General features: G+C 52.4%; 64 protein-coding genes and 2 tRNA genes. 34 read left to right on the top strand and 32 right to left on the bottom strand.

From position 1 onward, the window contains the following. Positions 1 to 6 precede the first annotated feature (6 nt). The 4 genes from ACXJJC_RS08790 (at position 7) to ACXJJC_RS08775 (ending at position 2,682) form a co-directional block, all read left to right on the top strand. Complete coding sequence (locus tag ACXJJC_RS08790) at positions 7 to 84, top strand: SHOCT domain-containing protein (protein ID WP_456371080.1); 78 nt, start codon at positions 7 to 9, stop codon at positions 82 to 84. 256 nt (positions 85 to 340) lie between these two features. Further along, a complete protein-coding gene (gene pyk / locus ACXJJC_RS08785; RefSeq protein ID WP_456371076.1) occupies positions 341 to 1,774 on the top strand; it encodes a pyruvate kinase in 1,434 nt (477 codons plus the stop codon). 45 nt (positions 1,775 to 1,819) lie between these two features. After that, on the top strand, positions 1,820 to 2,218 hold the full coding sequence (locus tag ACXJJC_RS08780) for a rhodanese-like domain-containing protein (RefSeq protein WP_456371074.1): 399 nt from the start codon (positions 1,820 to 1,822) through the stop codon (positions 2,216 to 2,218). Continuing rightward, positions 2,188 to 2,682 carry a thioredoxin fold domain-containing protein gene (locus tag ACXJJC_RS08775; protein ID WP_456371072.1) on the top strand — a complete coding sequence of 165 codons (495 nt, stop codon included), beginning with the start codon at positions 2,188 to 2,190 and terminating at the stop codon, positions 2,680 to 2,682. The genes ACXJJC_RS08780 and ACXJJC_RS08775 overlap by 31 nt, the downstream gene beginning before the upstream one ends. Here the strand turns inward: ACXJJC_RS08775 and ACXJJC_RS08770 are convergent, their stop codons facing one another. From ACXJJC_RS08770 to ACXJJC_RS08745, 6 genes are read right to left on the bottom strand one after another with little or no spacing between them, the layout of a single operon-like run. Further along, the gene (locus ACXJJC_RS08770) at positions 2,683 to 2,871 is read right to left on the bottom strand and encodes a hypothetical protein (RefSeq protein ID WP_456371070.1); all 189 of its coding nucleotides are present in this window, start codon (positions 2,869 to 2,871) and stop codon (positions 2,683 to 2,685) included. It lies immediately after the preceding gene. Next, positions 2,868 to 3,044: an arsenate reductase/protein-tyrosine-phosphatase family protein gene (locus tag ACXJJC_RS08765; RefSeq protein ID WP_456371068.1), complete on the bottom strand. Its 177-nt coding sequence runs from the start codon at positions 3,042 to 3,044 to the stop codon at positions 2,868 to 2,870. The genes ACXJJC_RS08770 and ACXJJC_RS08765 overlap by 4 nt, the downstream gene beginning before the upstream one ends. 27 nt (positions 3,045 to 3,071) lie before the next feature. Continuing rightward, positions 3,072 to 3,812, bottom strand: a complete 741-nt coding sequence (locus ACXJJC_RS08760; RefSeq protein WP_456371067.1) for a metallophosphoesterase family protein — start codon at positions 3,810 to 3,812, stop codon at positions 3,072 to 3,074. A 47-nt stretch (positions 3,813 to 3,859) separates the two neighbouring features. Next, on the bottom strand, positions 3,860 to 4,396 hold the full coding sequence (locus tag ACXJJC_RS08755) for a hypothetical protein (protein ID WP_456371065.1): 537 nt from the start codon (positions 4,394 to 4,396) through the stop codon (positions 3,860 to 3,862). After that, positions 4,393 to 4,827, bottom strand: a complete 435-nt coding sequence (locus ACXJJC_RS08750) for a hypothetical protein (RefSeq protein WP_456371064.1) — start codon at positions 4,825 to 4,827, stop codon at positions 4,393 to 4,395. Before ACXJJC_RS08750 ends, ACXJJC_RS08755 begins: the two co-directional genes overlap by 4 nt. Positions 4,828 to 4,867: 40 nt before the next feature. After that, positions 4,868 to 5,341, bottom strand: coding sequence for a DUF411 domain-containing protein (locus ACXJJC_RS08745; protein ID WP_456371062.1), 474 nt, complete (start codon positions 5,339 to 5,341; stop codon positions 4,868 to 4,870). Between the two features lie 51 nt (positions 5,342 to 5,392). Between ACXJJC_RS08745 and ACXJJC_RS08740 the strand changes: the two genes are divergently transcribed. Beyond that, positions 5,393 to 6,007 carry a class I SAM-dependent methyltransferase gene (locus ACXJJC_RS08740; protein WP_456371060.1) on the top strand — a complete coding sequence of 205 codons (615 nt, stop codon included), beginning with the start codon at positions 5,393 to 5,395 and terminating at the stop codon, positions 6,005 to 6,007. Here ACXJJC_RS08740 and ACXJJC_RS08735 read toward each other — a convergent pair. After that, on the bottom strand, positions 6,004 to 6,528 hold the full coding sequence (locus tag ACXJJC_RS08735; RefSeq protein WP_456371058.1) for a c-type cytochrome: 525 nt from the start codon (positions 6,526 to 6,528) through the stop codon (positions 6,004 to 6,006). The two genes, ACXJJC_RS08740 and ACXJJC_RS08735, sit on opposite strands and share 4 nt — an antisense overlap. 145 nt (positions 6,529 to 6,673) lie before the next feature. Between ACXJJC_RS08735 and ACXJJC_RS08730 the strand changes: the two genes are divergently transcribed. After that, positions 6,674 to 6,973, top strand: a complete 300-nt coding sequence (locus tag ACXJJC_RS08730) for a UPF0175 family protein (protein WP_456371078.1) — start codon at positions 6,674 to 6,676, stop codon at positions 6,971 to 6,973. After that, entirely contained in the window at positions 6,958 to 7,461 is a 504-nt protein-coding gene (locus ACXJJC_RS08725; protein ID WP_456371057.1) for a PIN domain-containing protein, read from the top strand. Before ACXJJC_RS08730 ends, ACXJJC_RS08725 begins: the two co-directional genes overlap by 16 nt. Positions 7,462 to 7,496: 35 nt before the next feature. On the opposite strand, the gene ACXJJC_RS08720 is transcribed toward ACXJJC_RS08725, so the two are convergent. The 4 genes from ACXJJC_RS08720 to ACXJJC_RS08705 form a co-directional block, all read right to left on the bottom strand. After that, entirely contained in the window at positions 7,497 to 7,736 is a 240-nt protein-coding gene (locus ACXJJC_RS08720; protein ID WP_456371056.1) for a hypothetical protein, read from the bottom strand. A gap of 7 nt (positions 7,737 to 7,743) precedes the next feature. Next, positions 7,744 to 7,914, bottom strand: a complete 171-nt coding sequence (locus ACXJJC_RS08715) for an AAA family ATPase (RefSeq protein ID WP_456371054.1) — start codon at positions 7,912 to 7,914, stop codon at positions 7,744 to 7,746. Continuing rightward, the gene (locus ACXJJC_RS08710) at positions 7,904 to 8,077 is read right to left on the bottom strand and encodes a hypothetical protein (RefSeq protein ID WP_456371052.1); all 174 of its coding nucleotides are present in this window, start codon (positions 8,075 to 8,077) and stop codon (positions 7,904 to 7,906) included. Before ACXJJC_RS08710 ends, ACXJJC_RS08715 begins: the two co-directional genes overlap by 11 nt. An 81-nt stretch (positions 8,078 to 8,158) precedes the next feature. After that, a tRNA-Arg gene (locus ACXJJC_RS08705) sits at positions 8,159 to 8,230 on the bottom strand. 897 nt (positions 8,231 to 9,127) lie between these two features. Between ACXJJC_RS08705 and ACXJJC_RS08700 the strand changes: the two genes are divergently transcribed. Both ACXJJC_RS08700 and ACXJJC_RS08695 read left to right on the top strand, forming a co-directional pair. Next, on the top strand, positions 9,128 to 9,457 hold the full coding sequence (locus tag ACXJJC_RS08700; RefSeq protein WP_456371051.1) for a nascent polypeptide-associated complex protein: 330 nt from the start codon (positions 9,128 to 9,130) through the stop codon (positions 9,455 to 9,457). Beyond that, the gene (locus ACXJJC_RS08695; protein WP_456371050.1) at positions 9,454 to 10,194 is read left to right on the top strand and encodes a tRNA (adenine-N1)-methyltransferase; all 741 of its coding nucleotides are present in this window, start codon (positions 9,454 to 9,456) and stop codon (positions 10,192 to 10,194) included. The genes ACXJJC_RS08700 and ACXJJC_RS08695 overlap by 4 nt, the downstream gene beginning before the upstream one ends. Positions 10,195 to 10,196: 2 nt before the next feature. On the opposite strand, the gene speE is transcribed toward ACXJJC_RS08695, so the two are convergent. Beyond that, the gene (gene speE, locus ACXJJC_RS08690; protein WP_456371049.1) at positions 10,197 to 11,021 is read right to left on the bottom strand and encodes a polyamine aminopropyltransferase; all 825 of its coding nucleotides are present in this window, start codon (positions 11,019 to 11,021) and stop codon (positions 10,197 to 10,199) included. Between the two features lie 82 nt (positions 11,022 to 11,103). Further along, positions 11,104 to 11,943 carry a DMT family transporter gene (locus ACXJJC_RS08685; protein ID WP_456371048.1) on the bottom strand — a complete coding sequence of 280 codons (840 nt, stop codon included), beginning with the start codon at positions 11,941 to 11,943 and terminating at the stop codon, positions 11,104 to 11,106. Between the two features lie 122 nt (positions 11,944 to 12,065). On the opposite strand from ACXJJC_RS08685, the gene ACXJJC_RS08680 reads away from it, so the two are divergent. The 6 genes from ACXJJC_RS08680 to ACXJJC_RS08655 all read left to right on the top strand — a co-directional run bounded on the left by ACXJJC_RS08680 (position 12,066) and on the right by ACXJJC_RS08655 (position 16,046). Continuing rightward, a complete protein-coding gene (locus ACXJJC_RS08680; RefSeq protein WP_456371047.1) occupies positions 12,066 to 12,365 on the top strand; it encodes a DUF7344 domain-containing protein in 300 nt (99 codons plus the stop codon). An 82-nt stretch (positions 12,366 to 12,447) separates the two neighbouring features. After that, entirely contained in the window at positions 12,448 to 13,035 is a 588-nt protein-coding gene (locus ACXJJC_RS08675; RefSeq protein WP_456371046.1) for a DUF1102 domain-containing protein, read from the top strand. A 14-nt stretch (positions 13,036 to 13,049) separates the two neighbouring features. Then, entirely contained in the window at positions 13,050 to 13,595 is a 546-nt protein-coding gene (locus ACXJJC_RS08670) for a DUF1102 domain-containing protein (protein WP_456371045.1), read from the top strand. Positions 13,596 to 13,625: 30 nt separating this feature from the next. After that, on the top strand, positions 13,626 to 14,648 hold the full coding sequence (locus ACXJJC_RS08665; RefSeq protein WP_456371044.1) for a signal peptidase I: 1,023 nt from the start codon (positions 13,626 to 13,628) through the stop codon (positions 14,646 to 14,648). Further along, positions 14,645 to 15,112, top strand: coding sequence for a hypothetical protein (locus tag ACXJJC_RS08660; RefSeq protein ID WP_456371042.1), 468 nt, complete (start codon positions 14,645 to 14,647; stop codon positions 15,110 to 15,112). Before ACXJJC_RS08665 ends, ACXJJC_RS08660 begins: the two co-directional genes overlap by 4 nt. A 4-nt stretch (positions 15,113 to 15,116) precedes the next feature. Beyond that, entirely contained in the window at positions 15,117 to 16,046 is a 930-nt protein-coding gene (locus ACXJJC_RS08655) for a hypothetical protein (protein ID WP_456371040.1), read from the top strand. On the opposite strand, the gene ACXJJC_RS08650 is transcribed toward ACXJJC_RS08655, so the two are convergent. Genes ACXJJC_RS08650 through ACXJJC_RS08640 form a run of 3 tightly spaced genes read right to left on the bottom strand, consistent with a single transcriptional unit; the run spans position 16,043 to position 17,490 of the window. Beyond that, entirely contained in the window at positions 16,043 to 16,582 is a 540-nt protein-coding gene (locus ACXJJC_RS08650; RefSeq protein WP_456371039.1) for an HDIG domain-containing metalloprotein, read from the bottom strand. The genes ACXJJC_RS08655 and ACXJJC_RS08650 overlap by 4 nt on opposite strands. Continuing rightward, positions 16,579 to 17,298 (bottom strand): pyrroline-5-carboxylate reductase family protein, encoded by a 720-nt coding sequence (locus ACXJJC_RS08645; protein ID WP_456371037.1) that lies wholly within the window; start codon positions 17,296 to 17,298, stop codon positions 16,579 to 16,581. The genes ACXJJC_RS08650 and ACXJJC_RS08645 overlap by 4 nt, the downstream gene beginning before the upstream one ends. 9 nt (positions 17,299 to 17,307) lie before the next feature. Beyond that, a complete protein-coding gene (locus ACXJJC_RS08640) occupies positions 17,308 to 17,490 on the bottom strand; it encodes a hypothetical protein (protein ID WP_456371036.1) in 183 nt (60 codons plus the stop codon). A gap of 302 nt (positions 17,491 to 17,792) precedes the next feature. Between ACXJJC_RS08640 and ACXJJC_RS08635 the strand changes: the two genes are divergently transcribed. The 5 genes from ACXJJC_RS08635 (at position 17,793) to ACXJJC_RS08615 (ending at position 23,576) form a co-directional block, all read left to right on the top strand. Continuing rightward, complete coding sequence (locus tag ACXJJC_RS08635) at positions 17,793 to 18,464, top strand: DUF4350 domain-containing protein (RefSeq protein WP_456371034.1); 672 nt, start codon at positions 17,793 to 17,795, stop codon at positions 18,462 to 18,464. 27 nt (positions 18,465 to 18,491) lie between these two features. Beyond that, a complete protein-coding gene (locus ACXJJC_RS08630) occupies positions 18,492 to 20,303 on the top strand; it encodes an aldehyde ferredoxin oxidoreductase N-terminal domain-containing protein (RefSeq protein WP_456371032.1) in 1,812 nt (603 codons plus the stop codon). Between the two features lie 65 nt (positions 20,304 to 20,368). Further along, positions 20,369 to 22,231 carry a DNA topoisomerase (ATP-hydrolyzing) subunit B gene (gene gyrB / locus ACXJJC_RS08625; protein WP_456371031.1) on the top strand — a complete coding sequence of 621 codons (1,863 nt, stop codon included), beginning with the start codon at positions 20,369 to 20,371 and terminating at the stop codon, positions 22,229 to 22,231. Between the two features lie 2 nt (positions 22,232 to 22,233). After that, positions 22,234 to 23,094 carry a damage-control phosphatase gene (locus ACXJJC_RS08620; protein ID WP_456371029.1) on the top strand — a complete coding sequence of 287 codons (861 nt, stop codon included), beginning with the start codon at positions 22,234 to 22,236 and terminating at the stop codon, positions 23,092 to 23,094. Then, positions 23,091 to 23,576, top strand: a complete 486-nt coding sequence (locus ACXJJC_RS08615; RefSeq protein ID WP_456371028.1) for a cysteine-rich small domain-containing protein — start codon at positions 23,091 to 23,093, stop codon at positions 23,574 to 23,576. The genes ACXJJC_RS08620 and ACXJJC_RS08615 overlap by 4 nt, the downstream gene beginning before the upstream one ends. Here ACXJJC_RS08615 and ACXJJC_RS08610 read toward each other — a convergent pair. Further along, positions 23,573 to 24,652 (bottom strand): sn-glycerol-1-phosphate dehydrogenase, encoded by a 1,080-nt coding sequence (locus ACXJJC_RS08610; RefSeq protein WP_456371026.1) that lies wholly within the window; start codon positions 24,650 to 24,652, stop codon positions 23,573 to 23,575. The genes ACXJJC_RS08615 and ACXJJC_RS08610 overlap by 4 nt on opposite strands. Positions 24,653 to 24,731: 79 nt before the next feature. Continuing rightward, a complete protein-coding gene (locus tag ACXJJC_RS08605) occupies positions 24,732 to 25,160 on the bottom strand; it encodes a thioredoxin family protein (protein WP_456371025.1) in 429 nt (142 codons plus the stop codon). 78 nt (positions 25,161 to 25,238) lie between these two features. Here ACXJJC_RS08605 and ACXJJC_RS08600 point away from each other — a divergent pair, with 78 nt between their 5' ends. Genes ACXJJC_RS08600 through ACXJJC_RS08590 form a run of 3 tightly spaced genes read left to right on the top strand, consistent with a single transcriptional unit; the run spans position 25,239 to position 30,100 of the window. Further along, positions 25,239 to 27,353 carry a DEAD/DEAH box helicase gene (locus ACXJJC_RS08600; RefSeq protein WP_456371024.1) on the top strand — a complete coding sequence of 705 codons (2,115 nt, stop codon included), beginning with the start codon at positions 25,239 to 25,241 and terminating at the stop codon, positions 27,351 to 27,353. A 27-nt stretch (positions 27,354 to 27,380) separates the two neighbouring features. Then, positions 27,381 to 28,850, top strand: coding sequence for an AMP-binding protein (locus ACXJJC_RS08595; RefSeq protein ID WP_456371023.1), 1,470 nt, complete (start codon positions 27,381 to 27,383; stop codon positions 28,848 to 28,850). 2 nt (positions 28,851 to 28,852) lie between these two features. Next, positions 28,853 to 30,100, top strand: coding sequence for an acyl-CoA dehydrogenase family protein (locus ACXJJC_RS08590; RefSeq protein WP_456371021.1), 1,248 nt, complete (start codon positions 28,853 to 28,855; stop codon positions 30,098 to 30,100). A 15-nt stretch (positions 30,101 to 30,115) separates the two neighbouring features. Here the strand turns inward: ACXJJC_RS08590 and ACXJJC_RS08585 are convergent, their stop codons facing one another. From ACXJJC_RS08585 to ACXJJC_RS08555, 7 genes are all read right to left on the bottom strand, one after another. Next, complete coding sequence (locus tag ACXJJC_RS08585; RefSeq protein WP_456371019.1) at positions 30,116 to 31,279, bottom strand: MFS transporter; 1,164 nt, start codon at positions 31,277 to 31,279, stop codon at positions 30,116 to 30,118. Then, the gene (locus ACXJJC_RS08580) at positions 31,267 to 32,628 is read right to left on the bottom strand and encodes a pyridoxal phosphate-dependent decarboxylase family protein (RefSeq protein WP_456371018.1); all 1,362 of its coding nucleotides are present in this window, start codon (positions 32,626 to 32,628) and stop codon (positions 31,267 to 31,269) included. The genes ACXJJC_RS08585 and ACXJJC_RS08580 overlap by 13 nt, the downstream gene beginning before the upstream one ends. Positions 32,629 to 32,837: 209 nt before the next feature. After that, on the bottom strand, positions 32,838 to 33,839 hold the full coding sequence (gene argC / locus ACXJJC_RS08575; protein WP_456371016.1) for an N-acetyl-gamma-glutamyl-phosphate reductase: 1,002 nt from the start codon (positions 33,837 to 33,839) through the stop codon (positions 32,838 to 32,840). Positions 33,840 to 33,844: 5 nt separating this feature from the next. After that, positions 33,845 to 34,498: an enoyl-CoA hydratase/isomerase family protein gene (locus ACXJJC_RS08570; protein ID WP_456371014.1), complete on the bottom strand. Its 654-nt coding sequence runs from the start codon at positions 34,496 to 34,498 to the stop codon at positions 33,845 to 33,847. Between the two features lie 39 nt (positions 34,499 to 34,537). Beyond that, positions 34,538 to 34,663, bottom strand: a complete 126-nt coding sequence (locus ACXJJC_RS08565) for a hypothetical protein (protein ID WP_456371012.1) — start codon at positions 34,661 to 34,663, stop codon at positions 34,538 to 34,540. 3 nt (positions 34,664 to 34,666) lie between these two features. Beyond that, positions 34,667 to 35,848: an ASKHA domain-containing protein gene (locus ACXJJC_RS08560; protein ID WP_456371010.1), complete on the bottom strand. Its 1,182-nt coding sequence runs from the start codon at positions 35,846 to 35,848 to the stop codon at positions 34,667 to 34,669. Between the two features lie 144 nt (positions 35,849 to 35,992). Further along, entirely contained in the window at positions 35,993 to 36,316 is a 324-nt protein-coding gene (locus tag ACXJJC_RS08555; protein ID WP_456371008.1) for a 2Fe-2S iron-sulfur cluster-binding protein, read from the bottom strand. 82 nt (positions 36,317 to 36,398) lie between these two features. On the opposite strand from ACXJJC_RS08555, the gene ACXJJC_RS08550 reads away from it, so the two are divergent. From ACXJJC_RS08550 to ribB, 3 genes are all read left to right on the top strand, one after another. After that, positions 36,399 to 37,118 (top strand): arginase family protein, encoded by a 720-nt coding sequence (locus tag ACXJJC_RS08550; RefSeq protein WP_456371006.1) that lies wholly within the window; start codon positions 36,399 to 36,401, stop codon positions 37,116 to 37,118. Between the two features lie 69 nt (positions 37,119 to 37,187). Further along, positions 37,188 to 37,835: a winged helix-turn-helix domain-containing protein/riboflavin kinase gene (locus ACXJJC_RS08545; RefSeq protein WP_456371004.1), complete on the top strand. Its 648-nt coding sequence runs from the start codon at positions 37,188 to 37,190 to the stop codon at positions 37,833 to 37,835. Continuing rightward, on the top strand, positions 37,832 to 38,533 hold the full coding sequence (gene ribB, locus ACXJJC_RS08540) for a 3,4-dihydroxy-2-butanone-4-phosphate synthase (RefSeq protein WP_456371003.1): 702 nt from the start codon (positions 37,832 to 37,834) through the stop codon (positions 38,531 to 38,533). The genes ACXJJC_RS08545 and ribB overlap by 4 nt, the downstream gene beginning before the upstream one ends. Here ribB and rplJ read toward each other — a convergent pair. The 3 genes from rplJ to ACXJJC_RS08525 all read right to left on the bottom strand — a co-directional run bounded on the left by rplJ (position 38,530) and on the right by ACXJJC_RS08525 (position 40,017). Beyond that, on the bottom strand, positions 38,530 to 39,054 hold the full coding sequence (gene rplJ / locus ACXJJC_RS08535; RefSeq protein ID WP_456371001.1) for a 50S ribosomal protein L16: 525 nt from the start codon (positions 39,052 to 39,054) through the stop codon (positions 38,530 to 38,532). The two genes, ribB and rplJ, sit on opposite strands and share 4 nt — an antisense overlap. A gap of 178 nt (positions 39,055 to 39,232) precedes the next feature. After that, positions 39,233 to 39,805 carry a class I SAM-dependent methyltransferase gene (locus ACXJJC_RS08530; protein ID WP_456371000.1) on the bottom strand — a complete coding sequence of 191 codons (573 nt, stop codon included), beginning with the start codon at positions 39,803 to 39,805 and terminating at the stop codon, positions 39,233 to 39,235. Between the two features lie 44 nt (positions 39,806 to 39,849). Further along, positions 39,850 to 40,017, bottom strand: coding sequence for a hypothetical protein (locus ACXJJC_RS08525; RefSeq protein ID WP_456370998.1), 168 nt, complete (start codon positions 40,015 to 40,017; stop codon positions 39,850 to 39,852). A gap of 315 nt (positions 40,018 to 40,332) precedes the next feature. Between ACXJJC_RS08525 and ACXJJC_RS08520 the strand changes: the two genes are divergently transcribed. Continuing rightward, positions 40,333 to 40,482, top strand: coding sequence for a 50S ribosomal protein L40e (locus tag ACXJJC_RS08520; RefSeq protein WP_048090177.1), 150 nt, complete (start codon positions 40,333 to 40,335; stop codon positions 40,480 to 40,482). Here ACXJJC_RS08520 and ACXJJC_RS08515 read toward each other — a convergent pair whose 3' ends face one another. Further along, positions 40,483 to 41,382, bottom strand: a complete 900-nt coding sequence (locus ACXJJC_RS08515) for an MBL fold metallo-hydrolase (protein WP_456370996.1) — start codon at positions 41,380 to 41,382, stop codon at positions 40,483 to 40,485. It abuts the gene before it with no gap. A 90-nt stretch (positions 41,383 to 41,472) separates the two neighbouring features. On the opposite strand from ACXJJC_RS08515, the gene aroA reads away from it, so the two are divergent. Together aroA and aroC are read left to right on the top strand one after the other, a co-directional pair. Beyond that, positions 41,473 to 42,708 (top strand): 3-phosphoshikimate 1-carboxyvinyltransferase, encoded by a 1,236-nt coding sequence (aroA, locus tag ACXJJC_RS08510; RefSeq protein ID WP_456370994.1) that lies wholly within the window; start codon positions 41,473 to 41,475, stop codon positions 42,706 to 42,708. Next, a complete protein-coding gene (gene aroC, locus ACXJJC_RS08505) occupies positions 42,705 to 43,796 on the top strand; it encodes a chorismate synthase (protein WP_456370992.1) in 1,092 nt (363 codons plus the stop codon). The genes aroA and aroC overlap by 4 nt, the downstream gene beginning before the upstream one ends. On the opposite strand, the gene ACXJJC_RS08500 is transcribed toward aroC, so the two are convergent. The 3 genes from ACXJJC_RS08500 to ACXJJC_RS08490 form a co-directional block, all read right to left on the bottom strand. Continuing rightward, positions 43,793 to 44,263, bottom strand: a complete 471-nt coding sequence (locus tag ACXJJC_RS08500; protein ID WP_456370991.1) for a hypothetical protein — start codon at positions 44,261 to 44,263, stop codon at positions 43,793 to 43,795. The genes aroC and ACXJJC_RS08500 overlap by 4 nt on opposite strands. 242 nt (positions 44,264 to 44,505) lie before the next feature. Then, positions 44,506 to 45,570 (bottom strand): SLC13 family permease, encoded by a 1,065-nt coding sequence (locus ACXJJC_RS08495; RefSeq protein WP_456370989.1) that lies wholly within the window; start codon positions 45,568 to 45,570, stop codon positions 44,506 to 44,508. 84 nt (positions 45,571 to 45,654) lie between these two features. Then, a tRNA-Glu gene (locus ACXJJC_RS08490) sits at positions 45,655 to 45,729 on the bottom strand. A gap of 129 nt (positions 45,730 to 45,858) precedes the next feature. Between ACXJJC_RS08490 and ACXJJC_RS08485 the strand changes: the two genes are divergently transcribed. From ACXJJC_RS08485 to ACXJJC_RS08465, 5 genes are all read left to right on the top strand, one after another. Beyond that, positions 45,859 to 46,203, top strand: coding sequence for an SCP2 sterol-binding domain-containing protein (locus ACXJJC_RS08485; protein WP_456370988.1), 345 nt, complete (start codon positions 45,859 to 45,861; stop codon positions 46,201 to 46,203). Between the two features lie 145 nt (positions 46,204 to 46,348). Then, positions 46,349 to 47,542 carry an acyl-CoA dehydrogenase family protein gene (locus ACXJJC_RS08480; protein WP_456370986.1) on the top strand — a complete coding sequence of 398 codons (1,194 nt, stop codon included), beginning with the start codon at positions 46,349 to 46,351 and terminating at the stop codon, positions 47,540 to 47,542. Positions 47,543 to 47,745: 203 nt separating this feature from the next. Continuing rightward, positions 47,746 to 48,903 carry an ADP-forming succinate--CoA ligase subunit beta gene (gene sucC / locus ACXJJC_RS08475; RefSeq protein ID WP_456370984.1) on the top strand — a complete coding sequence of 386 codons (1,158 nt, stop codon included), beginning with the start codon at positions 47,746 to 47,748 and terminating at the stop codon, positions 48,901 to 48,903. Between the two features lie 2 nt (positions 48,904 to 48,905). Beyond that, positions 48,906 to 49,778 (top strand): succinate--CoA ligase subunit alpha, encoded by an 873-nt coding sequence (sucD, locus tag ACXJJC_RS08470; RefSeq protein ID WP_456370983.1) that lies wholly within the window; start codon positions 48,906 to 48,908, stop codon positions 49,776 to 49,778. A gap of 2 nt (positions 49,779 to 49,780) precedes the next feature. After that, positions 49,781 to 51,424: succinate dehydrogenase/fumarate reductase flavoprotein subunit (locus ACXJJC_RS08465; RefSeq protein WP_456370981.1), on the top strand; the 1,644-nt coding region annotated here is incomplete at its 3' end.

Below are 51,424 nucleotides of genomic sequence, written 5' to 3'. Positions count from 1 at the left end.
CTCAGAATACTGGACGAGAGGTTTGCGAGGGGAGAGATTGATGCCGAGGAGTACAGGAAGCTCAAAGAAGAACTTCTGAGATAGTTCACCCGAAGATCACGTCCAGCACGTCTCCGATATCCCGAGCTCATAACACACCACACGGGCACCTGTTCTGACCGAAAGATTATTATACATTTAATGAAAAATTAATACCATGAAAATCGTGAAGGTAAGCAGAAGGAAAACCGGAATCTGCAAGTGTCACAGCTCGTGTGCATGAAATTCAGGTACAGATTTTTCTAATTTTTTAACCAGTTGCGGGTTAAATTAATTAGGTTTCAAACAAATTATCTGATTGATGGAATCCTCCAGCAAGCTCGCTCGAGTGAGGAGAACAAAAATTGTGTGCACGATAGGGCCCGCTTCGGAATCTCGGGAAACCATAGAAAAACTAACAGAAGCTGGGATGGACGTAGCAAGGCTCAACATGTCATTTGGAACACACGAGTATCATAAAAAGCTAATTGAAAGAATCAGGAAAGCTTCTGAAAAATCAGCAAAACCTGTTGCGGTACTCATGGACCTTTCGGGAGCGAAGGTGAGAATTGGAAGACTCAGAACGCCGCTAACTCTGCACAGGGGAGACAGGATTAAGCTTACATCCGGAAGTGATGATGACGGGGCGTCAATACCCATCAACCGACCAGAAATCCTGAGCATTCTGAAAAAAGGGGACACTGTTCACCTTGCCGACGGATCTATCAGGCTTAAAATTCTCAATGCCGGGGAAAAGGAAGCGACAGCCGAGGTAATTGAAGGCGGGTACCTCACGTCGTATAAGGGGATGACTCTGCCGGAAAAAATCAGTCTTCCACCCATTACGGAGAAGGACATAGAAGACCTGAAGTTTGGAGTAAGGGTGGGCATAGACTGGGTTGCGATGTCATTTGTCAGGTCTGCAAAAGACATCATGATGCTGAAAGACGTTATTGCCGAAATCGGAGGCGATATCCCGATCATAGCCAAAATAGAGAGGAGAGAAGCCGTTGAGAATCTGGAAGAGATCATTAAAACCGCAGATGGAATAATGGTCGCCAGAGGAGATCTCGGTGTCGAGATGCCGGTTGAGGAGATTCCAATAATCCAGAAAAAGGCAATAAAGCTTGCAAACAGAGCCGGAAAGCCAGTTATAACCGCCACCCAGATGCTCAAGTCGATGGTCGTTCAGACCTCTCCAACGAGAGCTGAGGTTACTGATGTAGCAAACGCTGTTCTTGATGGTAGCGATGCGCTCATGCTCTCCGAAGAAACCGCGTCTGGAAACCATCCAGTGGAAGCGGTCAGAGTAATGGACAGAATCATAAGAAAAGCCGAGTCCATTTACAGCTACATCCGCAACCATCCCGCAGATTCAGTGACACAGTCGATCGCTGCATCTGCCGCACGGATGGCTGAGGATGTTGGGGCGATGGCGATCATTACGTTCACGAGAACCGGGTCTTCGGCCATCCAGATCTCCAGGTACCGGCCCCGTGCTCCGATAATAGCGGCTACCCACAGCCGCGAAGTCCTGAGAAGACTTTCAATCGTATGGGGGTGCCTACCTCTCACCACAATCTCCAGCCTCAAACCTGCAGATGAGCTTCTTGAGAGGATTGTCAGAGAGTGCATTGAACGGAGATACCTTGAAGAGACGAGTACCATCGTGGTCACCTCAGGCGTTCCGTTTGGTAGGCCCGGGACGACCAACACCATCAGGATTCTGAGGGCTGGAGATGTCGTGCACCCCTGATCGAGAGCCCAAAAAATTTATTAGCATTTACACCAGATGTAAAGTATGGACGCCAAGATGGTAACAGTCCTTGTGATAGGAGCAGTCGTCGCATTTCTCCTCTACAACAGTTACGTGCTTTTCCCGAGAGAGAAAGCGTACACCTCTATACCTCCCGAAGAATTCTACCGCATGATTCAGGAAGGAGACGTTTTTGTCATAGATGTACACATTCCAGAACAGAAGCACATTCCGGGAACGGACGCATGGATACCCTACAACAGGATTGAAGAGTACTCGGATGTCCTACCAAAGGACAAGTCAACAAAAATACTCGTCTACTGCAGAAGCGGACACATGAGCAAGATGGCCGCGTCGAAGCTGGCAGAGATGGGGTACAAGAACATATACGACCTGGACGGAGGTATAAACGCATGGATAAAGAAAGGATTGCCATTATCTTAGCCACCATATTCGTTCTATCCGGTGTGTCTCTTATTTCCCAGCAGCTCACTCAGGCCGAAATGAAAAAGTACCCCATGGAGTTCTACAGCCTCAAAAAAGGGCTTGAAACTGCAAAAAAGGAGAACAAACCAGTACTGGTATACATACACTCCGACACCTGTCACGTCTGCAGGGCGTTTCTCGAGGATCTGTCAAAATACGACGATCTCAAGAAAGCGATGAGTAGGTTTGTTGTCGTCAAGATCGATTTCAACACGGAGCGAGCTCTCGCAATGAAGTTCGGTGCCACAGGAACTCCTGAATTCTACATACTCTACCCAAACGGAACGGCAATGACTGTGAACGGGAAGAAACTCGCGTATATAGGTTACTCAAACACCCCCGACAACGAACTGGCAAGAAAGTCTTTCATAGCATTTCTCGATTACGCACTTCAGAAATTTTACAGCACATACACACAGTGATCACCCCGCAAAGAGGCGGCGTATAAGTCTCAGAACCTCATTTTCTATTTCACCGAGGAGTGCCACGCACTCATCCCCGGTCCCGGGATGTTTGAGCTCCCACACCTCGTCAATCCTGATGCCGTCCAGCTCCCCGTCCAGAGAAATGACGTAATCTGAATCTTCAACGAGTTCTCTGCTGATCTTCATCGGACTGGTGAGTTTGAGGTCTTTTTCTCTGCAATCCACTCTGCAAGAGGATTTAGCTCCGATTCGGGATGGAGACCAGCGCTAAGTGCTCGCATGTTGTGGGGAGCCACCTTGTTGAAAATGGCCTCTGCCAGTTTTGTTCTGCACGAGTTCCTCCTCGATACGAACAGCACCCTCTTCGTGGAGGTCAGCCTGTGATACTAGACCATGGAGTCTGCTGGCTCAGGCTTGATTGTAAATGTGCCTATCTCAATCTCACCCAGGTCTACGAACCTTAGCTTCAAGTTAATCTTGTCACCCTCAATTTCGATGATGTTGTAGCTGTGATCTGGCATGAGCACCTTGTAGGAGCTGAGAGACCCTGCATGAATTATGTGCGTCCTGAGAAGCTTTGTCGAGTATGGTACATGCCTGTGGCCCGCAACCACGATACCCCCATGACAGTGAAGTGTCAGAGCCTCCACAATCTCAGCAGCGTCTATGAGAACATTCCTGTTTCTCCCTGTGTGAGGTATCGGCACCACATGGTGGTGCATGGCAATGATGTTCACGCAGTTCTTTCTGACCTTCTTCGAAATCCACTCCCTCTGTTCCGGGCCGATGTACCCGTCGTCAGTATCGGGTAGCGTGCTGTCCACACCAACGATGACCACTTCATCCATCTTCACAGCCTTTTTTCTTCTGCCAAAGTATAGCTGAAAATACTTCAGCCCATCATTCCTCGCGTCGTGATTTCCAGGAAACGCGAGCAGATCCGGCTCCAGGCCGGAGAGAGTTTCGTATGCCTCTCTGAACTCATGATGTATTCCCCACTGACCGATATCACCTGTGAGCACCACCACATCCGGCTCAAGTTCGTTGATCTGCCTTATCGCTTTCTCAACCTTATCCCTGACAAGTTCAAAACCGAAATGTACATCCGAGATGTGCACTATCTGCATAAGTGCAATTTCTAAAAAATAGTTTTAAAGTTAATTGAGAGAGTCGTTCAGCCGAAGTACTGCGGTGAGTAAAAGTAGTACCTGAGGGAGATCAGAATGACCGAAGCCACAAAAATCAGATCCCTGAGTGTTCTGTAGTTCACGCTCATGAGCTTCTTAATAAAACCGCGATCGTCGTAAAGTCTTCCGCTCTGGATGGTCGACAGCATCCACGCCACACCGATGATACTGGACGCGGAGCCAATCATGAAGAACAGTTCAGTGTAACCTGAGAGAAACAGGCCGATTCCTGCTCCTGCAAAAGGAATCAGGTCAGTAACATGGTGTAAACAGCAAGCCACCATGCTTCCCGCTGTTATCGGTGTGCCCGCTACCGCGTGACACCTCTCGCCGAACTGCCTTATGTGCGTGTACAGCGCCATCTGCAACCCAAAGCCAGCATCTATGACCAGTATGTATGGCAGGTAGACCCTGAAGTTCCAGTAAACGGCATCTGCTCCACCAGAGAGGTAATTCACGCCAGTGTAGAATGCCAGCAGGAGTATTGAGGAAAGCAGTCCGAAACCTATCCGTCTATCGATCATATTTTCCACTCCAGAACTCTCGTACTGTCCAGCTCGACGACAAGTTTGAAGCTTCTCTCCTCTTTTATTCTCTCCAGCGCGTCTTTCGGAAACGTCAGTACTCCGTACCTGTGATGGCCCCACGAGTTTTTATCCTCTTTCCACTCAACTGGCACGTATTTTTTCCCACCAACCTCGAGAAATGTCCTGTTAAGCAGATCATAGGAGTAGAGATCTCCGGAATGTGTGTCGAGTCGCAGGTATATCGACGGCCTGTCAAGATCCGGATACTTTGGATTGAGGAAGACCGCCGTGACCTGTATGTTACCGTAACTCACTTTGGTGAGGTCCTCTTCACTCAGCTCTTCGCCAAACCCTGTGTTTTTGTATGAAACCAGTATTGCTATTACTCCTAACGCAACCAAGAGCAGGGCCAGCCTCCTCGTTTCCATATTTTTCATTAGATGTAAAATTGTATAAAAAGCTTTCCCATTACAGTCTCATGAACACTCCCACACCGTCATCGCGAAGGGAGAAGATTACAAACTGCCCCTGCTTTTCACCGGGCATGCCCGGAGATCCGGGTGGCATACCGGGCAAAGCTATGCCTCTGATCTCCGGCTTATCCTCAACGAGCTTTTCTATTGCTTCTACGGGGACGTGACCCACGACGAAGTAACCGCCGGTTTCGGACAGGTGACAGCTGTACATTTCCTCCGGAACGTTACGCCGGACGAATTCGCTCTTGAGGTCGTCGACATTGACCACATTCACCACAAAACCGCTGGAAACCAGATACTCAACATACTTCTCACAGCACCCGCAGCTTTCGGTTTTGTAGAGTGTAACCACTCTATCATACACTGCAACATCCGTACCTGCCCCTGACGGGTTTCTGAGGTAGAGCAATGCACCAGACAGCACGAGCAACCCGACAGCCAGAACGATTAATCTGCTTTGGATCATATCATACTATCGGGGGGAAACTTATTAAACTTTTTCATTCAATGTAAAATTATGTCCAAAGAAGGCTCGGACAAAAAGAAGTACGACAGAATCGCTACACTCTACGATTTCATGGAGACTCCCATGGAGATTCTCGCATTTTCGAGCTGGAGGAAAGAACTGATGGACCTAGTGGAAGGAGACAGGGTCCTCGAGGTAGGGATAGGAACCGGAAAGAACATCCAGTACTACGGAGAGTGGGATGTCGTGGGAATTGACATCAGCAGAAAGATGCTCGAAAAAGCCTTAATCAGGTCTAAGCGTTCTGGCAAAAGAGTGCAGATCGTACAAACCGACGTGGAAAGTCTCCCATTCAAAGACGGAGTATTCGAAGGGGTCATATCCACGTACGTATTCTGTTCGGTTGAGAATCCGGTTAAGGGACTGAGGGAAGTATACCGGGTGCTAAAACCTCAGGGTAAAGCATATTTTCTCGAACACGTTAGAAGCGAAAGCGAGATGGCTGGAAAACTGATGGACATCCTGAACCCTGTTTTCAAAATGATTGGTCCTGAGATAAACAGAAGAACCGTGGAAAATATAAAAAAGGCAGGATTTAAAATAATCCAAGATAGAAATCTCATGACTTCGGTGTTCAGACTCGTCATCGCTGAGAAAACAAGTTAGCCAAGCTGTTTCAGGTATTCTATGAGGTCATTCAGGTCCTCTTCCGTCATCTGCCATCTCGGCATACACGGATTGAGTTCTTCCCCCTCATCGCCAATACCCTGGGTTATTGCCCTCTTTATGTCTTCCTCGCTCATCCCGTGGGTCTTATTGAGTGTAGAATACCGTATATCGGGTGTCTTGACCCCACACATCATCGGATAAACTCCACCTTTCCCATCGGTTCCGTGACAGCTCGCACAGCCGCCACCATGCATGTAGAGCCACTGAGGACCGTCGACAAATGGTATTCTCTCCCCTTTCTGATTGACCCCGGTCATGAATATCATCTCTCCGTTCGATCTGTATTCGGCAACAGGTTGATATGGTGCTTCCGGATACCTCTCCATACCGGGACCCATGGGCTGATACGGCATCATGTAAGGCATTTTATTGTACCAGTACATGTTGGCAATGCTCAGACCAATCGCAAATGCTGCAACAGCAACAGCCAGGATCACTAAAACATCTCTCGTCTCCATGCTAAATATTTACAGGTGGCAAGATATATACAGTTTACCAAGGGAATGTGCCCCCATGCAAAAGAAGAGTTTAACTGATCCCCAGCACAGCAGAAACCAGAACCAAAACCTTAAGTAAACATTCTAATAAAATGTAATTGTGAAGATGGTGACGACATCTGTGAGGCTACCCGAAGATGTAATTCGGGAAATTGAAAAATTGAGCAGAGAAGAAGGAGTGGAGAAGGGAACTCTGATAAGAAAGCTTCTGACAGAATCGCTCAGAGAGTACAGAATCAATAAAGCCATGGAGATGTACAGGGAAGGCAAAGCCTCTCTCTGGAGAGCTGCTGAAATTGCAGGCATCACATACAGGGAAGCTCTGGAGGAGCTTAAAAAGAGAAACATTCCGTTCAGGTACGATCTGGAAGATCTGGAGATAGATGCGGAATGGGCAATGAGATGAGAGCTGTCAGCAACGCAGGACCTCTCATACATCTCACAAAAATAGGCAGACTTAACATTCTCGGAGACATTTTTGAGGAGGTTATTATTCCGCAAACTGTCAGGGTAGAAGTGGTGGACAGGGGGAAGGAAAAGGGAGAACCTGATGCATTCCTGATTGGGGATGCTGAATGGATAAGGATTGCCGAAGACCCGCCTCAGGCTGATGAGCTTGCTGAAAGAGTGGGGATACACCGGGGAGAGGCCTGTGCAATTTTGCTTGCCAGATCTCTCAACATCCCTGTTTTGCTGGACGATTCAGATGCAAGGAAATTTGCTCTCGGATTTGGAGTTGAGGTTGTGGGTTCAATCGGCCTGATTGTGAAAGCGGTTAAAATGGGGCTGATTTCAAAGGATGATGGACTCAGAGATCTGGAGAAACTTGCTGGTGTTATGTGGCTGAGTGTTGACGTTTATGAAAGAGCAAGGAAGATTATTGAGAGTCTGTAAACTCCACTCAGATAACCTGAAAGATATTCAGCAAATTAACTCTTTCTCATATCTCTGAACAGACTGCTCCTCAGGAAGTAAATCAGAATGAAGAATGCATAGACAGGAGGGTAATCCACACCGAGCCTGTAAGCAACTGATATGCCAAAAGCCAACAGGATAGCGAGAAGTAAGGGAAACAGGGTTACGCTGTCAGAATCGAGCTTCATTCCCTCCATGTTCTCGAACTCAAACTCCTGCAGAACCTCAAGCTGGAATTCTGTTGGGGAGTACATCCTGATCTCAGCCAGACTTTTGAATCCGTGTTTCTCCCCCCCACTTTCTGAAAACCTCTGTTGCTACTTCCGTCACCTTTCCGCATTCGAGCTTTTCAGCAAGCCTGTTGACGAGGGTTGTCTTGCCCGAACCTGAAGGTCCTGAGAAGCCAACGAGCTTCTTTGCCTCATCTGGCATTTCTGCCCTCACCTCTCTTCACTGTTTCCACAATGAAGACAACAGCCAGAATCTCTGCTGGCTCTCTGTCCCTTGCCGTCTCAGGGAGGGAATTCAGCCAGTCTCTGAGTTTTTCCTTAGATACCACACCCACCAGATAGGGTTTTCTTTCAACTCCAAGCATGGTTAAAACAGGAAGAAAAAAGCTTGTATCTGTAGAGAGCGGACTGAAAGTCATGGTAGGGAATATAACCGGAAAAAGGAGCGCCCCCGCCGGGAATTGAACCCGGGTCGAGGGTTCCGGAGACCCTCAGGATATCCACTACCCTACGGGGGCGTAAATCCAATCATCCGACATCCCATCCCGAGTGAGCAACGTTTTGATGGCATCACTGCCGGTACAGCACCAAGCCAGACGACTTTGGAGGATTTATGTCGAGGGTTAGAAAAGAGTTTCGTAGGACGATGGGTGTGGGCAAATACCAAGTGTAAAGATGTAACACCCTCAGTGTCCACTTAGGTTCAGTCCGAAAGAAAAACTATTCTGGATCGACGCCTCGCTTTCCGGTATTCCCGAAAAGGTTCTGAATTTCGCTCGTGCACGTGGTAAAAGCCGATGAGTTACCCTGCTCACAGAATGTCCGGTTCTCTGAGCTCCGCATGCTGAATGTCACACCAGCAGCATCAACAGGATAGGTTCTGCCGTTCCGGGGACCGTCCGGTGAAACCTCTTCAGCCTCTCCCCACCCGTATGCACAAGCGTGTCTCCAATCTGGTGTGGATCTCACACCCTGCTCCAGTAGACACCAAGATGCGCGCTCCGTCCGGATGTCAGAAGTGGTGACTCGTCGTTGGCCATTATGTACCTCGCCTCGAAGAGAGGTCTTTGATTCGGGATCGGTCTCCTTTCTTCCAGCATCACAAGCGCGTCAAACACCGTGTCTCTCCAGAGTGCGGGATGATTGCACCGAATCCGGACCCCCCATCATGAGTGCCCCGTAACGGGAGCATTTTCCCATCCACCGCACAGCCCGACTGATATCCATCCCGTCTCCCGGAGATTTCACGGCTCCGGCCTCCTTCTCTCCCACCACAACGCAGCACTTCCTGTTTCAACAACCCCCAAACACCCTTCGTGAAGCCACATCCACACCGACAATGGAACAGCTGAAAAATTTACGAGTGAGCAGGCGCCACCATTACATTTTTTAATTCCCGCACGAACTCCAGAACAATGATGCCAATGAACCCCAAGCAGATGAAGAAAATGATGAAACAGATGGGAATAGAGATGGACGAGATCGAGGCTGAGGAGGTAATAATAGTCACCAGGGGAGAAGAATGGGTCTTCAAAAACCCGTCTGTCGTGAGAATCACCGCTAAAGGTGTAGAAACCTTCCAGATCTCTGGTGATTACGAGGTTAGAGAGAGAATTGTGATAAGCGAAGATGACGTAAAGCTGGTCGCAGAGCAGGCTGGAGTCAGTGAGGATGATGCGAGGAGGGCTCTCGAAGAGGCGAAAGGTGATATTGCCGAGGCTCTGCTTAAGCTGACGGAAGAATGAAGCCACCCGTAGTTCTGAAAAGCGGCAGAAATTTCTACCTGGTAAACGAGTTTAGCGGAGAGCTTCACACCCACAAGGGAATAATCAGGCTCGACGAGCTTAAGAACAAGAAATACGGAGATTCGGTTTCGAGCCACCTCGGGGTGGAGTTCAAGATTCTGCCCTTCAGGGCTTCAGACTTTTTCAGGCTTTTCAGAAAGAAGGCCACGCCCGTAATGCCGAAGGACATAGGTATGATAATTGCACACGCGGGTCTGCAGCCCGACTCGCTGATCCTCGACGCCGGGACGGGGAGTGGAGTCACCGCAGCATATTTCGCCTACTTCAACAAGTACGGAGATGTAATCACGATAGAGAAGAGGCCCGAGTTTGCGGAGATTGCGAGGGAAAACTTCAGGATGGCCGGCCTCAAGAACATACACCAGATTGTTGGAGATGCGGTCCAGATCGCCGAGGGCTTCAAAAAGGAGTTTGACCTTGTGTTCCTCGACATGAAAAACGACGTGGAGATGATTCCCGTAGCGCACAGGATACTGAGAGAGGCGGGGTTCCTTGCCGTCTACAACCCGTACATCGAGCATGCGAGAGCTGTCTACGAGAGGATGCTTGAGGTGGGATTCAGAGATGTCGAGGGGTTTGAGCTGATCAAGGTGAACCTCGAATTCAGGAGGGTAGGAACGAGGCCATTCACGGACATATTCCATACCGGATTCGTGGTTATCGGCAGGAAGATCTGACCTCAGCCCTCCAGACCATCAACGATTTTTCTCAGCCACTCTGGGAGAGCGAAGCTTGCAACGTGCAGCTCAGGGTTGTAGTGAACCGTCTCAACCTCTCTGCTCTCGAACCTTCTCCTCAGCTCTTCAGCATCCGGATATTCGGGAGAGTGGAGCATGTAGCTCCACAGCCCGAGAGGATAGGTGGGGACGAAGTTCGTGTACACCCTCACATCCATAACCCTGGAAATGTTTGCCAGCATTGTCTTGAAGTACTCCTGCTGAACGAACGGAGACTGGCTCTGGGTGGCGAAGACGTCTGAAATCTTCCTGCACATTCCGTAAAACTCCTCGGAAATAATGTGCTCACTGTACGGGTTCGGATCCGTTCCATCGACGATCATCACGTCGAATTTCTCACCCGCGCTTCTCACAAACTCTATCCCGTCCTCGATCAGAAGCGTCACCCTCGGATCGTCAAAAGCCCCGCAGTCAATACCTATGAGCTCCCTCGAAACCCTCACAACATCTTCATCCAGCTCGACCACCACAACCTCGTCGACGTCGTGCTTCAGCACCTCCCGCAAACTCCCCCCGTCACCTCCTCCAACAATCAGAACCTTCTCCGGATTTCGGTGAGAGAACATGGGAACGTGGACGAGCATTTCATGATAAAAGGGCTCATCCCTTTCGGTGAGCTGGATCTTGCCATCAAGAACGAGCATCCTTCCGAAATCGCAGGTTTCGAAGACCTGAATGTGCTGGTACTTACTGTGAAAGTCCACTATTTTCTCCCTGACCCTGATCTTTATTCCCGTGTTACCGTAGAGCTCCTCGAACCACTCCATGCCTGCCACACTCCCTTCAGGATTTAAATCATGCCCCTCAGATTGGCGACTTGTCATCACACCTCAGTGGCGGGAGTAGTCATCATCGGGGCCGCAGCGAGAGGGCGATTACAGATGCAAACACGAGCCCCATCGCCAATCCGTGCCTTACGGTTAGCTTTTCCTTAAGAAATACCTTTCCAACCATCGCACCTATCACGGGAGACGTGGCGGAGATGGGTGAGACCATGTTGCTCCCTATCAGGCTCACCGACGTTACAAAGGACAGTATGCCCGTGACGGAGATCAGTCCTCCAAGCAGTCCCATGTAAAGCAGGGTGTTCCTGTCCACCTCAAACCTCCTGACCATCGCGTAAAGCATCGCTGAGTTCAGGAGGAGCCTCAGAAACGCGAGTGTGACTGGAGAGAGGTGATCGGTCAGGTAGTCGAGAGTGACGATGGACACTGCCCAAGACAGAGAGGCAAACAAGGCCGTAAGGCTCTTCAGCGTGAACTTCCCGCCCTCCTTCGGAAGGACGATTACGGCGAGCAGAGTCAAGATAGAGGCCGCTATTACGTTGGTCGTGACGGCGTAGCCGTAGACAAGGTTGTCCATCACCGCCACGAATACAGGGTACGTGGAGGCCAGCGGCAAAGCGTAGCTAACGGGAGAGTTCTTCAGCGCTGTGAAGTAGAGCAGGTCACCTATGAAGAAAGAGAAGACAGTCGAGATGACGATCAGCATGACGAGTTTCAGGCTGAGTGGCTCGATGCCCTTTATCACCACGAGAGGGAGAAGAAATGCGACGGCAAACACACTCCTGATAAGGTTTCCCGAGTACTCGCTCACGTTCCGCAGTCCGAGCTTGAAGATGACACCTCCCGCACCCCAGCAGATCGCTGAAATTAGCGCGAGAAACGTTCCGAGTATCACCAAACTCATCAGGTCTCATTTGGTTTAAAGCTTTTTAAATGTGCTTTACGCGAGATATAAACCTCATAATAATTATTTTCTGATGGACTTTATACAATTAACTATATACAACGAGCCAGACAATAAAGTTAATGGCAAATTTATCAGAGATTCTCGGAAACGAGAGAAGAATGCTGACAGTGATATATCTGCTGAAAAACGACGGACGTGGCAGCGTTTCGGATATCACCGAGTACATCTGCGAGAAAAGCAACAACACCTCGGGGAAGTTCAGGAAAAGCGTTTACGTGAGCCTCATGCAGACCCACATCCCAACTCTCGAGCGTGCGGGACTGGTTGAGAGAGAGCGTGATGTAGTCTTCATCGTCAATTCAAAGCTGTTTGAAGACCTTCTGTCTTTCTTAGAGTCGTTTGGCTCCGTTTTCAGGTGATGGTTAAGTGGCAATTAACTGAGTACATCCTGTGACAACGTTTGATTGCAACGAGTTTGCAAAGTTAAAAGGAGTTGAAAAGATGAAAAAAACTGGAATTGGATTGCTGGGAATTTTCGCTACCCTGGCGATTATTCTCGGTGTGGGGGCAAACTTCAGCGACTACAACGCTAGTAGAAGCCTCCACTGGACAGTAGTCACAGACGACACAGAATTGATCGACCTGACACCCATTCAGCCGTACGCATACATAGGCGAGGATGGAATGCTTGCGATCGACTTCTCAGCAAACAACCCGAACTATCCGGGGTATGGAGATGGAATTAGTCCTGCAAGTGAGTACAATTTTGATGAAGTGTTTGCGGTCAGCAACGACCTCTGGGAGCAGTTCCCGATAGTCGTGAGAATAACAAGCTCAGACAGCCGTGTGGAATTCTACGGACATGAAGGTGGAGTCTATGCAGTTGATAATGGTCAAGAAGCTACAGCATCTGACAGTGCGAGAGACGACGTTTGCTTCGTCGTCCAGCCGGGAGATGACGTGAAAATAGGTGTCGATCTCAATGCCAATGGAGACAGCCCGGGAGACGTCTGGGATGACTCAATGACACTCAAGGCGTACAGGATTGGAACGGAGCCAGCAGAGCTTAGCGACTGCGGGCAGGAGTAAAGAGGTGATGTGATATGAATAAACTTTTCGGGATAACGCTCCTCATTGCCGGTCTGATACTTGCGATGAGTGCTGGAGCGAATTTCAGGTACTATGAGGCAGACAGAAGCGTTACGACTGCCATAGTTGCCGACGATAACGAGTTCATCGACCTGACTCCGCTTCAGCCGTACGCTTACCTGAACAACGGTAAGTTAACGGTGGAGCTGAGCGCCAGCAACCAGAACTACAATGAGTCCCTTGGCTTCGGACAGGGTTTGAGCCCCAACACGACGTATGTGTTTGAAGAGGTCTTTGCCGTGAGCAACGAGCTCTGGGAGAACAACGAGACTGACTACCCTATATGCGTTTCAATATCGGTTCCCGCTAACAGCGAGATAACTCTCTTCACAGGAGAGTACAACGAATCCGCAACATATGGCACGCAGCTTCAGTTCACGGTCGAGCACGGCTCACCTGTAGCTGTCGGCATGATATTCGACAACTATGGCCTTGAACTTGGAACATACGAGATTAATTCGATGACAATAGGCGCCGAAGCCGGTGCCTGTGAAACTTAAATTTTTTAATTTTTTGTTAGGTAGGCCGCTATGAAAGTTTCGTCAGTTTTCGGCAACATGTTCATTGTGATCGCATTTATTTTCCTCATATCATCAGCCGCAGGTCTCGCACTCAACAGACCGGTTTTGTTCTCATACGCAATCTCTGAAAGCATGGAGCCAACAATAGGCGTCGGAGACCTGTTTTTCATCAATCCCTTTTCCAAAGGGGGTGTCGGAGACATCGTCGTTTTCAGGATGGGGGACATGTACGTCGTGCACAGAGTTTACGCCATGGAAGGTGGAGCGTACATAACCAAAGGAGACAACAACATAGCCACAGACCAGCAGGGTGGAAAGAACCCGCCAATCAGCGAGGAGGACGTAATCGGGAGTGTCGTCACATTCTCCGGATCGCCCATCACGATGCCGAAGGCAGGAGCTGTGATTGACGCGCTTCACTCGAACAGCCTGATTCTTGCTGGTATTCTCATCAGCCTCGCTTTTGTTGCATTCGGAAAAAGCGAAAAAAAGAAAAAGGACAGGAAAAAGGTGAAGGTCTCTGCTGGCCTATTCTACGGTGTTGCTTCGTCTATCCTGATACTGGCAGTCGTAATCTCCACGATGCTTTCCTGGGGATCGCTGTCGTTCAGCTACGCCTCGACTCTTGCAGGCAATCAGCAGGACGGGTGGTATCTCCCGGGGACGACGTTTGAAAAGACGATGACGTTCGAAAATGGCGCAAAATACCCCATGGTGTTCTTCTTCGACAGAGAGCAGGGTATTAAAGGTGAGGAAATGTCATACATTGGCCCGGGAGAGAGCAGAAGCATTGTGTTTGATGTGAACGTTCCTGAAGATACCAGGATTTACCGCGATGGGGTGGAGGTCTATGCTTACCTACCGCTGTTACCATTATCTGTAACGGAAGAGCTTTACAGCATATCCCCGTACATGCCACTCGCGGTGCAGATTGCATCAATACTCGTTCTGCTGTCCGTACTGTACATGTTATCCGGGATGAGGGAGGAATACATCGTTTTGAGAAAAAGAAAGAGGAGGTTAAAAATATGAAAGCAGTTTATGGAATCATTCTACTCGTGCTGAGTGCAACGCTTGTATTCGGTTCGAGTGGAAATTTCAGGGAGTTTGACGGCGAGAGGAAAGCTCTGTATCAGGTTGTGGACAGCAGCAGCTCGTACATCGCCTTCAGCTGCCCGTCAGACGGTAGTTCGCATGGCTGTGATGGTGGCGTGGAGATGACACTCACGAACAACCTTGACAGAATCGTAGAGGTACACATTTACTCGGACTCGAACCTCGTGGAATTCGGCAACCCCACATTGCTGTACCCGGGCGAGACAGCAACGATAAGCGGTACGGTATCAGAGCATCACGGCAACTTCACAGCGAATCTGCAGATCGTTGCAACATGGAGCGGTGGTTCTGCTTTGATAAACGCGTGCACACTAACAATATCAGGTCACGAGAGTGTGCACGGCGGGTGCTGTGAAAACGATGGATCTGGTGAGGAGTGATTAAATGGATCCGCTTAGCAGAAAGGTTCTAACCGCCCTTCTGGTAACTGCAGCAGTACTTTCTGCAGGAATGGCGGTTTACGCATACTCTGTTGATCCAGTCACTGTTGAAGAGACGAGTGAAAAGGTCATAGAGTTCAGAGGCAGTCTCAAGCACCACGCAGACTTCTCAAACGAATCCATATACGGTGATTCGGCATCGCTGAGCGTTTACCCGAGAAAGATAACGGATAAGATCCATGGAAACTACACGCTCACGACAAGTCCGGAGAGTGAGGGCGAGTACCTCCTGTCAGTCGATGCCTCGTACTACATCCAGAACGGAAGAGAGAAGACGCTGGTGTGGGAGGAGAACATCCTCTCTGAAAGTGGGCAGTTCAGCGGGAGCAAGCTACTGAATTTCACGCTAACCCCGGCATCACTTCAGGAAGATCTGAAAAGAGTTAAGGAGGGGACCGGATTCAGCAGAGTTATTCAGAGCGTCGTCATCACTGTTAAAGCAGATGCTAAGGGAGAGAGTTTTGTCCACACAATATCTTTCATCTCAGGATCAGACACATTCGCATTCAAGGACACTGAAAAGAGCGACAAGGTGACAAGGAACGTCAGGACTGTGGAGGAGAACAGTGTAACGGGGCTTGACGTCGGAAACGCGAGACTTCTTTACGCAACCCTCACCATATCAGCCCTTATACCCGCAGCAGTCATAAACAGACATCAGATTTCAGATCTGAGGTCGGAAAGATCAGAAAGCAAGTCCTACATAATCGAAGGAAGGCAAGATGGTGAAAAGGTCGTTCTAAACAGCTTCGAGGACCTCAAAAAGGTTTTTCAGCTCTCGGAGAGTCCAGTGATAAAAACGGAAGGAGAAGATGGCACAGCATACACAATAACCCACGAGGGGATACTGTACGAGTTCAGGAAAAGGGGCTAATTCAGCCCCAATTCATCCTTTATTTCCTGCAGACTCATTATCCCGACTTCGTAGAGCTTCTCCAGCGGCATCAGCTTCTCGATGAGTCTTATCCTGTTCCTGTCACAGCCTGCCGCAAAGCTCTTCTCCTTGAATTTTTTCTTCACGGTCTTCGGAGTTACCTCTGTGATTTTCCCGCCCTTGACGAGAGCACAGGCAATTATCAGCCCGGAAACGCTGTCTGCAGCTTGCAGGGCCACCTCCACCGGCTCCTCGTAGTCCATCCCGTGTCTCATGTGGTTGTGCCTCGCAACAACGTCAGCTATCTCTCCGTAGCCCTCCTTCCTGAGTATCTCCGCCCCCACCTCGCCGTGCCTTTCCATATCTTCCCCAACAAGCTCGTAGTCAATGTCATGCAGAACTCCAATCCTCCACCAGAGTTCCTCGTCTTCACCAAGCTCCCTCGCTATGCCCCTCATTACCGCCGCCGTGGCGAGGCAGTGCTTTATCAGCTTTTCATCCTTAACGTACTTCTTCAGGAGATCGAGTTCCCTCAAAGTTCATCAGCCCTCCGGCTCGCAGCTATGAGTGCATCCATCAGTGCTCTCTCAGCATCAACGACCTTTCTGAGGCCTTCAGCAGTCGTCCCTCCGGGAGTTGCCACCCTCTTCACAGTCTCTTCAAACCCGTAGCTCTCGTAGAGGTACGAGGATGCCTCGAAAGCAGATATAGCGGCCTTTCTGGCGTTTTCGTAGCTAACGCCCTGATGGACCGCGGACAGAACAAACGCGTTTATCAGCTTGGCAAGTATTGCTGGAGCGCTCCCGAGGAAAGACGTCATCGCCTCCAGTTCTCCCTCATCATGGCAGAATATGAAATCGGCATCGAGGAACCTCAGGTGCTCTGCAGTCTCGGGAGGATAGCAGGCGACCACGCCCTTACTCTCGATCGCGAGGTTCGTCATCGCCCTGAAGGGGTTGTCTATGTGCCTAAGCATCTCTTCCAGCTTCACTCCCGCAGCGAAGCTTATTAGCGGCTTCCCCTTTGCCACACTCCCGATCAGTTCCATGTTCTTCCTGAAAACGGAGGGTTTGAGCGTGACGACGAATATGTTCGCATCCTTGGCCGCCTCAATTTCAGAGACCACTTCCACACCCTCTATGTCTGGAAACAGCTCCGTTCTCCTCCTAACGGCGATGACCTCAGCGTTCTTCACAGCGTTCTTAACTATCGCCGTCCCGAGGTTTCCGGCACCTATCACAGCAACCTTCATGATTCCACCTCAATCGCACACGAAACCCATAACCTCAACAACTTCCCTGTCCACGACTTCCTCGGGCCTGACGGCCGAGTTGTCATAGAGAAGAACCATCCCACTTTCATAAAGCTTACTGGCGTATTCAACCGCCTCGTCACCGGCAACCTCCACCTCGCTTCCATCCTCCACGAACCTGAAAATCACCATGACAATTCTGTGTTCAGGGAGAGATATATCGCTTTCCTTTCACCGCCGAACACCCTCCACCCATAATCGCAGCTCTCGTGCTACATGCTCCAGCCAACCATTCCGGTTAGCCTGCAGGAGCCGGCAGGCCCGGGCAACCTGCCCAGTTCTCGACGCAAGCAGGATTTGCAGAGCAATTCGCACACGCAAAATAAAATGTGGCAAGGTTGAAAAACGCTTTCGGAGATTGCGCACTTCAGTTAAATTTCCTAACCACAACATACGAGAAAAAAACTTAAATTCACAGAAACAAAACCAAACTTATGCGCGCAAAGAACCGCACCCTGCTGCTCCTGATTGCGCTCTCAGTACCTCTCCTGATCACATCGGGGTGTTCGGACGATGAGAACGTGAAGGTCGTCTTTGACACACAGCACAGACCGATATTCTCGAGCTTCGATAAGATGAGGGGCGTGTTCTCGGAGAGAGGTCTGGAGGTGGTTGATGGCGGGATCGAGGACCTCAGAAGTGCCAAGGCCTACATCCTCACCGGCCCAGCGCACAGAGTTTACGAGAAGGAGATAGTGGACTTCGTTAGAGGTGGCGGAATTCTCGTGATCATGATCCACATCCCACCCTCCAACATCATGCCGCTGCTGAAGGAATTCGGAATGGACGCAGAAACGAGCCCGATAGAACACAACGTGGTCAGGGCCGTTCCATCCGTGGAAACGGATCTGTCCAGGGATGTTGAAAGCATGGTGCTCTACGGAGCATTCAGGGTCAGCGATCCGATTTTCGTGGAAAATGAGGATGTGATAAGGCTATCTGACGGCACGGAAATGGGGCTCGTGGGGATGAAGAGGTACGGCGAGGGTTACGTGATACTCGTCGGCGACGACGCGGCCTTCATGGACGCATACATAGAGAGCGCCGATAACCTGAAGTTCGTCGAGAACCTCGCAGATTTCATACTGAAAAATGGCAAAGGTTAAATTTTTCCGGTTTTCAAATTTTAAATTATGAGCTTTACTGGAAGGCTGCTCGAAGTTGATCTCACCGAAAGAAAACATGAGGTTCACGAAGTCGAACTGGAAAAATACGAGAAGTGGCTCGGAACAATGGGAATCGCGTACGAGATCGCAAAAACACTTTCCGGAGGTTTTGATCCCCTGAGCGAGGACAACTTCATTGTATTCTCTGCGGGAATTCTTGCCAACACCACTGTCCCGGGAGCGACGAAGGTTGTTGCCGTGACGAAGAACCCGCTGAACAGAACGTACGGGCCTTCAGTAGGTGGAGGCGCTTTCGCGAGGGACATGAAGAGAGCGGGGTTCGACTTCATTCTGATAAAGGGCAGAGCTGACAGACCCGTGTGGATTGACGTTTTCGACGGTAAAGTGGAGATCAGAGACGCAGATTTCTGGGGGGAGGACGCGCTCGACAGCTACGAGCTGCTGAAGGAGAGAGGAAGGAGCGTTCTCACCATAGGTCAGGCAGGGGAGAACCTCGTCAGATATGCTCTCGCGCTTATAGACGGCATACACCACCTCGGCAAAGCAGGGCTCGGAGCAGTGATGGGAAGCAAGAACCTGAAAGCGATAAGAGTCGGAGGGACCGGAAAGGCGAGAATCGCAAACGAAGATGGGTTCAGAGCCGCTGTGAAGGAGTTCAGAGAGAGCGTTATGAGGGACAGGGTTACCAAGATTTACGCAGAGATGGGAATAATGGCCGCGTGGGACAGCTGGGCGAAGCACGGGTACCTGGCGAGGAGAATGAAGAGCGAGGCTGTTAGCGAGAGCGTTGCGAGAGAGTTTGGAGTGGAGAAGTACCTGAGGGAAATAAAACTCAGAAGCACAGGATGTCACGGCTGTCCATCCCCATGCAAGGCCATTCTGAGGGCTGAGGTGGACGGGAAGGAGATAGTCACACCCTCATCCCTCTACCTCGGCGTTGCCTATGAGTTCGGAGTCAAGTGCGGGGTCGAGAGTGCAGAGAGAGCTGTGCTCTGCCACGATGTAGCCAACAGGCTTGGAATAGACGCGATGATGTTCGCCGAGCTCTTCGACATCCTTGCCACCCTGAAGGAGGAGGGAAGGGCTGACGTTGGCATAGAGAGGAGTTCGAAAGCAGTCATCGAGCTAATGGAAAAAACGGTCCGCCACGAAGGTATTGGAGAGCTGCTCGCCAGAGGAGTTGACGGTCTGAAAGAGAGGTACGAGTTCGAGGACTACTTCATAAAGAAGATGGAGCCGCTCTTCGACCCGAGGGTTGCCTCGGGAAGCGAGGCGTTCGGCCTGCTGACGAATCCGCGAGGGGCCCAGGAGGGGCCGGTCACGATCACCGTGCTTCCGGGGAGAAAGAAGGAGAGCATTGAGAGGTACATGAGGAGCATAGGCGCGAGTGAGGGGCTGATAGCGGAAACTTTCAGAGATGGTTTTAACCCCGCCCTGTTCACTCTCGCCGCCGAGAACTGGCTGTGGGCCCTGAACGGCCTCGCCCTCTGCAGGAGAGAAAGCATAGCCAGGAGCCTGAACGTGGACGTTCTTTCAGAGCTCTTCTCGAACGCGACAGGGATAGTGGTGAGCGGACAGGAAATAGTCGATGCTGGAGGAAGGGCATTCAGCCTAGCGAGAGAACTAAACTGCTCCGAGGGTTACAGCTTCGAAGACGATCTCCCGCCAAGAAAGTTCTTCGAGCCGCTCAGAACGTGGGAGGGTGAGAAGGTGTGGAGGGACTACCTCACCGGCAGGGTTTACAGCTACGAAGATGTCGTTGAGATGCTCAGGCAGTACTACAGGATGAGGGGATGGGGAGGGGAAGGCTGCCCTTAGGTCGAGTAAGTTTTTAAAGCCTTCCACCCTACTCCACAATGCTTCTCTAAACCTGAGGTGACGGTATGGAGTACTCAGCAGAGCACATAGAGGTTCTTAGCGATCTCGAGGCTGTGAGAAAGAGGCCCGGAATGTACATAGGCGGAATCGGAATTCGCGGGCTCCACCACCTTCTGTGGGAGGTAGTGGATAACGCGATAGACGAGGCCCTCGCCGGGTACTGCGACAGGATAAAGGTCGTGCTCCATGAAGACGGTAGCGCGAGCGTGGAGGACAACGGAAGAGGTATCCCGACGGAGATGCACCGCCTCGGAAGGCCGGCACTCGAGATTGTGATGACGAAGCTGCATGCTGGCGGAAAGTTCAGCAAGAAGGCCTACAAGGTGTCCGGAGGTCTGCACGGGGTGGGAATCTCAGTCGTCAACGCGCTCTCTGAGTGGCTCGAGGTTTATGTGAAGAGGAACGGAAAGATCCACTACCAGAGGTACGAGAGGGGGAGGCCCGTTACCGAGCTGAAAGTGGTTGGCGAAACGGATGATACCGGCACGCTCATCAGGTTCAAGCCCGACGAGGAGATATTCGAAACTACAGAATTCAGGTACGACATAGTGGCCCACAGGCTGAAGGAGCTCGCGTTTCTCACCAAAGGCGTGAAGATCGAGCTCGTTGACGAGAGGAAGAACAAGAGAGAGGTATTCTACTCGGAGAACGGCATTCTGGACTACATAAAGCTCCTGAACAAGGGAAAGACGAAGCTTCACGATCCCATTTACATTCACGAGAAGGTGAACGGAATAGAAATGGAGATCGCCCTCCAGTTCACAGACACCGATCACGAGGTCGTCATGGGGTACGCGAACAACATACACAACGACGAGGGTGGAACGCACGTCGTGGGATTCAGATCAGGGCTTACGAGAGCGATAAACGAGTACGGAAGGAAGCACATCAAGAAGTACACTCCCATAACCGGCCTCGACGTCAGGGAAGGGCTTACAGCCATAATCTCGGTTAAGGTTCCCGAGCCGCAGTTCGAGGGGCAGACGAAGACGAAGCTGAGTAACAGCGAGGTTAAAACGGCTGTGGAGAGCGTGGTCTACAGGAGAGTCCTTGAGTGGATGGAGGAGAACCCTGATTCGGCCTCGAAGATCATCGAGAAGTGTCAGACGACGAGGAAGGCGAGGGAGGCCGCAAAGAGAGCGAGAGAGCTCGTGAAGAAGAAGAGCGAGGTCGCTACCCTCCCCGGGAAGCTGGCGGACTGCTCCTCCAGAAACCCAGCTGAGAGGGAGCTGTTCATCGTGGAGGGTGAGTCGGCCGGTGGTTCTGCCAAGCAGGCGAGGGACAGGAGGTTTCAGGCCATACTACCGATCAGGGGCAAGATAATTAACGTCGAGAAAGCAGGGCTCATGAAGGTCCTGAAGAACGAGGAAGTCAAGGCGATAATCTCGGCAATAGGGGCAGGAATGGGCAAGGACTTCGACGTGAACAGGATGAGGTACGGAAAGATCATCATAATGACCGACGCCGACGTGGATGGTGCTCACATAAGGACGCTCCTTCTCACGTTCTTCTACCGCTACATGAGGCCGCTGATAGAGTACGGGCACCTTTACATAGCCCAGCCACCCCTCTACAGGGTAAAGAAGGGCAAGAAGACGTACTACGTCTACTCCGACGGCGAGCTTGAGGACCTGCTGAAGAGGATTGGGGATGCCGAGGTGCAGAGGTACAAGGGTCTGGGAGAGATGAACCCCGAACAGCTGTGGGAGACGACCATGAACCCTCAGAACAGGATACTCATCAAGGTGACGATCGAGGATGCCTCGATGGCGGAGGAGCTGATAACGGTCCTGATGGGAGAGGACGTTGAGGACAGGAGGAGATTCATAATCGAACACTCCAAGGAAGTGAGGAATCTGGACGTGTGACCATGAGGATGTCCGCGAAGTGTCCGGCGTGCCTCCTGAACAGAATATACCAGGAGTGCAGGATGGTCAGCGAGGATGAGGAGCTGATAGGCAGAATAATGGAGAGGTCAATGGAGATGATCCTCGAGGAGTTCAGGAGAAGGGAGGTAAACGCCGTTGCGTCCACAAGGGTTCACAGGATGGTCTACGGAATGCTGGGCAATGACGACCCGTACAGAGAGCTGAAGAGGAGGGCAAACGAGGAAACCGCGAGAATTCTGCCCCTCGCAAGAAGGTACGTGGAGAGGGGTAATAGGTTCAGAAACGCGGTTGTGGCGAGCATAATAGGCAACAGCTTCGACTACGGAGTTCGTGGGCACGAGGTGAACGACAGCAACTTCAGGGAGTACTTCGAGAGGGAGTTCAGGAGGGGGCTTGCGATTGACGATGTAAACGAGATAAGGCACCTGTGCAGGGGAAGGGTTGTGTACCTGGCAGACAACGCTGGAGAGATCGTCCTCGACAGGCTCCTGGTGGAGGAGGTGAAGAGGCTCGGAGGCAGGGTGAGCTTCGTCGTCAGGGGTAAGCCCGTTCTCAGCGACGCCACAATCGAGGATGCAAGGTTCGCGGGAGTACACGAGGTGGCGGACGAGGTCCTCACCAACGGCCTGGGTGCGATTGGAATAATCGAGGAGGAGCTTCCGGAGGTCACTAAGGAGAGGATGGAGGACGCCGACATCATAATCTCCAAGGGCATGGCAAACTACGAGTGCCTTTCCGAGAGCAGCTTCGACAGCGTGGCCTTCCTGCTTAAGGCCAAGTGCGAGCCGGTGGCCAGAGACGTGGGAGTGAGGGTTGGGGACATGGTGGCGATGCTGAGATGAGCCTCAGGGAGAGGACGCTGCAGGAGCTGTTCCAGGCACTCACGGGAGTGGAGAAGGAGGACTGCGAGTACTACCCTTGCCACTTTGAGGGACAGGACTGCTCCTTCTGCTTCTGCCCGTTCTACCCCTGCCTGATTTATGAGGCCGGTGGAGTGCTGAAGGACGGGAGAGTGTGGAGCTGTCTGAGGTGCGAGTTCATCCACAGAAGGGAAAACTCAGAGGAGATAAGGAACATCCTGTCCGGCTACCCCTTCCAGGTTCTTGCGGAGGGAAACTGGAGGTTCTACAACGAGATACTTCAGGAATACCTGTTCGGAAACGTAAGGGGGAGGGAGGTCGGGGAGAGCTACACTGTCTACAGAGTCGAGGAGGAGGACGGGTGCTATCTCGTTGTTCTGGACGGCTTCGAGATTGTGCAGGTGGAGAGGGGGGTGTGCAGGGAGCTGAGGGGGAAGAAAGGCGTTCTGCTGCCGGTTCGCTAAGCAACTCCAGTTTTTTCGAGAACGAGCTCGAACTCCTCCTTGGACGGGTCGGCGTCCTCAAGTATGGTGTACCTCTTCTTCCGAATTTTCTTTGCGAACATTAACGCCTCGAGAACCTGCTCCTTAGTAAGACCTATTTCCCTCGCGGTCGTCGGGGCCTGGACCTTCTCAAGGGACTGCTTTATCCTCTCCCAGTCGCCAATACCGTAGTGCTTCTGGTGGAGGTACTCCATTATTATCGCCCCGATCCCAACCTGCTCTCCGTGCAACCCATTGCCGTGCCCGAGGTAGTCGAGAGCGTGGCTGAACTTGTGTTCAGCACCGCTCGCTGGCCTGCTCGTTCCGACAAGACTTATCGACACTCCGCTGAGGATGAGGCCCCTGATGAGCATCTCCAAGTGCTTGATGTTTCCCATGTCGAGGTTTGCAGTGGTGAGCATCAGGTTTGCAGGCATCACCGCCATCGAGGCTGCGACCTCGTTGTACTCCTCGTCAACCTTCTCCTTCGCAAGAATCCAGTCCTTCACGGCAGTTACGTTGGAAATCAGGTCACCGTAGCCCGACCTGAGATACCTCACGGGGCTCTTCCTGAGGATGGTCAGGTCGGCCAGAACCGCAGTTGGGGGGTTGGTCGAGATTGAGATGGGTCTGTTCTCCTCCTTGAAGCTCGCGACCGGCGAGGCAATTCCATCGTGGGAGGCGACGGTTGGAATGCTGATGTAGGCCACGTTCAGCTCGGACGCGAGGACCTTCCCAACGTCCAGGACCTTCCCTCCTCCAATTCCGATGACGGAATCTATGTCGGTGTAGCCCAGATTGAACTCTATTCTCCTAACCTCCTCCATTCTGGCCTTTTCTACGTAGAAAACGTCAACAACATAGTCTGAGATCTTGTCGTGGATTTTCTGCCCCACCATCTCGTAACTCGTTTTTCCAGAAATGAGGACCACACTCGACAGGTCGAAATCCTCAATTACCTTCTCAACCTTCTTTCTGGCATTTTCACTTATTTCAACGAGACTCGGTAGCTCAGCAAGCTTGAGATACTTTCTCCTGTACCTTCTCAATACCTTCACCTCCAAAAGGAGAGAGAACCAACACACGGGCTGGCGTAAAAAGGTCTCGTCCGGTCAATAAAAAGTTTTGGGAGGATTGCTAAACACCGATTCTCTGGAGAAACCTGTCCTTCGGCATGTAGCCAACCCACCCATCCACCGGCTTTCCCGATGGAGAGTAGATCACGAAGGCGGGGGTCGCGATGTCCCCTCCAAACAGAGCAGCTAACTGAGAGAGAGCTGCCCGATCCCTGCTGGTATCCACGTATGCGGGGACGTACCTCGTTTTTATCTTGGCCATAACGCTCGGGTCGCTGAAGACGTCGCTCTTCATCCTCTCACACCACACGCAGGTGGGGGAGGAGATGAAAACAAGAATGCTCTTGTTCTCCTCCCTGGCCACCTCAAATGCCTTTTCAAAGGAGTACCACTGACTCTCATCAAATCCTCCGGACTTCGGGATGAAACCGTAGAGAATGAGCACGATTCCGGCAGCGATGATTGCTATGTAGGCCAGCCTGCTGTCCATGGGCAAACCTCGGCCAACTAACATAAAGCTTTTTTGCGTGTGGGAGATTCTCTGAAAAAGCAAAGAAGGTAGAGCAAAATGCAGGTAGAGGAACTCAGAGAATACGTCTCGAGTTACGGAGTCGAGCTGCTTAAAAAGAGGGGGGTCGAGGAGCTCTATCCGCCCCAGGCCCTTGCGGTGAAGAAGGGTCTGTTTTCCGGCAAAAACATGGTGGTTGCAGTACCGACGGCAAGCGGAAAGACGCTCATCGCAGAGCTTGCCATGGTTCACGAGATCATAAGAGGTGGAAAGTGCCTGTACACCGTCCCTCTGAAAGCACTTGCGAGTGAGAAGTACCGGGAGTTCAGAAAGTGGAGTGAGATAGGGATAGAGGTCGCGATATCCACAGGAGACTACGACAGCAGGGACGAGTGGCTGGGGAACGCAGACATAATAGTGACCACGAGCGAGAAGGCGGATTCACTGATAAGAAATCACGCAGACTGGATCAGGAAGGTGAGTCTCCTCGTAATAGACGAGGTCCACACGCTCGATTCGGCAAAAAGAGGTGCCGTGATCGAAATACTCGTCGCAAAACTGAGGAGAATAAACCCCGCAGTGAGAATCCTCGCACTCTCTGCAACGATTCCCAATGCTGACGAGATCGCAGAATGGCTGAACGCGGAGCTCGTTGAAAGCAGCTGGAGGCCAATACCACTGTACGAGGGAGTGTTCTATCCGGGAAAGGTGCTGAGAGTGAGTGAGAGAGGAGTGAGTGAGGCAAAGGCCGGAAGGAACATAGAGAGCCTCGTGAGGGACACGCTTGAAGAGGGTGGCCAGGTTCTGATTTTCGAGTCAACGAGGAGAAACGCAGAGTCCCTCGCAGAAAAACTGATACCTGTAATTTCGGACTTCTCCGACGACAACTCCGCACTTTCGGAGGAGATACTCATCGAGAACGAGGGTGAGATGAGCCAGAGGCTCGCGAGGTGTGTCAGGTACGGCTCGGCATTTCACCACGCGGGTCTTCTGAACTACCAGAGAGAAATCGTCGAGAAGGCGTTCAGGGAGAGGAGAATAAAGGTCATCTGCGCAACCCCCACCCTCGCTGCAGGCGTGAACTTGCCGGCGAGAAGGGTGATAGTCAAGGGGATTCGCAGGTATGAATCTGGAGTCGGCAGCGTGTTCATAAAGGTCAGCGAGTACAAGCAGATGGCCGGCAGGGCTGGCAGGCCGGGACTCGACAGCTACGGAGAGGCCCTCATTGTTGCCAAGACGCGGAACGAGGCGCTGGAGATGGTGGAGAGGTTCGTCCTTGGAGAGCCGGAAAGGGTGACGTCGAAGCTCGGCAGCGAGAACCACCTCAGGTTCCACACACTCTCGATAATCGCAGAGGAGATCGCAAGAAGTCTGGATGAGATTGAATCGTTCTTTTCCTCAACCTTCTTCGCCTACCAGAACGAGTTCACCATGAGGTGGGAGATTCAGAGGATAGTTCTGCAGCTTGAGAAGTGGGGATTCGTCAGCAATCACGGTGTGCTCGCCGCAACGGAAGTGGGTGAGCTGGTCTCAAAACTGTACATAGACCCCCTGACCGGTTTCATATTCAAGGAGGCCGCAAAGAGGTTCGACAGTCTCAGCGACATGGCTCTGCTCCATCTGGTTTGCAGAACTCCCGACATGGAGCTGCTGTACCTGCGCAAGAGCGACGAGTGGGTTGAAGAGGAGGCCTACGCGTTCAGGGAGGAGCTCACGTACTTCCCATCCTACTACTCCTCGGAGTACGACTGGTTCCTTAGAGAGTTCAAAACGGCACTCCTGCTGAACGACTGGATAAACGAGAGGGACGAGGACGTCATATGCTCCAAATACGGCATCGCTCCCGGAGACCTGAGGAGGATAGTCGAGACCGCCGAGTGGCTGTTCCACGCGCTCACAAAAATTCTCGAGTACCACGGAAACGGTCTCGCAGTGAGGAGTGGGAAGCTCGGAGAGAGGATAAAACACGGAGTGAGGGACGAGCTCGTCGAACTGGTCGGGCTGAGGTGGATCGGGAGAAAGAGGGCGAGAAAGCTGTACAATGCCGGCATCAGATCCGTTGAGGACATGGCCATCAGGAGAAGCGTCGCCGAGAGACTCATCGGAAAGAGGATCGTGGAAAAGGTGCTCGCGGAGTACGGGATGCAAAGCCAGAACCGAAATGATAGAAAGTGATAAATAGTTACGTCTCGGCACAGAATTATGAGAACCTTTGGGTACATCGTGGAGAGAGCCTCGAAACTCTATCCAGGCGTAGAGATCGTCGGGCCCGAGGGAAGGACGAACTACCGAGACTTTTTTGCGGACGTGAAGAGGACTGCAGGGTGGCTGAAAAACGATCTCGGGCTGGAGAAGGGGGAGGTCGTTGCCGTCGCTGACTGGAACACGCTGCGCTTCATGGAGCTCGTCTACGCGATTCCAATGGCGGGAGGAATTGTTTACCCGGTGAACATAAGGCTCCCTCCGGAGCAGATATTCTACACCCTCCAGAAGGCGGATGCGAAGTACCTGATATACTCCGGTGACTTCTCTGCCCTCGCCGGGAAGTTTGATGGCGTGAAGGTGAGTACGGAGGAGGTAGGAAAAGGCGAGGAGGTTGAAGAGGGAGCAAGTGAGGAAGATGATGCCGTGATAATGTTCACCAGCGGAACCACAGGCCTGCCAAAAGCCGTGAAGTACACCCACGGAAAGTTCATAGATGGTGCATTAAGCATCGCACACCAGCTCACGATGCACGACACCCCGGCGAAGCTCGAAAGGAGTGATGTGGTGTTTCCCCAGATACCCATGTACCACATAGTCTCCTGGGGCTCAGTGCTCATCGCACCCTACCTCGGCCTCAAGCTTGTCCTCGGCGGGAGGTTCGACCCGCTCGAAACCGCGAGGAAGATTAGAGAGGAAAAGGCCACGTGGATAAACGCCGTGCCGACGATGATCCACATGCTCATGGAGTCCGACGAGGGCTTTGGTGGTGTCAAGGTGCTTGTTGGAGGCAGCGCAGTAACAAGGAGGCTTGCGGACAAGATGAGGGAAAGAGGGATACGCTTCACCACCATCTACGGGGCGACAGACATGCTCGCCGCCTCGATAGCCGTTTTCACAGAGTACACCACGAGCGAGGAGATGATCAGGGAGATCACCCATCCGGTTCCCTTCGCGAGGTTCAGGATAAGGAAGTTCGAGAAATCGGAGATGGGGGAGATTCTGTTCAAGGCGCCATGGCTCCCCATGGGGTACTACAGGGACGAGGAAAAGACTAAGCAGAGCTACACAGAAGACGGGTGGTTCATAACCGGCGACATAGGGGTGGAGATGCCGGACGGAGGAATAAAGATACTCGACAGGTTCAAGGACGCCATAAAGAGCGGGGGAGAGTGGATTCCGACGAGCATCCTGGAGAGCGTGATTTCTGAGGTTCAGTGGGTCGAGTTCGTGGCCGTGATTGGGAGAAGAGACGAGAAGTGGGACGAAAGGCCAGTTGCTGTGATAAAGCCGTTTGACGCCGAAAAGGCCAGCAGGAAAGAGGTGTTAGAGCACCTGAGGAGGGCTGCGGAGGAGGGCAGGATTGCCAAGTGGTGGATTCCGGACGACATTGTGTTTGTGGACGACATGCCGCTAACGAGCACGGGAAAGATAAGTAAACTCGAGCTCAAAAACAGACTGGGGTGGTAAAAATGCTGGAGAACAACTTTCTGCTGAGTGACGAGATAGCGGAGCTGAGAGAGGAGGTAAAGAAGTTCGTGAGCTCAGTGGATCCCGAGCTTTTGAGGAAGATGGACAGGGACGAGGTGGACTATCCGTTCGAGTTCGTGAGAGAGGCGGGCAGGAAAGGTCTCCTCGGGCTGAGGTTTCCGGAAGAATACGGCGGTAGAGGGCTCACGTGGCTCGCCGAGAGCGTTGCAGTTGAGGAGGTTGGGGTGCTCGGAAACGGGATTGCTTGCTCGTACTCCATGGTCAGCATTGTCGGCGAGGCGATATACCGCTTCGGTCAGGAGTGGCAGAAGGAGGAGTTCCTGAAGCCAATAATAGAGGGCAAGAAGATCTCCGCAGAGGGTCTGACCGAGCCCAGAGGTGGGAGCGACTTCTTCGGCACAACCACGAGGGCCGAGAAGAAGGGAAACAGGTGGATACTGAACGGTGTGAAGAGGTTCATAGCCGGTGGAAAGGTCGCTGACTTCTACCTGATTTACGCGAGAACCGACCCGAACGCCCCCGGGCACAGGGCTCTGACCGCATTCCTCGTTGAGAGGGACATGGGGGTGGAGGTGGAGGACCTGCACAACCTCATGGGGTTCAGGGGCATGGGAACGGCAAGAATAGCCTTCAACAACCTGGAGGTGCCGGACGAGTACAGGATTGGAGAGGTAAACGGAGCCAGAAAGATATTCAACAGGATGATGATTCCCGAGAGGCTCACGTCTGCTGCAGGCGCTGTTGGGCTCGCGAGAGCTGCGATAGAGGTTGCGATGAAGTACTCGACTAAGAGGAAGGCGTTTGGCAGGAAGATAAGGGAGTTTCAGGGCGTGAGCTTTCGAGTTGCCGAAAGCGTGGCGAAGCTTGATGCAGCGAGAGCGCTGGTTTACACCGCTGCAAGGGCAGTTGACGAATACGATGCAGGAAAAAGCCAGATGGATCCCAGAAGGCTCGTGAGCGAGGCGAAGTACCTCGCAACAGAGTTCGGGTGGGAGATAGTCAATCACGCGATGCAGATCCTGGGCGGGATAGGGTACACTCAGGTCTATCCCGTGGAGAGGATGCTGAGGGACATGCGCCTCGCCCCGATATGGACTGGCAGCAACGAGATCATGAAGCTCCTCATACAGCACGAGGCCTACAAGATGCTGAACCTCCCTTCAAGCGACAGGGACTATGAAAGAGACGCGATGGACTGGTACAAGGAGTTCGAAAAAGTTTATGAGTGAGGTTTTCGGGTTTCCTCAGCCACCCCTTTTTTCAACATCCTCGTCCCTCGGCAGCATGAAGGCGAAGAGCATAGCGATCAGGATTACGGCTGTGAGGAATGCAAAGTAAACTTTCGCGCTGTAGATGAAGAAGGTCGCGAGAAACATGAGTGCCACCGATATTGCTCTGCTGACAAGCCCAACAAAGCCTGCTGCGCTACCGTGAACCTCCTTCTCGTGAAATCTGCCTATCCAGTCCATGATTATTGGATATGCGGGGAGCATCAGGAAACCGGCGATGGTGAGGAATGCGAAGAGAAGAACTGAGCTCAGGGAGATTGCCAGAATTGCGAAGAGCAGGGCTATCACTGGCACTATGGTTCTCAGGTACATTGTTCTCGCGTTCATTTTCGAGATTCTGCTCGGAATGAACGCCACGCCAATCAGACCCGCTACTATCGACACCGCCACCGCGTCCCCGGCTACGCTCTCGAGACCTGCGGACCTGAGAGCCGGTTGAAGCCACGTGGCGAGGTTGTCGAAAGCGGCCACCCCAAGCCCGAGAAGGGTGCCGATCACCCAGAGGTCCCTCCTCCTGAGGACGGTGCCCAGGCCCACTTTCACTCCGATAGCGGAAATCTCCGGGAGTGCTGAAATGCTCGCGATCATCATCACTGCACCCGCCGTGGAGATGGCTGCTGCTGGAATCGAGAGGAGCTTGATTCCGCCAGCCTGATACAGCTCAACTCCCGCGATCAGGGCAAAGATGGTGCCGAGGTACATCGAGAGGCTGAAGACGGAAACGAGGAGTGCCCTCCTGCTCTCGTCAATTCTCGTGGCGAGAGGGACGAATGCGTTAAGCAAGAAGGGCTGACCTATGGCCCCGAAGAGCTGGCATGCGAGGAGCCAGTAGTAGGAGTGGAGATTCAGAAGTCTTCCCGCCCCGGCGAGGAACGTCAGAAACGTGCCGAAGAGAAGCCAGAGCCTGAAGTTTCTGTCCAGCAGAATGCCTGAAGGGACTGTGAGAAGCAGGAAAAAGAGCGGGTAGGTGACGGCCAGATAGCCCACAAGCTCCACTGACGTGCCGAGTTCTCCCGCAACGTGAGTCACGACGGGCGAGAAGGTTGCCCACACGGCCTGAGAGGCAAAGACTGTCAGGATGAATCCCGCGATGAGGGCGGGCCCCCTCAACTGTACCACCCTACAACTATCTGCTTCACGATCTCCTCGGCCACCTCTGGAGGTACGCCCTCGAGGAGCACGGGAACGATGCTCGAGTCGATCCTGCCATCCTCGAAGTCCCTGAGGATGGATGAGAATTCTCCTCTCTGAGCGAGCTCAATCATGCTTTCGAGGCTTATTCCGCTCTTCACGCTAACGCATTTACCTGCATCTTTCAGAAACTCGTCCGCCACGCTGTCGTGGACTGGTGAGAGGGTCAGGTGAATGTTTGGAGGGACGCCGTAGTCTGCAAGCCCCTTCTGGAGGTGGAAGTGCCAGCCCCTCTCCCTCATGGCCGTGACGAAGCCGAGCAGGTCGACATCCTCGCTGGACATCGCGAGAACCGTGGACTCGACCGGGGCTATCGGCTCGAACCCGAGGTTCCTGAGGCCACCCAGCATCTTCCTCCTCGCCGAGAGTATCCTCCTCGCGAGCTCAAGGTAGCCATCCACTCCGAGGTGTTTCGTCACAGAAAATGCCGCAGCAAGAGGTCCCACGGACCTCGTGGACAGCACGGCTGTGTTCACGAATATGTAACCCGGAGAAGTCACGTCCACGTACATGGAGTGCTTCTTTAGCTCCTCGTTTCTGAAGAGCACCACGGAGGCACCCTTTGGAGAGTAACCGTACTTGTGGGCGTCCATTGAAATAGAAGTGACGCCATCAACTCTGAAGTCGAATCTCGGGACTTTCTCTCCGAGCTTCTCGAAGAAGGGCAGCGCGAATCCACCGAGACATGCGTCCACGTGAAGCAAAGTGCCCGAGTCCAGTGAGAGGTCGGCCACATCCTCAACCGGATCTACAGTGCCGTAGGGCCAGTTTGGTGCAGACAGAGCAATCAGGGCCGTATTCCTGCCAACCGCCTCCTTCAGCTCCTCCACGTCAGCTTTCCTCTCCCCATCTATCCCCACCCTCCTCACCTTCAGCCCGAGGTAGTGGGCGGCCTTGTAGAATGATGGGTGAATCGTTACCGGCACCACGATCTCGGGGACCTCAGAGCTCCCGTGCCTTTTCCTGAAGTAATCCCTCGCGGCCTTGACCGCGAGCATTATGCTCTCCGTCCCTCCGTAGGTGTAGCTTCCAACCACGCCTTCTCCAGCGTTCATAAGCCTCTTGCAGAAAGAGACGAGCTCTTTCTCGAAGTATATCGCGCTCCTGAAGACGGTGAAGTCCAGTATGTTTTTATCGTAGAACCTGAGCAGCGCCTCCCTGGCGACTCTCTTGAGCTCATCGTCGCCGGTTTCGTATACGTAGGCAAACAGCCTGCCCGTATAGGGGTTGAGGTCCTGCTTCTCAATCTCTGCAAGAAGTTCGAGAACGTGTGTCATGAAAAATGCTGATAAATTTAGGATAAAAGGTTTGTCCAGATGGGTGTGCATTCCTGCGCATAACTCTTGAAGACCGCATGTTCAGGCCCATGGTGGAGCGGACCAGAACCAGTAAGGCTTCAAAATCCCGGAAAGCAAAAAAGTGAAAAAACAGCGTCCAGGAGGTTAAAAACACGGTGCGAGGTGAGGGATCGGTTGAGGGTGAGGTGTCACGGAAACAGCGGCGGATAGTCCAAGCCCGCCCTCTCATCCAGCCCGAACATCACATTCATGTTCTGCACGGCCTGACCGCTCGCCCCCTTCACCAGGTTGTCTATTGCAGACACGACAACGACTCTGTCCCTCCCCCTGTTCAGCGAAATGTCCACGAAGTTGCTGCCCCTGACGTGGCTCAGCCTCACGCTCTTCTGCATCCTGACGAAGTAACAGCCATCGTAGAAACTCCTGTAAACCCCCTCAAGCTCCTCCTGCTCGAGCTCCCCCCTGAGGAAGACGTGGGCGTTTGTCAGTATCCCCCTCGAACCCGGGAACACCTGTGGCGTGAAGGATATGCGGATGTCCTCCTGAAACCTCCTGAGCTCCTGCTCCATCTCGTAGTAGTGCCTGTGCTCGGTGATCTTGTAGGGCACTATGGCCTCGTGGAGGTTCGGGTAGTGTGTGAACTCCGTCGGACTCGCTCCGGCCCCGGTTATACCGCTCTTAGAGTCGAAAATTACCCTCTCAACGAGCTCGAGCTCCGCAAGGGGGGCGACTGCAAGTATCGCACCAGTGGGGTAGCACCCGGGGTTTGCGACGAGTTTGGCGTCCCTTATCTCGTCTCTGTGGAGCTCTGTAAGACCGTAAACCGCCTCGATGTACGCCTCGTGCTCCCTCCCGTAAACCTCCTCGTACTTCTCCCTCGAAAGCCTGTAGTCTGCGGAGAGGTCGATGACCCTGACTCCCGCATCATACAGCTCCGGTACGTACCTCATCGCCTCTCCGTGAGGGACCGCTGTGAAAACGACGTCGCACTCTGAAAATACCTCAAAGTCCGGCTCCACGAACTCGAGGTCATAAAAACCTTTGAGGTGAGGGTGAACCTCCCACACTTTCCTCCCCTTCTCCTTCCTCGAGCTGACAGCCACCACCTCAGCCTCCGGATGCTTTGCGAGTATCCTGAGGAGCTCCGATCCGGTGTAGCCAGTACCTCCGATTATTCCCGCCTCGATCATTCCTCTCACCCCCTCTCGAATTTTCTCAGCCCCATTATGGATCGAAGGGCGAGCTCCTTCTCGTGCGCCACGTGCTCGACCATGTCCCTGTAAACCAGCTCCTTTATGTACCTCACGGAGGGTCCGTCAAGCTTTTCTGCCAGCTCCTTCGCATCATCAAGCGTCCCGAACCTCGACACGATCCCGAGGTCAAAAGCTTCCTTAGCATCAAACCTCTCCGCAGAAAAGAGGAGTTCAAGTGCTCTCTTAAGACCCACCGTTCTCGGAAGGAGGTACGAGACACCCATGTCGGGAGCGATTCCGAGCTTCGCAAAGCCCGTAGAGAAAACGGCGTTTTCCTCAGCCACTATCGCATCACACGCGAGGGCGATGCTGAAGCCCGCACCAAGAGCATAGCCCTTAACGAACGCCACAACTGGCCTTGGATAGCGGCATATGTCGAGGATGAAACTGTTCGCGAGATCTGCAAACTCGAGGATCTCGCTCCTGCTCGCAACTCCGACGTAGTTAACATCTATTCCGGAGCAGAAGCTCGGCTCCCCGTAGATAACCACCGGATTCTCACAGGACTTGAACTGCTCGTAAACGTCCTTCAGGTGGTCGAGGTTGAGAGCGTTGTGCTTCTCCGGCCTGCTGAATGTGACGACGTCAACAGCCATGCAGGCTGTTGGCAGGGAGAATAGAAAAAGTTTTGTCTTTCAGACGTACCTCGAATAAATCGTAGGGAAGAGCTCGTACCTGCCTGGCAGTGCGAGGGCGGCGTTGTACTCCTCCATGAAGTTCGCGTCGGTGCTCAGGTCGAAGTACGTCATGAGCTTTGCCATCGTCTAGGCAAGCTGCCTCTTCTTCCTGGACGTCAGGGCGAGGTATGCTCCGGCGAGAGATCCGTTCCCTATCTGCCTGACCTCGGCATTCGGAAGCTCGGGGAAAAGCCCGATGATCACAGCGTTCTCGAAGTTTATGTAGTAACCGAAGCCCCCTGCGATGTAAAACCTGTCAACGTCCGCGGGGGTTATGCCGGCCTTCCTTATCAGCACCGCAATTCCAGCACAAACCGCAGCTTTCGACTTTATCAGCGTGTCTATGTCGTTCTGGGTGAGGACAATGTCCTCCCCCGTTTCCGTCTCATCTCCCTCAACGACCACGAACTCGTAGCCGTCCTCGCCCCTCCTGACCCTCGGGTGCTTAGTGTCGAGGTTTCCCTGAAAGTCCACGATTCCGTTTTTGAGCAGTTCCGCCAGCAGGTCTATGAGCCCGCTGCCGCATATGCTCCTGGGTTTCTTGCTGCCAATGACCGTGTACCTCACCTCTCCATCCACAATCTCCACGTGATCTATCGCCCCCTCCACAGCTCTGCTGCCGTGCTTTATCTCATACCCCTCAAACGCCGGGCCACTTGCAACGCTCGTGGATATCGCCCATCCCTCACTGCCCAGCACGATCTCCCCGTTAGTGCCGAGATCGACCATCAGCGATAGGTAGGGAGAGTCGACCACGCCGCTCGCGAGGACGTCCCCCACTATGTCTCCCCCAACGTACCTGCCAACCGGCGGCAGTGCGAAGACCTGCGCATTCTCGTTTACCCTGAGCCCGAGTTTTGAGGCTGGGGCTGTGTACCCCCTCTTCTCCACCCTCACGTTCGATGATCTGAAGAGGTAGTTGATGTCCATGCCGAGGAAAAAGTGAGTCATCAGGGTGTTTCCCGCCGCAACGACATCGTATATCCTCTCGGGAGACGAGTATCCCTCAAGCAGCCTGTCAATCAGCTTGTTTACTGACTCCACCACGGCCTTCTGCAGTATCTCCAGCCCGTCCTTTCTGCTGAAGACGAACTCAACTCTGGACAACACCTCCTCACCGTAAATTATCTGACCGTTGTAGTCCGAGGCTATGTTCACCACACTTCCAGAGTTCAGATCAACGAGAGCCGTGACGAGGGTGGTCGTGCCTATGTCTATCGCCAGCCCGTAGAACTCGTTCCTCGTATCCCCCTCCTCAACCGCGATCACCTCATTACCCCTCAGAACGAGCGTCAGATCGCCGTCCTCAACGTCGGGAGAGCAGGACAGACGGTAACCCTTACCCGAGATTACCTCAGGGAGAAAGGCGTCAGCGTAAAACTCCTTTCTGACGTCGGGCTGGAGCTCACTTCCCTAGACGATGAAGTCATTCAGAATCTGCTGCTTTTCGAGCCTCGACTCAAGAGGGATGTACACCTCCGCATCGCTCATTAAGTAGGTCTGACATGCAAGTACGACTCCTTTCTCCCTCTCCTTTCTGGAAACGAACTTCTCGTGCGGTTCAGGGTTAATCTCGTACTCCCCGTTCCTGACTATGACCCTGCATTTCCCGCAGCTTCCCTTGCCACCGCACAGGCTCCTTATACCTTCACCAACACTCTGAGCAATTTCGAGAATGGATTTTCCCTTTTCAGCCTCCGCTCTCTTTCCTGAAGGAAGAAAAACGACCTTTACCATCAAACAGAGAAATCCGCAAAAATTATTTATTAATTTTCCCGAAAAGGATAGTATGGGAATTGCAATAATTTATAATAAAGATATGGCGTCAGAGTGGTTTGGTGCGTCAAAGAGGTTTTTCGGCTTTAGAGAGAGGCACATCTCCTCAGAAATCACACCTGACGATTACATTCTCAGGTTCCACACCCCGGAGTACCTCGAGAAGGTCAGGAACACCCCTTTCTTCAGGCCGGCTTACGAGTCCATAAAGTGCGTGCTCAGGTCCGCGGATGAGGTGGAGGAGCACGACGTCGTGATAGTTCCGACGGTCGGCACGGGCCACCACGCAGAAAAGGACAGGTGGAGGGGATACAGCTTCTTCAACGACCTGGCGATACTGATCGAGAAGCTGAAGGAAAATGGGTACGAAAAGATAGCAGTCCTCGAAACCGACACTCACCACAGCGAGTCCTACAGGGTCTGCGACGCCAGGTTCTTCTGCATTTCCGGAGAGAACAAGTGCAGAGACGTGGTGGACATGAAGTGCAGGATTTCCCGCAGCACAGAGCCGGATGAATACCTGAGCAGATTTGCCGAGGTTGTCGAAGGAATAGCTAAGGCGAAACCTGACGTGGTTGTGTGGTACCTCGGCCAGGACCTGCACGTCAGGGAGTACTCCGAGGGGAACCTTGATGGGCGCGCTCTGGAGGAGATGATAAGGGCTTTCCTCTCTATCCCCGGTAAGAAAATAGTCCTGCTGAGCTCGGGGTCGAGAGAGGACGTTTTCGAGGAAATAATTTCCTCGTTCAAGAAGTACTGCTGACCCACAGTTTTTTACAGCCCCGCAACAAACCAACAGATTTATAACGAGAAGCTTCTCATTTTTGAGAAGATGATCGATGCACTCAAGAAGCTCGCACTGATGAACGCCACAAGGAAGGTCGTCAAGCTGAGCTCAAAGGAGTTCGCCGAAAAGATAGATCAGAGCCTTCAGACTGCTGCGAGGAAGCTGAAGGAGCTTGAAGACAACGGACTAATTGAGAGAATACTCGACAAGGACGGGCAGTACATAGTGATAACCGAGAAGGGAAAGGAGCTGCTCTACAGGGAGTACCTCGACCTGAAGAAGATTTTCGAGGGGGAGGACAAGGTGTGCATAAAGGGAAAGGTCGTCAGCGGAGTCGGTGAGGGCAAGTACTATGTCAGCCTCGACGGCTACAGGAAGCAGTTCGAGGAGAAGCTCGGCTTCACGCCCTTTCCGGGAACTCTGAACCTCAAGATCCCAAAGGAGCAGATGTACTTCAGGAGAATGCTGGACGAGGAAGATGGAATTCTCATCGAGGGGTTCAGGACCGAAGACAGAACGTTTGGCGAGGTCAAGGCCTTCAGATGCAGGATCGACGGAGTCGAGGGGGCTGTTATAATGCCGAAGAGGACACACTACAGCAAGGACGTGCTCGAGGTTATCGCCCCAATCAGCCTGCGGGACAGGCTGGGGCTTGATGATGGTGACGAGGTTGAGGTTGAGGTGCTGCTATGATTGAGGAGGCGATGAAAGCATTCAGGAAGGGGGCGCCCGTTCTGATCTACGACTTCGACGACAGGGAGGGCGAGACGGACATAGCCATCCCCGCTGTCAGCGTCGAGCCCGAGGACGTTGCGATGATGAGAACGGACGGTGGAGGACTCATCTGCGTGTCAATCCCATTCAGCGCGGCGGAAAAGCTTGGACTCCCGTTCATGCACGACATACTGAGCTTTGCGGCCCGAAAATTTCCTCAGCTCGAGGGAATTGCGCATTTCGACATAAGCTACGACTCCCGCTCATCTTTCAGCCTCTGGGTAAACCACCGCGACACGTACACGGGCATAACCGACGTGGACAGGAGCCTGACGATAAGGAAGGTCGGGGAGGCTGTTGAGAGTGTTCTGAGCGGTGAAGACTTCGACTTCGGCAGGGAGTTCAGGAGCCCGGGGCACGTGGCGATTCTGAAAGCCTCTCAGAGACTCGTGTACGAAAGGGTTGGACAGACAGAGCTGAGCATAGCCATAGCGGAGCTCGCTGGCATCACTCCGGCCGTTGCAATATGCGAGATGCTCGACGAGAAGAGCGGGAAGGCGCTGTCGAAGGAGGACGCTATGAAGTACGCGGCCGAATACGACATCCCCTTCGTGGAAGGTAAAGAGGTCGTGGATTACTACAAAAAGAGGTCTGGAGAGGTGAAAATAAGAGTCTAAACCTTTCCTTTCAGCAGCTCCCTTCCCTTTTCAACGACTATGCTGACCGGAGTCGGCATCTTCTGCCCTGCTCTCTTCAAAGCCTCTTTCGCAACCTCAAAGTGCTCCGGTTTCGTCCAGATGCTCATTATCCTCGTCCCCGGTCTCACCCTTGCAGCAAGCCCCACCGGCTTTCCGAAGGCCTTCCTCATACCCTGCGAAATTCTGTCCGCTCCTGCACCTGTGGCCATCCTGTGCTCCCTCAGAACGTGGTGCGGGTAAATCCTGACCTTGAGGAAGTAGTTGCTCGAACCAGCCCTCCTTGCGATGTACTTGTTGGCAGCAATTCTCGCAGCTTCCAGGGCAGTGTCCCTTACCTGAACAGCCTCTTTTGCGACAAGGGTGAGCATGACGGGGAATTCAGCCTTCTTATTGCCCATCTCGAACTGTCTGAGCCTTGTACCCGGTGCACCGTCAATGTACTCCTTCCTGGTGTAGGGCCTCTCGAGTCTCCTCCACATCCTCGCTGGTTTCCTCGCCATAGTGGTGAGGGTAGTGGAAGGGTATTTAAGTTTAACCTGAATGTGTAAAACCGGATGTCCCAGGATTTAAAGGAATCTTGAAGGGGTGAACACCCTCAATCCATCTACCATCTATACCCACCAGAATTATTCTTCGGAGAATAGTTACATAATGAACGCTGTAACTGCATCAACCGGGTCAAACCCCTTTCACAGCGATTGCAGAAATCATCAGCGGAAACCTCCTCCTGATCTCAAGTTTCTCGGCATTTTCAAGACTTTCAAAAAGCGACCTGAACCTATCGAAACTCAGACCGTGCCCTATAAATCCCTCCTTTCTCGCATCCAGAATGTAAAGCACACCTCCTGACTTCACCATCCTCCACAGATTCTTCAGCCCCTTTTCCGGATTGTTCCAGTGATGCAGGGAGAAGGTGGAATAAACCACGTCAAACTCGCCGAAGTAATCGCTCTCCACATCTCCAGTCCTGAATTGCACATTAACGCCCGTGTTTCTCGCCCTTTCCCTTGCAATCGCTATCATATCTTCAGAGAGGTCAAAGGCTGTAACATTCACCCCAAGCTCCTTCGCAACCCTCACGGCGAGAATTCCGGGCCCGCAGCCAGCTTCCAGATATTTTCCTTTCACCCCCAGCCTCTTCAGATCCCTGATCGCATGCCAGTAGAGAATCGACGATACCCTGCTAACAGCCTTATCGTACCTCCTCGCACCCTCACCTTCAAATTCTTCGAACTTTTCGAGAATGCCCATTGAAAGAAGAAATTCGTGAATGGATAAATTACTTTTGAAGAGGTTCATCCACCGCATTTACTGTAAAGGGTAATGTTCTTCCTAAGGACTTCTCCATTTTGGAGTAGTTCATAAGCCGTTTGCGGGGAAATTACCCTCACGTATCCAGCATATTCCAGCTTCCTCCATACCTTTACAGGGTCGACGACCGCTCCGTTTTCCCCGATGAACACTGCATCTCTCCACCCGACCCAACAACCAGAGATCGTTGTTGATAGAGGGTTCTGTACAGGAGAGTTTTGGAAAGACACGGTTTTAGTTACAGACACGAGACCTTTGGAACAAGAAATGCGGTAAAAGGGTTCTTCTCTCTGATGATGACCAGACTGAGAAGATCTTTAACACAATTTCCTTCAGGACTTCCTTCGAATCTGTTCAGAGCTGGCCGGAGAGTTCTGCCATGCCGTATAATCCGAAGAGGTGGTTTTTCCGACAGTCCCTTCAACCACATCGCAAGTATTAAATACACTCCCCCTCATGCCGCATCTATGGCAAGATTCCCAGAGGCTGAAGCAAGACTCTTCAACGTCAAGATATGCATGAGGTGCAACGCAAGGAATCCCATAAAGGCCAAGGTCTGCAGAAAGTGCGGATACAAGGGTTTGAGGCCAAAGTCAAAGGAGAGGAGAGGGAAGTAATCATATCCTGTTTTCTTTAACATACTCGTATATCCCCTTTATCGTGTTCCCGATGAAGTAGTTCTCTCTGCTCCTGACATCCTCATCGAGCTTTTCGTAGTTCGCAAACCTTGCATCTCGCCCGAGCAGCTCCTTTACAACGCCATCCCTAACACTCTCGAAATTTTCGCCGGTCGTGCAGCAGATTGCATCCGTAACAGCATCAACCCACATCATGAGCTGCTTTTCAGCATATCTCGCCACGTCCCGGCTGCTATCATGAAGTCCAAAGTGGCCGAAGCAGACTCTCAGGTCTCCCAGCTCTTTCAGCTTCCTGATCGAGTCGTTGGCAACCTCGTATATGAACTTCGGTGGCGTGGCTGGCCGCTGGTATATTTCGTCCTTTATCGCGTGGAAGACCCCAAGAGCCTCGCCCGCGAACAGGTAATCCTCTATGACGTAGCTCTGATGATGTACTGAATGCCCGGGGGTTGGGATGATTTCAATCCCGTCAGGAGACTCGGTAAACCTCGATTCATCAACGGGGGTTATCTCCCCGTACGCTCTTGCGATGTCCCCGAGCACCTTGAGGCTTCCCATCCAAAGCCTATCCGGATTTATCAGATGTTCCCTGCCCCTATCACTGACCAAAACCTTGGCCGTGTCAAAGTGCCTCAAAAACTCCCCCACTCCCCCGGCATGGTCTATGTGTATGTGCGTGAGAAGGACGTAATCCACCCGCCTGATTCCGATTTCGTGGAGTGACTTCACGAGCACATCAACCGTGCTCTTCGGGCCCGGATCAACCACGGCAACGAAGTCCCCCAGGTAAACCCACGAGCTTATGAAGTTTCTGAAACCCCGGATCTTCTGCGGAAGGTCAATCAGAAAAAGATTGTCTCTGAACCTGTAAATGTTCATGGGTAGAGTGGAGAATCAAACTTTGAAAAGCTTTGTGATTTTATCACCTCATGAGAAACAGTAATAAGCCAGTTCGCTCCAAGGAGATTTGTGGACGTGAGAGTAACTAAGAGTGATGTGCATGGAAAAGTTCGGGCCCCACCCTCAAAGAGCTACACCCACAGGGCCTTTTTCGCCTCCTCGCTTTCAAAGAGGAGCGTGGTGAAAAATCCTCTGTTAGCAGGTGACACGCTCTCTACCCTGCGGTCCTGCGTTAAAATGGGGGCGGCAGTTTCGAAGAAGGCCGGAAACATCTACTTCAGGGGGACTGAGGAGATAAAGTCCGGATACTACAACGCTGAGAACTCCGGCACGACCCTCAGAATACTCATGTCCCTGCTCAGCACGAGTGGAAGGTTGTCGATACTCGATGGGGATGAATCTCTCCGAAAAAGGCCCAACACCGAGCTCGCCCGCGCAATCGAATCCCTCGGTGCAGAGATACGGGGCGGCAATGATTTTACAGCTCCCCTGAAAGTGAGGGGCCCGATCCGGGGAGGGGAGGTCAGGATCTCCGCGGCAAGCTCGCAGTTCATCACGTCGCTTCTCTTTGCACTGCCCCTGCTTGAAGATGAATCGGCAATAATAGTTGAGAGCGTGAAATCGAGACCGTACATAGACATAACGGTGGATGTTCTCGAGAGGAGCGGGGTTAAGGTAGAATGTGAGGGTCACGTTTATCACATATACCCGTCCGAATTTGATCTGAGAGAATTCACGGTTCCTCCGGACTTCTCATCGCTCAGCTACATCATATCCGCCGGACTGCTCGCCGGAAGAGTGGAGGTGGAGGGCGTTGTTGACTCAAGGCAGGGCGATCGCAGGTTCATCGAGGTCGTCAGATCGATGGGAGGAAGGGTTTCCTGGAGGGGTGACAGGGTCACGGCCGAGAGGTCTGAACTTGAGGGAATAGAGTTCGACGCCCGTGACACACCTGACCTCGTTCCCACGATAGCCGTGCTTGCCGCAACTGCGAGAGGCGAGAGTGTGATCTACAACGCAGAACACCTGAGGATAAAGGAGACTGACAGGATAAGGACTGTGGTCGAAAACCTGAGGGCTCTTGGAGTTCACGCAAGAGAGAGGAGGGACGGCATTGTCATTCGGGGAGGTAGCGTGGGCAGAGGAGTGGTTGACAGCTTTGGCGACCACAGAATAGCCATGGCTTTCTCGCTCCTCGGCCTTATTGGGGACGTGACAGTTAAGAATGCCGAGTGTGTTGGCATCTCATACCCCTCATTTTTCAGAGACCTGGCAAAAATTGGTGCGAGGGTTGAAGTGGTATGACTGGCAGCTCTTTTGGAAAGGTTTTCAGGGTCACGACCTTTGGCGAGAGCCACGGAACAGCCGTGGGATGCGTTGTGGATGGATGCCCTGCTGGAATAGAGCTCAGCGAGGAAGACATCAATCGCGAGCTGATGAGGAGGAGACCCGGGGGAAGGTTTGCCTCGCCGAGGAGGGAAAGGGACGAGGCGAGGATACTCTCGGGAGTCTTCGAAGGTGTCACTCTTGGAACGCCCATCGCGATCGTTGTCGAGAACAGAGACGTCGATTCGAAGTCGTACGAGAGCATAAAGGATCTCGCAAGACCGGGGCATGCGGACTACACGTACTTCGCCAAGTTCGGGATCAGGGACTGGAGAGGCGGGGGAAGGGCATCGGGCAGAGAGACAGTCGGGAGAGTCGCTGCCGGAGCTGTTGCAAAGAAGGTCCTCTCCAAGTTCGGGGTGCGCATTTACGGATTTTCTCGGGAGATAGCCGGGGTCAGAGCGGAGGTCGAGGGAGACATCGAGGAGATCTTCGAAAGAGCGGAAAAGAGCGAGATCCGGTTTCCAGATGCAGAAAGGGAGAGAGAGGCCATAGCACGAATAGAGGATGCAAGGAAGGAGGGTGACAGCGTTGGAGGTATCGCGGAGGTTGTGGTCAGGGGCGTACCCGCAGGAGTTGGTGAGCCGGTCTTCATGAAGACCGACGCTTATCTCGCGTACGCCCTGATGAGCATTCCCGCCGTCAAAGGAGTCGAGATAGGAGCGGGATTTGACGCTGCGAGAGTGCTCGGCAGTGAGATGAACGACGAGATGTATGCTGAGAAGGGGCGCATGGGTTTCCACTCCAACAACGCGGGAGGAGTTCTCGGAGGGATAACCACCGGTCAGGACATCGTAATCAGGGTTGCGATCAAACCAACTCCGAGCATATCGAAGAAGCAGAGAACCGTGAACCTGAAGAGCCTCGAGAACGTTGAGATAAGTGTCAGGGGAAGACACGACCCGTGCATAGTTCCAAGGGCCGTTGTGGTGTGCGAGGCGATGGTGGCGATAGCCTTGCTCGACCTGATGATGATGCAGGGCATTGTGCCGAGGTTCTTCGGCTAATATGCCTTCCAGACCTCTTCAATCAGCTTCAGGTGTCTGTCCTTCTCTTTTGACAGGAACTCCAGACACGGAATGACCTTCTCGGCAATCCCCTTTTCTATCGAACCCTCTATTTCAGCTCTCTTCACGTCCTCGAGCAGGTACCGGTAGTAGTCCCTCAGAACTACCTTCACTTTCCTCAGGATTGCCGCTTTCTCCGCGTAGAACATCTCCTCGAAGTTGTACTTCCCGTGGGCCGATGGCTCGGGGACCCTGCCGCCCTTGAGCACCTTGAGGCACTCAATGAGCCTCGACTTGTGGCACTCAGCATCTCTCAGCAGGTTGTACAGTATTTTCCTGCCTCCCTCGTCATCCTCTGTCATAAAGAGTTTCAGCAGCGTGTTTACGTTTATCTCCTCCATATTTATTGCCTTCTCAATCAGGCGAGCAAGTACCGCCTCGTTTATGTAAACCCCACTCCCGGACATACAAAATATGCATTGATTTCTGGTAATATAAATAGTTTACTTCACCCATTTCCAGCACCTTGCAACCTTTTCATACGCTATGTGATATAAAAAAGATAGAAATAAAGGAATCTTTAAATTTTACTGCCACGATTTGGTTTTCTGCCAAAGCCGGAAATCCGGATCCGCACAGAGGACCTACAGTAATGCCTCAGCTAAAAAACTGTCAAAAAATCCGGTTTTAGTCTGTACGATCGCAGAATTTACCATACATAGTAAAACAGAAAGTACACGGTTGCCGTGCTTGCAATCAGGAACGGAACGGACATTCTGTGGTAGACTCTGAGAAATTCCGCACCCCCGGTAATCCTGTAGGTTATCAGGTTCGCAAATGACGCCAGCAGAACGCCGTTCCCACCGATGTTCACTCCAACGGCGATGGCGGCATAGTCTCTGCTGGATCCCAACATTATGACTGCGGCTGGAACGTTGCTGACGAACTGCGAGAGGACGACAGACGAAATAAACGCTCCTGCCCCGGTGAGGTCGGCGGTGAAGGCAACTGCGTCCGTCAGCACTCCCAGATCCACGAACATTAAGGCAAACAAGGCCACCAGAGCCCAGTCGGCGGATGTCAGGGAACGCCTGTGGAAGAGGGCGTAAATGGCAACGACGACCAGAACAAACCAGTAAGCTCTGAATTCAAGAGCGAGTACAAGCACCGTGAGCATCGCCACCGAGCAGACTGCGAGAGCTGTGTTGGTTTCGTGAAGTCTCCCGCGAGCGATGATTTTCCGTGAGGATGTTGTAGCCAGAATCAGGACCAGAAGTATTCCTGCCTGCACGATGACAACTTTCAGCATATTATCGACAAACCTCAAAAAGGATACCCCCCACAGATGCCATATCAGGATGTTCTGGGGGTTTCCGATGGGGGTCAGGGTTGAGCCAACGTTTGCAGAAATTGTTTCAAGCACAACTGCCCTTTTCACGTCAAGCACCTCTCCAAGAGTTAGCGTTAGGGGCACCACAACCAGTATGGCCGCGTCGTTTGTCACTACAGATCCGAGAGCAGCGGAGAGCATGCAGAGCTTTATCACGAGCTCCCTTTCGGTAGAAGATCTGTCGACCATCACCTCCGCGAGTCTTGAGAGGTACCCGCTTTCCCTCAAACCCGAGGTGACCACAAGGAGTCCGGCGAGACTTATGACTGTTCTCCACTCCACATACTCCGGATACGTCGGAATTCTGTCAGGATACATCACGCTCAGGACAACCAGCATCGCTGCGAATATCGCGAGGGGGGCGTTTCTGCCACGGAGGTTCACCACAGTGGGAGGTATCAACGGGATAAATCCTTTGCGCCGTACGGCAATGCCAGAAAATAGTGAAGCGAAAACAAAGGAGATCAGTGCTCCGGCCGGGATTTGAACCCGGGTCGCCGGCTCGAAAGGCCGGAATGATTGGCCGGGCTACACCACCGGAGCCCAATCATAGCCAGTTCAAATTCAGTTTATAATACTTTTGCCCTGCCGACAACTGCAAAGCTCCTTGAAGGCCAACGGATGCCTGAAAACTTATAAAGAATTGAAAGCAAATGAGAATCTGGTGGTAACGTGAGCGAGGCAAAAGAGATTGTGATAAAGATGTGCGAGCTCCAGAACAGCTCGGAGGATATAAAGAAGGAGCTCGCTGGCTGGAGCGGGGTGGTTCAGTACAGACTTGGCGACGAGGAGTTCTACGTCGTGTACAACGAGGACGGGTCGTGCGAATTCGGCGAAGGTGTGCACGAGTCGCCCAAGTTTACGGTCATAGCTCCCCCCGACTACTGGGCGTCCGTGCTCAAAGGGCAGGAAGACCCGATAATGGGATTCATGATGCAGAAATACAGGATTGAGGGCAACATAATGGAGGCTCAGAGGCTTGCCGGAATCCTGAAGAAGTTTGCCGGGAAGCTATAACTATTTTTTGACAGAAAACATAATGATTGAACGTTTTAATTTTGAAAACCCCCTTATAACGGTTTCTATTTGAGAACACGACGATCAGAATGAGTCTTCGCGGAAAAACCGAAAGTTTTATACATTTTTTCAACTATAATCAAACATGCTGGCTGAAAATCTTCTAACCGACGAACAGAAGGCAATTAAGGAAGCGGCGAGAGAATTTGCCGAGAAAGAGTTTCCGAATTATTCTGAGGAATGTGACAGGGAGGAGAAGTTCCCGTTTGAGCTGTGGAAGAAGGCTGCCGAGCTTGGGTTCATCGGCATGAGCATTCCCGAGGAGTATGGCGGACAGGGAATGGGGATCCTGGACACCTGTCTCGTCGTGGAGGAGTTCTGGAGGGTTGACGGCGGGCTTGGAATGATAATGGCCTCCACGTTTGGCTCGGAGCAGATTCTGATGTTCGGCAGCGAGGAGCAGAAGAAGAAGTACCTGCCGCCCCTGGCCCAGGGCAAGGCGATTTGCGCGGCATGCTACACCGAACCCGTAGCAGGTAGCGATGTCGCTGGAATAAAGACGAGGGCTGACAGGGATGGGGACGAGTACGTGATAAACGGAACCAAGATGTTCATCACAAACGGTACCATCGCCGACTACTACATAGTCCTCGCCAGAACGGATCCAAACCCGCCGAAGAGGCACCTTGGCATGAGCGTTTTCCTCGTGGAGAGGGACACTCCGGGAGTTGAGGCGAAGAAGCTCACCAACAAGCTCGGAATAAGGGCGATTGATACTGCGGAGTTTGTGTTCAAGAATGTGAGGGTGCCGAAGGAGAATCTCATCGGTCAGGAAGGTCAGGGCTTTTACCAGACCATGATGTTCTTCAACGTAACAAGGATACCGGTTGCATTTCAGGCTGTGGGTCTTGCAACCGGAGCTTTTGAGCTCGCTTTCAACTACGCAAAGAACAGGGAACTCTTCGAGAGGAAACTGATTGACTTCCAGGCAACCCAGGAGAAGCTTGCCAGGATGAGGACCGAGCTTGAAGCTGCAAGACTGCTGGCATATCAGGCTGCATACTTCCAGGACAAGGTGGGCATGCCCGATCCGGGGCTGACGGCGATGGCGAAATATTATACTGCGAGAGTTGCCCAGGACATCGTTCACGAAGCCCTGCAGATTTACGGCGGTTACGGTTTCATGGGTGAGCAGGCGATATCGAGAATGTTCAGGGATGCGAGAATTCTTGAAATCTACGAGGGAACGAGAGAAGTTGAGCTGGAGGTCATCGCGAGGTCTCTGACAGGAAAGGTCCCATCTGTGCTTGGAAACGTGAGAAAGCACCCGTTCATGTAATCTCTTCCATTTTTTTGCTGAGAGCAATCCGTCACGCACGGTCGAGAGCTCTGCAGTGTTCAAATTCCACTGCACCGCCTCTTTTTCAGTAACACGCAGTAATAACATTTCCTAAGGATGAATAAGGCAATTGCGCGAAAAAGCGGAAACTTTTTTATCAATAATAATGAATGTTGGCAAAACATTTTACGGAAGGTGGTAGATTGAGGATGCACGAGTATCAGGCTAAACAGATTTTCAGACAGCACGGAATTCCAACGGCGAGAGGGGAGCTTGCCCTGAGTCCAGAACAGGTTAGGGAAATCGCGGAAAAGCTTGGAGGGAAAGTTGTGATCAAGTCGCAGGTTCTCGTTGGCGGAAGAGGGAAAGCTGGAGGGATAAAGCTGGCCAACAGCCCCGAAGAGGCTTACGAGCTTGCAGAGCAGATGTTCGGGATGGTCATTAAAGGGCACAGGGTTGAGAAGCTGTACGTGGAGGAGCAGCTTGAGATTGAAAGAGAGATATACGTGGGCTTCACGATTGACAGGGCGAGCAAGGGCTTTGCTCTGATTGTGAGCAGCGTGGGCGGGATGGATATTGAGGAGATAGCTGCGAAGCACCCTGACAGAATCGCGAGGGTTACCGTGGACCCAATCTACGGACTGTGGGACTACCAGATAAGGGAGGTCCTTTACAAATCCCGCATGCCGAGGGAGTACCACAGGGAGGTTACGAGGATAATAAAGGCACTCTACAGCATACTCGTCCACAATGAAGCAGAACTGACCGAGATCAACCCGCTTGTTATCACGAAAGACGGCAAGATTATAGCTGCGGATGCAAGGCTGAACATAGATGACAACGCACTCTACAGGCATCCAGAGCTGAAGGAGCTGAAGGATTACACGGAGGTGGATCAGACTGAGAGAATAGCCGAGGAAAAGGGCCTGAACTTCGTCAAGCTTGATGGCAACATTGGCGTGATAGCGAATGGTGCGGGTATGAGCATGGCGACGATGGATCTGATCTACCTAGAGGGCGGAAAACCGGCGAACTTTCTGGATGTCGGAGGTGGAGCGAGCAGTGAGGTTGTGAAAGAAGCGATGAGCATCATCCTGATGGATCAGAACGTGAAGGTCATCTTCATGAACATTTTTGGTGGAATCACAAGGTGCGACGAGGTTGCAAAGGGCCTGATCACGGCATTCTCTGAGATGGAGATTCCTGTGCCCGTCGTTCTCAGGCTTGCTGGCACCAACGAGGAGGAGGGCAGGAAGCTCATAGAGGAGTTCATAAGGGAGAAGGGCGTCGAGAGCATCTACCCCGTGGAGACAATGGAGGAAGGAGCCAGGAAGGCGGTTGAGCTTGCAAAGGGGGTGTGAATATGGCGATAATTATTGATGAAAACACGAAGGCGATAGTTCAGGGCATTACCGGCTCTCAGGGCAGGTTTCATGCGGAGAGGATGATTGCCTACGGAACAAAAATCGTTGGTGGTGTTACTCCCGGCAAGGGTGGAGGCGAAGTCCTTGGAGTTCCGGTCTTCGACACGGTTAAGGAGGCGGTTGAGGAGACCGGAGCGAATGCGAGTGTAATCTTCGTTCCAGCAGCCTTTGCCGGAGATGCGATAATGGAGGCAGTTGATGCTGGAGTTGAGGTTATTGTTGCCATAACTGAGGGAATTCCCGTTTACGATGAGCTGAAGGTTTACAGGAAGGTTAAGGCTGAGGGCAGGATTCTCATCGGCCCCAACTGCCCCGGAGTGATGAGCGTCGGGAAATCTCACCTCGGCATAATGCCGCCCCAGATATTCAGCGAGGGCAACGTTGGAATAGTCTCGAGAAGCGGGACCCTGACTTACCAGGTCGCGTACAACCTTACGAAGCTTGGAATCGGCCAGTCAACGGTCGTTGGCATAGGAGGGGACAGAATAATCGGCACAAGCTTCGTCGAAGTGCTTGAGATGTTCGAGAACGATGATCAGACGGATCTTGTTGTGCTCATTGGGGAGATTGGAGGTACGGATGAGGAAGAGGCTGCAAAGTTCATCGAAAAGCGCATGTCCAAGCCAGTTGTTGGCTACATAGCGGGCATAACTGCCCCTCCGGGCAAGAGGATGGGTCATGCTGGAGCGATAATTGAAGGTGGCAGGGGAACCGCAGAGTCGAAGATTAAAGCGTTAAACGAGGTTGGAGTGGAAGTCGGCAGAACGCCAATGGAGGTTGCCGAAATCGTGAAAAGAACGCTGAAGGGATGATTATGGAGGTAATCAAACACGATATAGTTATAATCGGTGCAGGTCTTGCCGGCCTCAGGGCAGCGATTGCTGCGGCTGAGAAGAGCAAAGAGGTCAGCATAGCCCTGATCTCCAAAACCTACCCGATAAGGTGCCACTCTGTCTGCGCTGAAGGTGGAACTGCAGCAGTTCTGAGAGAGGATGAGGGAGATAGCTTCGACCTGCATGGCTGGGATACCGTTAAGGGAGCAGACTTCCTGGCTGATCAGGATGCAGTCGAATTCTTCGTAAGGGAGATTCCAAAGGAAATCCTCAGGCTGGACAACTGGGGCTGCCCCTGGAGCAGGAGGGAAGATGGAAAGATTGCCCAGAGAGCTTTCGGAGGGCAGAGCTTCAACAGGACTGTTTTTGCTGCAGACAGAACGGGCTTTCATGAGGTGCACACCCTATATGAGCGAAGCCTGATGTATCCCAACATCGTCCGCTATGATGAATACTTCGTCACCAATCTGTTTATTGAGGATAACGCAGTCAAGGGCATTTCTGCAATCCACCTCAAGACGGGTGAGCTGGTGTTCTTCAACGCGAAGGCCGTGATTCTCGCAACGGGTGGTGCAGGAAGGCTCTACGGCTTCACGACCTACAGCCACCAGGTCACCGGAGACGGGCTTGCCATTGCATACAGAGCAGGAGTTCCCCTGAAGGACATGGAATTCGTGCAATTCCATCCAACCGGACTGATTCCGTCCGGAATATTGATGACCGAGGCGTGCAGGGGTGAGGGAGGTTACCTGAGGAACAGGAACGACGAGAGGTTCATGGAAAAATACGCGCCGGAGAGAATGGAGCTCGCCCCAAGGGATGTTGTCGCAAGGGCGATGTGGACGGAAATCATCGAGGGAAGGGGCTTTGAGGGTCCGTATGGCCCATACATCGCTCTGGACTTGACTCACCTCGGCGAGGAGAAGATCGAGGAGCGCCTACCTTTGATACGAGACGCTGCAAGGAAGTTTGCCGGAATTGATCCGGTGGAGGAGCCCATTCCAGTCAAGCCTGTCGCACATTACACGATGGGTGGAATTCATACAAACATGTGGACTGAAACGCCCGTCAGAGGACTTTACGCGGCAGGAGAGGTTGCGGCGGTGAGCATTCACGGCGCCAACAGACTTGGCAGCAACTCGACGGCAGAATGCTTGGTTTTCGGCAGGGTCGCAGGGGAGAAGGCGGTGGAATTCGTGAAGGGGAAGAGGTTCTCGGAGATAACGAGAGATGAGATGCTCGCAGAGGAAAAGAGACTATTCGACGAGTTCCTTGGCAGGAGCGGAGACGAAAATCCATACGAGATCAAAAAGGAGCTGAACGGGGTAATGGACAGGCACTTCTGGATATTCAGGACTGGTGAGGAAATGAAGGAGGGAATAAAGAAGATTCAGGAGCTGAAGAGGAGGTATGGGAATATCGAGATTGTGGACAAGAAGAGGGGCTTCAACACAGATTTAATGCAGGCCATGGAGATCGGCTTCATGCTCGATCTGGCTGAGACTGTTGCTGTTGGAGCCTACGCAAGAACTGAGAGCAGGGGGGCGCACTACAGGCTCGACTATCCGAAGAGGGATGATGAGAACTGGCTGAAGCACACACTCGCATACTACACCCCTGAAGGG

This window comes from Geoglobus sp., from assembly GCF_054018175.1.
The sequence above is the reverse complement of the archived record's forward strand: the minus strand, read 5'-3'. Positions and strand labels throughout refer to the sequence as shown.

What these genes read in the sequence shown, in the direction of transcription:
- ACXJJC_RS08770 (WP_456371070.1), bottom strand. Translation starts at nt 2,871, where the DNA reads ATGAAGATCAGCAGAGAACTCGTTGAAGATTCAGATTACGTCATTTCT.
- ACXJJC_RS08545 (WP_456371004.1), top strand. Translation starts at nt 37,188, where the DNA reads ATGATCGATGCACTCAAGAAGCTCGCACTGATGAACGCCACAAGGAAG.
- ribB (WP_456371003.1), top strand. Translation starts at nt 37,832, where the DNA reads ATGATTGAGGAGGCGATGAAAGCATTCAGGAAGGGGGCGCCCGTTCTG.
- ACXJJC_RS08620 (WP_456371029.1), top strand. Translation starts at nt 22,234, where the DNA reads ATGAGGATGTCCGCGAAGTGTCCGGCGTGCCTCCTGAACAGAATATAC.
- sucD (WP_456370983.1), top strand. Translation starts at nt 48,906, where the DNA reads ATGGCGATAATTATTGATGAAAACACGAAGGCGATAGTTCAGGGCATT.
- gyrB (WP_456371031.1), top strand. Translation starts at nt 20,369, where the DNA reads ATGGAGTACTCAGCAGAGCACATAGAGGTTCTTAGCGATCTCGAGGCT.
- ACXJJC_RS08595 (WP_456371023.1), top strand. Translation starts at nt 27,381, where the DNA reads ATGAGAACCTTTGGGTACATCGTGGAGAGAGCCTCGAAACTCTATCCA.
- argC (WP_456371016.1), bottom strand. Translation starts at nt 33,839, where the DNA reads ATGATCGAGGCGGGAATAATCGGAGGTACTGGCTACACCGGATCGGAG.
- ACXJJC_RS08615 (WP_456371028.1), top strand. Translation starts at nt 23,091, where the DNA reads ATGAGCCTCAGGGAGAGGACGCTGCAGGAGCTGTTCCAGGCACTCACG.
- ACXJJC_RS08555 (WP_456371008.1), bottom strand. Translation starts at nt 36,316, where the DNA reads ATGGTAAAGGTCGTTTTTCTTCCTTCAGGAAAGAGAGCGGAGGCTGAA.
- ACXJJC_RS08710 (WP_456371052.1), bottom strand. Translation starts at nt 8,077, where the DNA reads ATGCTTGGAGTTGAAAGAAAACCCTATCTGGTGGGTGTGGTATCTAAG.
- ACXJJC_RS08740 (WP_456371060.1), top strand. Translation starts at nt 5,393, where the DNA reads ATGTCCAAAGAAGGCTCGGACAAAAAGAAGTACGACAGAATCGCTACA.
- ACXJJC_RS08645 (WP_456371037.1), bottom strand. Translation starts at nt 17,298, where the DNA reads ATGAAGGTTGCTGTGATAGGTGCCGGAAACCTCGGGACGGCGATAGTT.
- ACXJJC_RS08605 (WP_456371025.1), bottom strand. Translation starts at nt 25,160, where the DNA reads ATGGACAGCAGGCTGGCCTACATAGCAATCATCGCTGCCGGAATCGTG.
- ACXJJC_RS08635 (WP_456371034.1), top strand. Translation starts at nt 17,793, where the DNA reads ATGCGCGCAAAGAACCGCACCCTGCTGCTCCTGATTGCGCTCTCAGTA.
- ACXJJC_RS08760 (WP_456371067.1), bottom strand. Translation starts at nt 3,812, where the DNA reads ATGCAGATAGTGCACATCTCGGATGTACATTTCGGTTTTGAACTTGTC.
- ACXJJC_RS08565 (WP_456371012.1), bottom strand. Translation starts at nt 34,663, where the DNA reads ATGGCAAAGCTCATGACGTACTTCGACCTGAGCACCGACGCGAACTTC.
- rplJ (WP_456371001.1), bottom strand. Translation starts at nt 39,054, where the DNA reads ATGGCGAGGAAACCAGCGAGGATGTGGAGGAGACTCGAGAGGCCCTAC.
- ACXJJC_RS08480 (WP_456370986.1), top strand. Translation starts at nt 46,349, where the DNA reads ATGCTGGCTGAAAATCTTCTAACCGACGAACAGAAGGCAATTAAGGAA.
- ACXJJC_RS08775 (WP_456371072.1), top strand. Translation starts at nt 2,188, where the DNA reads ATGGATAAAGAAAGGATTGCCATTATCTTAGCCACCATATTCGTTCTA.
- ACXJJC_RS08755 (WP_456371065.1), bottom strand. Translation starts at nt 4,396, where the DNA reads ATGATCGATAGACGGATAGGTTTCGGACTGCTTTCCTCAATACTCCTG.
- ACXJJC_RS08730 (WP_456371078.1), top strand. Translation starts at nt 6,674, where the DNA reads ATGGTGACGACATCTGTGAGGCTACCCGAAGATGTAATTCGGGAAATT.
- ACXJJC_RS08590 (WP_456371021.1), top strand. Translation starts at nt 28,853, where the DNA reads ATGCTGGAGAACAACTTTCTGCTGAGTGACGAGATAGCGGAGCTGAGA.
- ACXJJC_RS08745 (WP_456371062.1), bottom strand. Translation starts at nt 5,341, where the DNA reads ATGATCCAAAGCAGATTAATCGTTCTGGCTGTCGGGTTGCTCGTGCTG.
- ACXJJC_RS08550 (WP_456371006.1), top strand. Translation starts at nt 36,399, where the DNA reads ATGGCGTCAGAGTGGTTTGGTGCGTCAAAGAGGTTTTTCGGCTTTAGA.
- ACXJJC_RS08720 (WP_456371056.1), bottom strand. Translation starts at nt 7,736, where the DNA reads ATGTACTCCCCAACAGAATTCCAGCTTGAGGTTCTGCAGGAGTTTGAG.
- ACXJJC_RS08600 (WP_456371024.1), top strand. Translation starts at nt 25,239, where the DNA reads ATGCAGGTAGAGGAACTCAGAGAATACGTCTCGAGTTACGGAGTCGAG.
- ACXJJC_RS08735 (WP_456371058.1), bottom strand. Translation starts at nt 6,528, where the DNA reads ATGGAGACGAGAGATGTTTTAGTGATCCTGGCTGTTGCTGTTGCAGCA.
- ACXJJC_RS08520 (WP_048090177.1), top strand. Translation starts at nt 40,333, where the DNA reads ATGGCAAGATTCCCAGAGGCTGAAGCAAGACTCTTCAACGTCAAGATA.
- pyk (WP_456371076.1), top strand. Translation starts at nt 341, where the DNA reads ATGGAATCCTCCAGCAAGCTCGCTCGAGTGAGGAGAACAAAAATTGTG.
- ACXJJC_RS08530 (WP_456371000.1), bottom strand. Translation starts at nt 39,805, where the DNA reads ATGGGCATTCTCGAAAAGTTCGAAGAATTTGAAGGTGAGGGTGCGAGG.
- ACXJJC_RS08680 (WP_456371047.1), top strand. Translation starts at nt 12,066, where the DNA reads ATGGCAAATTTATCAGAGATTCTCGGAAACGAGAGAAGAATGCTGACA.
- ACXJJC_RS08750 (WP_456371064.1), bottom strand. Translation starts at nt 4,827, where the DNA reads ATGGAAACGAGGAGGCTGGCCCTGCTCTTGGTTGCGTTAGGAGTAATA.
- ACXJJC_RS08675 (WP_456371046.1), top strand. Translation starts at nt 12,448, where the DNA reads ATGAAAAAAACTGGAATTGGATTGCTGGGAATTTTCGCTACCCTGGCG.
- ACXJJC_RS08580 (WP_456371018.1), bottom strand. Translation starts at nt 32,628, where the DNA reads ATGACACACGTTCTCGAACTTCTTGCAGAGATTGAGAAGCAGGACCTC.
- ACXJJC_RS08715 (WP_456371054.1), bottom strand. Translation starts at nt 7,914, where the DNA reads ATGCCAGATGAGGCAAAGAAGCTCGTTGGCTTCTCAGGACCTTCAGGT.
- ACXJJC_RS08685 (WP_456371048.1), bottom strand. Translation starts at nt 11,943, where the DNA reads ATGAGTTTGGTGATACTCGGAACGTTTCTCGCGCTAATTTCAGCGATC.
- ACXJJC_RS08655 (WP_456371040.1), top strand. Translation starts at nt 15,117, where the DNA reads ATGGATCCGCTTAGCAGAAAGGTTCTAACCGCCCTTCTGGTAACTGCA.
- ACXJJC_RS08780 (WP_456371074.1), top strand. Translation starts at nt 1,820, where the DNA reads ATGGACGCCAAGATGGTAACAGTCCTTGTGATAGGAGCAGTCGTCGCA.
- speE (WP_456371049.1), bottom strand. Translation starts at nt 11,021, where the DNA reads ATGGAGTGGTTCGAGGAGCTCTACGGTAACACGGGAATAAAGATCAGG.
- ACXJJC_RS08660 (WP_456371042.1), top strand. Translation starts at nt 14,645, where the DNA reads ATGAAAGCAGTTTATGGAATCATTCTACTCGTGCTGAGTGCAACGCTT.
- ACXJJC_RS08570 (WP_456371014.1), bottom strand. Translation starts at nt 34,498, where the DNA reads ATGGCTGTTGACGTCGTCACATTCAGCAGGCCGGAGAAGCACAACGCT.
- ACXJJC_RS08640 (WP_456371036.1), bottom strand. Translation starts at nt 17,490, where the DNA reads ATGGTGATTTTCAGGTTCGTGGAGGATGGAAGCGAGGTGGAGGTTGCC.
- ACXJJC_RS08695 (WP_456371050.1), top strand. Translation starts at nt 9,454, where the DNA reads ATGAAGCCACCCGTAGTTCTGAAAAGCGGCAGAAATTTCTACCTGGTA.
- ACXJJC_RS08670 (WP_456371045.1), top strand. Translation starts at nt 13,050, where the DNA reads ATGAATAAACTTTTCGGGATAACGCTCCTCATTGCCGGTCTGATACTT.
- ACXJJC_RS08500 (WP_456370991.1), bottom strand. Translation starts at nt 44,263, where the DNA reads ATGTCCGGGAGTGGGGTTTACATAAACGAGGCGGTACTTGCTCGCCTG.
- ACXJJC_RS08665 (WP_456371044.1), top strand. Translation starts at nt 13,626, where the DNA reads ATGAAAGTTTCGTCAGTTTTCGGCAACATGTTCATTGTGATCGCATTT.
- ACXJJC_RS08700 (WP_456371051.1), top strand. Translation starts at nt 9,128, where the DNA reads ATGATGCCAATGAACCCCAAGCAGATGAAGAAAATGATGAAACAGATG.
- ACXJJC_RS08515 (WP_456370996.1), bottom strand. Translation starts at nt 41,382, where the DNA reads ATGAACATTTACAGGTTCAGAGACAATCTTTTTCTGATTGACCTTCCG.
- ACXJJC_RS08725 (WP_456371057.1), top strand. Translation starts at nt 6,958, where the DNA reads ATGGGCAATGAGATGAGAGCTGTCAGCAACGCAGGACCTCTCATACAT.
- ACXJJC_RS08630 (WP_456371032.1), top strand. Translation starts at nt 18,492, where the DNA reads ATGAGCTTTACTGGAAGGCTGCTCGAAGTTGATCTCACCGAAAGAAAA.
- aroC (WP_456370992.1), top strand. Translation starts at nt 42,705, where the DNA reads ATGACTGGCAGCTCTTTTGGAAAGGTTTTCAGGGTCACGACCTTTGGC.